The sequence below is a fragment of the Paraburkholderia graminis C4D1M genome (assembly GCF_000172415.1).
GTDB classification, from domain to species: Bacteria; Pseudomonadota; Gammaproteobacteria; order Burkholderiales; family Burkholderiaceae; genus Paraburkholderia; species Paraburkholderia graminis.
On sequence record NZ_ABLD01000026.1, the window covers coordinates 55,129 to 96,860 of the forward strand.

Sequence of the window (41,732 nt, forward strand, 5' to 3'; positions counted from 1 at the left end):
TCATGAGCGTCCTGGGAGTGCTGTTCGATTCGGGCCGGTCCACGCGGGCCGACCCTTCGCGGGTCTTCGTATCTGTGCGTGTGCATCTATGCTGGCGCGGCGGCTGACGGCCGGGCGCCGCGGCGACTGCCGATTCTGGCGCGAAGCCCTTAAGCGAAAATTAATTCGCGGCGCCGGCGCAAAGCCGGCAGTCATTGCTGCCGCCTCTGCGCGAGCACCGCCGCGACATAACCGCCAACCGTTCGCGCGATGCCGCGTTTTCCGCGTCATCTCTCGTGGCATTGTGCCAGAGCGGTGGGCCGCTCATCCGGCTAAAGCGTAAGGCGCAAAAGGTGGTGCCGGATCAAGCCGCGCGCGCCGCGATGCGCCGCTCGTTTGCGAGCGCCGCGCCTTTTATGGTCTAATGACCTTCGACGAAACAGGGGTGCTTTGCACTTGAGCGGCGTGATTCTCGCGCTGCGGCTGCGAGGCTGAGAGAGACCCTTTGCACCCGATCCGGGTAATACCGGCGCGGGAAGTTTCCGGAAGCAGCCAGTCTTCCATTCCCCGCCGGGCGGCGTACTTCATTGGAGTACGCATGTTGCCTGGCCGGCCTTGCCCGCCGGTTTCGTCCTGGGTACGCGCTTTTTGTCGGCCGTACGGAAAGGACTCGATGACCGCCTATTGTTCAGTTATGTGTTTTGCTCCTTGTCGCGCCGTTCTTGACGCGCGCTGCATTGCTTTTGTCCGTCGTATCGAAGCGGAGCGCGCACGATGAGCCGCGCCGCACAACCCGATTTCGCTGTGCTCGGCGGCGGTCTGTGCGGGCGCCTCGTCGCGTGGCGGCTCGCCGGAGAAGGACATCGCGTGGCGCTTTATGAGCGCGGCGACGCCGACGGCTCGCAGGCCGCCGCGTGGGTCGCGGCCGCCATGCTCGCGCCGCTTGCCGAAGCCGCCAGCGCCGAACTTCTGATCACGCGGCTCGGCGCGGCATCGCTCGAAACCTGGCCGCAAGTGCTGGCCGGGTTGCCCGAGCCGGTGTTTTTCCAGCGCAATGGCACGCTCGTCGTCTGGCATCACGCGGATCGGACCGAGGCGCCGCTGTTCGAAAGACGCGTGCGCTCGAACGCGCCGGCCGAACTGCTGGACGGCGGCTTCGTCACGCTCGCCGGCGCGCAACTCGGTGCGGCCGAACCCGCGCTCGCGGGGCGCTTCAATCAGGGCTGGCTGCTGCCGCGCGAAGGTCAACTGGACAACCGCCAGGTGCTGCGCGCGTTGGCCGCGGGTCTTGCGCAACGCGGTGTGGAAACGCACTGGAATACGCCCGTGCTCGATGGGGCGCTGCCGCCTGCGCGCATCACCATCGACTGCCGCGGCCTCGGCGCGAAACCCGTGCTGCCGACGCTGCGCGGCATCCGCGGCGAAGTCGCGCGCGTGCACGCGCCCGGCATTAATCTGACGCGGCCGGTGCGGCTGCTGCATCCCCGTTATCCGCTCTACATCGCGCCGAAGCAGGACGATTTGTATGTGATCGGCGCCACCGAGGTGGAAGGCGAGGACATGTCGCCCGTCAGCGTGCGATCCGCGCTGGAGCTGCTGAGCGCGGCGTTTTCCGTGCATCCGGGCTTCGGCGAGGCGCGCATTCTCGAGCTGAATTCGCAGTGCCGTCCGACCTTGCCCGATCATCGGCCGGCGCTGTTGTGGGACGGCGCGCAGACGCTGCGCGTGAACGGGCTGTACCGGCACGGCTACATGATCGTGCCCGAGGTCGCCGACGAAGCCGCGCGCTTCGCGGCGGCGCTGCTGGACGGACGCATCGGCGACGCCGACGCGTTCGCGGACTGGCGGCGCGCCGCGCGCTGGAGCGAACTGTTCCACGAGCAGCGCGCGCGGGAGCCCGCGTGAGCGCCGGCCGCCGGCGCGACGCTGCGAACGCCTGCGCAATTGCCATCGACTGAACCGTATTCGAACACCATGGACATTCATATCAATCAGAAGCCGTTGTCGTTGCCCGAGGGCGCGACTGTCGCCGATGCGCTCGCCGCGTACGGCGCGCGGCCGCCGTTCGCCGTCGCGCTGAACGGCGATTTCGTCGCGCGCACGCAGCATGCGGCGCGCGCATTGCAGCCGGGCGACAAGCTGGACGTCGTGCAGCCCGTGGCCGGCGGTTGAGCGCGTTGCCGCGCCAAGCCAAGCCAGCCGTTCACGCAATCGCAGACGAGCGAACACGACCACGCACGATCACGCACGATCACGAGCAATCGCCGCCCGCCCCGCCTTGCCGGAGACCAGATGATGCAAATGACTTCCCCCCAAACCGCCGACGCGCTCACGCTCTACGGCCAACCCTTCGCGAGCCGGGTGCTGCTTGGCACGTCGCGCTATCCGTCGCTGCAATCGCTGTCCGATTCGATCGACGCCGCGCGCCCCGGCATGGTGACCGTCGCGCTGCGCCGGCAGATGAACGAAGGCGGCGCCGAAGCCGGCTTCTTCGATCTGCTCAAGCGCCACGGCGTGCCGCTGTTGCCGAACACGGCCGGTTGCCTGACCGTCGGCGAGGCGGTGGCGACCGCGCACATGGCGCGCGAAATATTCGAAACCGAGTGGATCAAGCTCGAACTGATCGGCGACGACTACACGCTGCAGCCCGATCCGGTCGGCCTGATCGAGGCGGCGGCGAAGCTCGTCAAGGACGGCTTCAAGGTGCTGCCGTATTGCACCGAAGACCTGGTGATCGGCCGCCGTCTGCTGGACGCCGGCTGTGAGGCGCTGATGCCGTGGGGCGCGCCGATCGGCACCGGCAAGGGCGTGATCAATCCGTATGGCTTGCGAGTGTTGCGCGAGCGGCTGCCTGACGTGCCGCTGATCGTCGACGCAGGGCTCGGCGTGCCGTCGCACGCGGCCCAGGTGATGGAGTGGGGTTTCGACGGCGTGCTGCTGAACACGGCGGTGTCGCAGGCCACGCATCCCGACGCGATGGCGCGCGCGTTTGCGCTGGGCGTCGAAGCGGGCCGTCAGGCGTTTCTCGCCGGACCGATGGCCGAGCGCGAAAGTGCGCACGCGAGCACGCCGGTGGTCGGCATGCCGTTCTGGCATCAGGACGGGAGCGCCGCATGACGCAGACCCTGGCCCTGAAAGACCGCGACCTGTTCTGGCCGCCCGCCGACGAACTCACCGAAGCGACCGAACGCATCCGCGCCCGTCTCGGCGACTGGCCGCCCACGCACGCGCCGTGGCGCATCTGCCTGACCGCGCCGGATCAGCCGAATGGCGGCGATCTGATCGTGCTCGCCGATGCCGCGCGGCACGGCGAACAGATGGCGCGCTGGCTCGTGCAGGGCGCGGCAGTGGTCGAAGCCGCCGAGAACAAGGCGACGCTGCATCTCGGCGGTGAAAAGTACCGTCTGGAAGGCCATCTCGCGGAAGACTGGATTCCCGCGCTCGCCGCGTTTCTCGACTGCGGTTTCGATCCGCACGACGCGCTCGTGCTGGCGCTCGCGTGGCGCGACGGCGACGAAACGCGGACCAACGCCGCGGGCGACTCCTTCCCCTGCGATCTGGCCGTCTTTCCGCGTCTTGCCGGTTTGCCGCAAGCGCCGGCGCAGCCGTTCCCGCGCTGCCCCGAGCGGCTCGGACTTTATCCGGTGCTGCCGAGCGCCGAGTGGGTCGAACGCGTGGTCGGCTACGGCGTGAAAACGGTGCAACTGCGCCGCAAGTCCGCCCATCCCGCCGACGAGCTTCAGCGCGAGATCGCCCGCTGCGTCGCGGCGGGAAAGCGGCACGACGCGCAGGTTTTCATCAACGATCACTGGCAGGCCGCGCTCGATGCGGGCGCCTACGGCGTGCACCTCGGCCAGGAAGACGTGCACACGGCGGATCTGGCGGCGCTGGCGGCGGCCGGCATCCGGCTCGGTCTGTCGACGCACGGCTTCTACGAAATTCTGAAGGCGCTGCACTTCCGCCCGAGCTATATCGCGTTGGGAGCGGTGTTCCCGACCACGACGAAAGTGATGCCGACCGCGCCGCAGGGCGTCAAGCGCCTCGCGCGCTACGTCCGGCTGCTGGACGGCGTCGTGCCGCTGGTCGCGATCGGCGGAATCGATTTGCAGGTGCTGCCCGAGGTTCTCGCGACGGGCGTCGGTTGTGCGGCGGTGGTGCGCGCGGTCACCGAAGCGTCTGATCCGGCGGCCGCCGTTGCCGCACTGCAACAAGCTTTTACGCAATAATCGTCATGATTGGTTAAGGGACAGGGCGCCTCACGGCAACATTTGCATGATGGCCCTATAATTCGGCCTTCCGTGCAAAAGGATTGTCACTCAGTGTCTTCCCCATCCGAGACCTTACTCGAGCTGCGCGACGTCGACTTCGGTTACGGCGACCGGCTCGTCCTGTCGAACCTGAACCTGCGCTTTCCGCGCGGCCAGGTCGTCGCGGTCATGGGCGGTTCGGGTTGCGGCAAAACAACGGTGCTGCGGCTGATCGGCGGTCTGGTTCGCGCGCAGCGCGGCGAGATCCTGTTCCACGGCGAGAACGTCGGCGCGCAAACGCGCGACGGCCTGTACGCGCTGCGCCGCAAGATGGGCATGCTGTTCCAGTTCGGCGCGCTGTTCACGGACATGTCGGTGTTCGAAAACGTGGCGTTTGCGCTGCGCGAGCACACCGATCTCCCGGAGGAACTGATCCGCGACCTCGTGCTGATGAAGCTCAACGCGGTCGGCCTGCGCGGCGCGCGCGACCTGCTGCCGTCGGAGATTTCCGGCGGCATGGCGCGGCGCGTGGCGCTCGCGCGCGCCATCGCCCTCGACCCCGAACTGATGATGTACGACGAGCCGTTCGCCGGCCTCGACCCGATCTCGCTTGGCATCACCGCGAACCTGATTCGCGCGCTCAACCAGGCGCTCGGCGCGACGTCGATTCTGGTCACGCACGACGTGCCGGAGTCGTTCGCGATCGCGGACTACGTGTATTTCCTCGCCAACGGCGGCGTTCATGCCGAGGGCACGCCGGCGCAACTGCGCGCGTCGACTGATCCGACGGTGCGGCAGTTCATCGACGGCGCGCCGGACGGTCCGTTCAAATTCCACTATCCGAGCAGAACGCCGCTCGCGGCGGACTTCGGCGTCGGCGGAGGGCGGTCATGATCGGCACATTGATCTCCTCGGTCGGCCGCGTGGTGCTCGACGGGCTCGGCACGGCCGGCTACGCGACGCGTTTTTTTCTCCGGCTGCTGGTTGAATTCTTCCCGCTGCTGCGCCGTCCGCGGCTTGTCACGAAGCAGATCCACTTCGTAGGTAATTATTCGCTGGTGATCATTGCGGTGTCGGGGCTGTTCGTCGGCTTCGTGCTCGGCTTGCAGGGTTATTACACGCTCAATCGCTATGGTTCCGAGCAGGCGCTCGGGCTGCTGGTCGCGCTCTCGCTCGTGCGCGAACTCGGGCCGGTCGTCACGGCGCTGCTTTTCGCCGGCCGCGCGGGCACCTCGCTCACCGCGGAAATCGGCTTGATGAAAGCGGGCGAGCAGCTCACCGCGATGGAAATGATGGCGGTCGACCCGGTCAAGGTCGTGGTCGCGCCGCGTCTGTGGGCCGGCATTATCTCGATGCCGATTCTCGCGGCGATTTTCAGCGCGGTCGGTATCGCGGGCGGCTATGTGGTCGGCGTGCTGCTGATCGGTGTCGATGCCGGCGCGTTCTGGTCGCAGATGCAAGGCGGCGTGGACGTCTGGCGCGATGTCGGCGCGGGCGTCGTCAAAAGCGTGGTGTTCGGCCTTGCGGTGACGTTCGTGGCGCTCTTCCAGGGCTACGAAGCGCGGCCGACGCCCGAGGGCGTGTCGCGCGCCACGACGAAGACGGTCGTGTATGCGTCGCTCGCGGTGCTCGGCCTCGATTTTCTGCTGACCGCGCTGATGTTCAGTTAAGACTGCGTTGCCTGTTTTGCCGCTGCGGCGCGTCACTGAGCGCGCGCGGCAGCGCGACGGCGGCGCGGCGATTCACTTTGGGATGACGATGAAAAAGACTGCTCTCGACTTCTGGGTCGGCCTGTTCGTGGTGTTGGGTTTCGTGGCGCTGCTGTTTCTCGCGCTGAAGGCCGGCAACATGAGCTCGCTGTCGTTCCAGGCGACCTATCCGGTCAAGCTGAAGTTCGACAATATCGGCGGATTGAAGGCGCGCGCACCCGTCAAAAGCGCGGGCGTGACGGTGGGGCGCGTCGCCTCGATCGGCTTCGACAGCAACGCCTATCAGGCGCAGGTGACGATCGACATCGACAAGCAGTATCAGTTTCCGAAAGACACGTCGGCGAAGATCCTGACTTCGGGGCTGCTCGGCGAGCAATACATCGGCCTCGAACCGGGCGGCGATACCGAGATGCTCAAAGCCGGCGACACCATTTCGATGACGCAATCGGCAATCGTGCTTGAAAACCTGATCGGACAGTTCCTCTACAGCAAAGCGGCCGATTCGGGCGCATCGAAGCCGGGCGCCGCATCGGTGGCACCGGCGGCAGCACCCGCTCCGGCACCCGCGGCGGCGGTGCCCGCTTCCGGCTCGGCCGGTCAATAAGGAGAACAACAATGCAGACCTTACAGGCCGGGGGCGCGCGCGTCTTCCGGATGGGTAGACTGGCGGTTGCGGCCGCGATCCTGGCCGGTTGCACGACGGTGCAGACGCCGACCAAGGGCGATCCGCTCGAAGGCCTGAACCGCACCATCTTCACGGTCAACGACAAGCTCGACCAGTACGCGCTGAAGCCCGTCGCGAAGGGCTATGTGTTCATCACGCCGCAGCCGGTGCGCGACAGCGTGACGAACTTCTTCTCGAACATCGGCGACGTCTACATTGCGGCGAACAACCTGCTGCAACTGAAGATCACCGACGGCGTGCAGGACATCATGCGGATCGTGATCAATACGATCTTCGGTGTCGGCGGATTGTTCGACGTGGCGACGCTCGCGAAGCTGCCCAAGCACGACAACGACCTCGGCCTGACGCTCGGCCACTACGGCGTGCCTGCCGGTCCGTATCTGGTGCTGCCGCTGTTCGGGCCGAGCACCGCGCGCGACGCGGTCGGCTCGATCGGCAATTACTATATCAACCCGCTCAGCTACGTCGATCCGGCGGGCTTGAGCTGGGCGCTGTACGGTCTGAACATCGTCAATACGCGTGCGAATCTGCTGAATGCGAGCGACGTGCTGGAAGGCGCCGCGCTCGACAAGTATTCGTTCGTGCGCAACGCATATCTGCAACGCCGCGAGTATCTGCTGTCGGACGGCAAGCAGTCGCAGGCGCTGCCGAACTATGGCGATGAAGCGCCGCTGCCGAAGTACGAAGACGTCGACGGCACGCCCGCCGGCGCGCCGGCCGGTGCAGTGACCGGAACCGCGGGCGCGGCGGGAACGAGCGGTGCTGCCGCCAAGGCGTCGGCTGCATCCGGTGCATCCGGTGTGAGCGCCGTGACGCCGCCGCAAGCCGCGTCAGCCGCTGCAACGGCGAACGGCGCCTCGGCGCCCGAAGCGGCTTCGGGCGCGGAAACGCCGCCGCTCGACCTCAACGGCGGTCCGGAAACCACGCAGATTCCGGCGGGTCAACTGGTGCCGCCCACGCGCTTCAACTTACCGTCGTTCAAGTTGCGATGAGCGTGCCGGCGCGGCCGTAACAGATCGATACGACTCTCGCAGTTTGCGCATGGATTGCCGCTGAACTCGCGTGTTAATGTCGCCTCAAACGGTTGCACTATTTTTTAAGCAAGGCTCGATATGAAAAAATTCTTTCTGATTCCGTTGTTTGCTGCGTTGTTCTCTTTCGTGAGTGTTGGAGCATCGGCGCAAGCCGTCGACAGCAGCGCGCCCGACGTGCTCGTCAAGACCGTCACCCAGCAGGTGATCGACGCGGTGCGCGCCGACAAGTCGATCCAGCAGGGCGACATTTCGCACATCACGCGTCTCGTCAACGAAAAGATCCTGCCGTACACGGACTTCCGCCGCACCACGCAACTGGCGATGGGCCGCAACTGGCGCACGGCGACGCCCGAGCAGCAGAGCCAGGTCGTCGAACAGTTCAAGATGCTGCTGATCCGCACGTATTCGGGCGCGCTCGCGCAGGTGCGCGACCAGCAGATCCAGTACAAGCCGTTCCGCATGAATCCCGACGACACCGACACGGTGGTCCGTTCGGTCGTGATGAACAACGGTTCGCCGATCGAGCTCGACTACCGTCTGTACAAGACGCCGCAAGGCTGGCGCGTGTATGACATCAACGTGCTCGGCGCGTGGCTGATCCAGGCTTATCAGCAGCAGTTCAGCGAGCAGATCCAGCAGAAGGGCGTCGACGGACTGATCCAGTTCCTCACGCAGCGCAATCAGCAACTCGCCGCGGGCAAGCAGTCGTGAGCGAAGTGCTGAGCCCCGTCGCTCAACGGTTCGCGAGCGGCGCGACGCTGACCCACGCGAGCGCAAAGGCCGCGCTCGCGGCGGGTCTCGAGCGAATCGCTGCGGGCGCGGGCGGCGTCGATTGCGCGCCGCTCACGCAGTTCGATTCATCGGCGCTGGCCGTGCTTCTCGCATGGCGGCGGGCCGCTCAGGCGCGCGGCGGCGCATTCGAAGTTCTCAATCTGCCGGCCGGGCTCGCGAGTCTCGCGCAAGCCTACGGCGTCGATACGTTGATCGCCGGTTCCATCGAAGGCGCTCGCGCCGCGTGAGCGGTCCGGCGCGCTTCAGCGCCGGCTTCACGCGATTCAGCGCACGTCGTTCGCCAGCTTGCCGTCAGCGCCACACGCGCGCGCACCTGACGCGTTCATCACGCTTCCCGCCATCCCCCGGACTGAGATAGGGCCGCCAGGTTTTGCCCTATAATCAAACGTTTTTTGGGCCACGGTTAGGGCAATCCCACCGGCCCCAATTCCGTTTTTTCCAGCACTTTGCGCCCGCCCAGGGCTCCTTTAAGCGCCGCGACGCACGCGGCGCACTGTCATGTCAGCCATAGAAATTCGTAACGTCAAAAAGCGCTACAAGGACTTGCAGGCGCTCAAGGGCGTCAGCCTCACGGTGGAAGAAGGCGAGTTCTTCGGGCTGCTCGGTCCGAACGGCGCGGGCAAGACAACGCTCATCAGCATTCTCGCGGGACTCGCGCGCGCGGACGAAGGCAGCATCGCGGTGCGCGGCCACGACGTCGTGGGCGACTTCCGCGCGGCGCGCCGCGCGTTGGGCGTGGTGCCGCAGGAACTCGTGTTCGATCCGTTCTTCACGGTGCGCGAAACCTTGCGCATCCAGTCCGGCTACTACGGGCTGCGCAATAACGACGCGTGGATCGACGAAATCATGGCCAATCTCGACCTCACCGAGAAAGCCGACGCCAACATGCGCGCGCTGTCGGGCGGCATGAAGCGCCGCGTGCTGGTCGCGCAGGCATTGGTGCATCGGCCGCCGGTGATCGTGCTCGACGAGCCGACCGCGGGCGTCGACGTCGAGTTGCGCCAGACGCTGTGGAAATTCATCTCGCGCCTGAACCGCGAAGGCCACACCATCGTGCTGACCACGCACTATCTCGAGGAAGCCGAATCGCTGTGCGACCGCATCGCGATGCTGCGTCGCGGCGAAGTGGTGGCGCTGGACCGTACCAGCACGCTGCTGCAGCGCTTCGCCGGCATGCAACTGTTCGTGCGTTTCGCGCAAGGCGTGCTGCCCGCCGAACTGCGCCCGCTCGAAGCCGAGGGCGGCGCGGGCAACGGCAATGGCCGCCAGCATCTGCTGCGTCTCGCGAGTTATGACGACGTCGAGAAGATTCTCGCGCAATGCCGCGCGGCGGGCTGCACATTCGAAGAAATCGAGGTCCGTAAAGCCGACCTCGAAGATGTTTTCGTTCAGGTGATGAACGGTCCGGAAGTGATCGAGGGGCTCGCATGAGCGGCTATAGCGGTTTCGGCACGCTGTTCTATAAAGAAATCCTGCGCTTCTGGAAAGTGTCATTCCAGACCGTGCTTGCGCCCATCATCACGGCGCTGCTGTATCTGACCATTTTCGGCCACGCGCTGCGCAATCATGTGCAGGTTTATCCGGGCGTCGAATACACGAGTTTTCTGGTGCCGGGCCTCGTGATGATGAGCGTGTTGCAGAATGCGTTTGCGAACAGTTCGTCGTCGCTGATCCAGTCGAAAATCACCGGTAATCTGGTGTTCGTGCTGCTGCCGCCGCTGTCGCACTACGAGATGTTCGCCGCGTATGTTCTCGCGGCCGTCGCGCGCGGTCTCGCGGTCGGTTTCGGAGTGTTCATCGTGACGATCTGGTTTGTGCCCGTCAGCTTCACCGCGCCGCTCTACATCATTCTGTTTGCGATTTTCGGCGCCGCGATTCTCGGCACGCTCGGTTTGATCGCGGGCATCTGGGCCGAGAAGTTCGACCAGCTCGCCGCATTCCAGAATTTTCTGATCATGCCGCTCACGTTTCTCTCAGGCGTGTTCTACTCGACGCATACGCTGCCGCCGGTGTGGCGGGAAATATCGCGGCTCAATCCTTTTTTCTACATGATCGACGGCTTTCGCTATGGCTTCTTCGGGATGTCGGATATCAATCCGCTCGTGAGCCTTGCGATCGTCGCCGGTTTCTTCGTGGTGCTGGCCGTGGTGGCGATGCGCATGCTCGCGTCCGGCTACAAGCTGCGCCACTGACGAGGAGCTTCTCACATGTTGCCGACTCCCGAACAGGTCAAGCAATACATCGCCGCTGGGCTCGCTTGCCAGCATCTCGAAGTCGAAGGCGACGGTCAGCATTTCTTTGCGACCATCGTTTCTCCGAGCTTTGAGGGCAAGCGTCTGATCCAGCGTCATCAACTCGTGTATGCGGCGCTCGGCGACCGCATGCGCGAAGAAATCCACGCGCTCAGCATGAAAACGCTGACGCCCGCCGAATGGCAGAACGCGTAATCTGGAAATTTAGTGCGAATTACTCAGGAAGGACGCGACGCCGGCAGCGGCGCGTCGAACACAATCAAGGCAGTTCCGGCTGAAGTCCGGATCGATCAGGAACACACAGGCATGGACAAACTCGTCATTGAAGGTGGCTACCCGCTGTCGGGTGAGGTCGTTGTCTCGGGTGCGAAGAACGCGGCGTTGCCGATTCTGTGCGCGAGTTTGCTGAGCGCGGAGCCGGTGCAGCTCGACAACGTGCCCGATTTGCAGGACGTGCGCACCATGCTCAAGCTGCTCGGGCAAATGGGCGTGCGCATCGAAAGTGCTGAAGGGCGCGTGTCGCTCGACGCGTCGAAGGTCGACAACCTCGTCGCGCCGTACGAAATGGTCAAGACCATGCGCGCGTCGATCCTCGTGCTCGGGCCGCTCGTCGCACGCTTTGGGCACGCGCGCGTGTCGCTGCCGGGCGGTTGCGCGATCGGCGCGCGTCCGGTCGATCAGCACATCAAGGGCCTGCAGGCGATGGGCGCCGAGATCACGATCGATCACGGCTTCATCGAAGCGCGTGCGGAGCGGCTGAAGGGCGCGCGCATCATCACCGACATGATCACCGTGACCGGCACCGAGAACCTGCTGATGGCAGCCGTGCTCGCCGAAGGCGAAACCGTCATCGAGAACGCGGCGCGCGAACCGGAAGTGGGCGACCTCGCGCACCTGCTCGTGCAGATGGGCGCGAAGATCGAAGGCATCGGCACTGACCGTCTCGTGATCCAGGGCGTGGACAAGCTGCACGGCGCAAAGCACACGGTGATTCCGGACCGCATCGAAGCCGGCACGTTCCTGTGCGCGGTGGCGGCGGCCGGCGGCGACGTCACGCTGAAGAACGTGCGTCCGCAGACTCTGGACGCGGTGACCGCCAAGCTGCGCGAAGCGGGCGTGACGATCGACGAAGGCGACGACTGGATGCGCGTGCGCATGGACAAGCGTCCGAGCGCGGTGTCGTTCCGCACGTCCGAGTACCCGGCGTTCCCGACCGACATGCAGGCGCAGTTCATGGCGCTGAACACGGTGGCGGACGGCAAGGCGCAGGTCGTCGAGACGATCTTCGAGAACCGCTTCATGCACGTGCAGGAGCTGAACCGCCTCGGCGCCAACATCACGACCGACGGCAAGACCGCGCTCGTGACGGGCGTCGAAAACCTGTCGGGCGCGAAGGTCATGGCGACGGATCTGCGCGCGTCGGCGAGCCTCGTGATTGCCGCGTTGCGCGCGGAAGGCGAGACGCTGATCGACCGTATCTATCACCTGGATCGCGGCTACGACCGGATGGAAACCAAGCTCAACGCGATCGGCGCGAAGGTGCGGCGCATTGCCGGGAGCCAGGCATGAGTTCGATGCCGCAAACGTCGAGTTCGCCGGCGGTCAGCGCGCCGTTGACGCTGGCTTTGTCGAAGGGGCGTATCTTTGAAGAAACGCTGCCGCTGCTCGCCGCGGCCGGCATCGAAGTCGCCGAAGATCCGGAAAGCTCGCGCAAGCTGATCCTGCCGACCACCGACGCGAACCTGCGCGTGATCATCGTTCGCGCGACCGACGTGCCGACCTACGTCGAATACGGCGCGGCCGACTTCGGCGTCGCGGGCAAAGACGTGCTGCTCGAACACGGCGGCAGCGGGCTGTATCAGCCGGTGGACCTGGACATCGCGCGTTGCCGCATGTCGGTCGCGGTTGCCGCGGGTTTCGATTATGCGAACGCGGTGCGCCAGGGCGCGCGCTTGCGCGTCGCGACCAAGTACGTCGAGACCGCACGCGAGCATTTCGCCGCCAAGGGCGTGCACGTCGACCTGATCAAGCTGTATGGTTCGATGGAGCTCGCGCCGCTCGTCGGTCTCGCGGATGCGATCGTCGATCTGGTGAGTTCGGGCAATACGTTGCGCGCCAACCATCTGGTGGAGGTGGAGGAAATCATGCAGATTTCATCGCGCCTCGTGGTGAACCAGGCGGCGCTGAAGCTCAAGCGCGCTGCATTGCGGCCGATTCTCGACGCGTTCGAACGCGCGACCAAAGCCGGCGTTGCGGCGGCCTGACATCCGCATCGAATCAGTCTGACCTCGCTTTAAAGCGCGCCTTACCGAAACGGATACCCGTATGTCTATCAAGATTCGCAAACTCGATTCCACGGCTCGCGACTTCCAGAAGTCGCTGCACGCGGTGCTCGCGTTCGAGGCGAGCGAAGACGAAGCAATCGAGCGCTCGGTCGCGCAGATCCTGAACGACGTGAAGGCGCGCGGCGACGCGGCGGTGCTCGAGTACACGAACCGCTTCGACCGGCTCGACGCAAAGAGCGTCGCGGCGCTGGAGCTGCCTATCTCCGAGCTGGAAGCGGCGCTCGAAAGTCTCGAGCCGAAGCGCCGCGCGGCGCTCGAAGCGGCGGCGGCGCGCGTGCGCGGCTATCACGAGAAGCAGAAGATCGAGTGCGGCAGCCATAGCTGGCAGTACACCGAAGCCGACGGCACCGTGCTCGGCCAGAAGGTCACGCCGCTCGATCGCGCGGGCATCTATGTGCCGGGCGGCAAGGCGGCGTATCCGTCGTCGGTGCTGATGAATGCGATTCCGGCGCGCGTGGCCGGCGTGCGCGAGATCGTCATGGTGGTGCCCACGCCGGACGGCGTGAAGAATCCGCTCGTGCTGGCGGCGGCGTTGCTCGGCGGCGTGGATCGCGTGTTCACGATCGGCGGCGCGCAGGCTGTAGGCGCGCTCGCGTACGGCACCGAAACCGTGCCGGCCGTCGACAAGATTTGCGGCCCCGGCAACGCGTATGTCGCGTCGGCCAAGCGGCGTGTGTTTGGCACGGTCGGCATCGACATGATCGCCGGGCCGTCGGAAATTCTCGTGCTGTGCGATGGGACGACCGATCCGCGCTGGGTCGCGATGGACCTGTTCTCGCAAGCCGAGCACGACGAACTCGCGCAGTCCATTCTGCTGTGTCCGGACGACGCGTTCATTGGCCGCGTGAAGGACGCCATCGACGAACTGCTGCCCACCATGCCGCGCCGCGACGTGATTCAGGCATCGCTGGAAGGGCGCGGCGCGCTCGTCAAGGTGCGCGACATGGCCGAAGCCTGCGCGATCGCCAACGACATCGCGCCGGAACACCTTGAGATATCGGCGCTGGAGCCGCATCAATGGGGGCAACTGATCCGCCATGCGGGCGCGATCTTCCTCGGCCGCTATACGAGCGAGAGCCTCGGCGACTACTGCGCGGGACCGAACCACGTTCTGCCTACGTCGCGTACCGCACGGTTCTCGTCGCCGCTCGGCGTCTATGATTTCTTCAAGCGTTCGAGCGTGATCGAAGTGAGCGCGGAAGGCGCGCAGACGCTCGGCGAAATTGCCGCCGAACTGGCGTACGGCGAAGGCTTGCAGGCGCACGCCCGCAGCGCCGAGTACCGGATGCGGCAAGGCGGTTGAGCGGATCGGGGCTCAGTCGCTCCACCGCTGCGCGCCTTGCCCCGCATAAGCCGTTCGACGAATCGCCGCCTCATAACAAGAACGAACAACAAACGCACAACACAGACCAACCCGGCGCGGCGAGCCTGCCGCGCAACGAGGCGTGTCCGCAGCGTTCCATGCGCCTTGCATGCGACGCGCGCGGCCCGGCCCACTGACTTATGACGACACCTCAAGACATCATCCGCCACGACGTGCTCGCGATGACGAGCTATCCGGTACCCGACGCCACCGGCTACATCAAGCTCGACGCAATGGAGAACCCGTTTTCGCTGCCGCCGACGCTGGCCGCGCATCTCGGCGAGCATCTGGCGGGCGTCGCGTTGAACCGCTATCCGGCGCCGCGTCCGGAAGCGCTCATCGAGAAGATCAAACGCACGATGGGCGTGCCGGCCGGTTGCGACGTGCTGCTCGGCAACGGCTCGGACGAGATCATCAGCATGCTGTCGATTGCCTGCGCGAAGCCGGGCGCCAAGGTGCTCGCGCCTGTGCCGGGCTTCATCATGTATCAGATGTCGGCGAAGCTGGCGAACCTCGAATTCGTCGGCGTGCCGCTGAACAGCGACTTCACGCTCGACACCGAGGCGATGCTTGCAGCCATTGCCGAGCACCAGCCCGCGGTTGTGTATCTCGCGTATCCGAACAACCCGACCGGCACGCTCTTTAACGACGCCGACATGGAGCGCATTATCGCCGCGGCGACGAAGAGCCTGGTCGTAATCGACGAGGCTTATCAGCCGTTTGCGCAGCGAAGCTGGCTGCCGCGCGCCGACGCGTTCGACAACGTGGTCGTGATGCGCACGGTGTCGAAGCTGGGTCTCGCCGGCATCCGCCTCGGCTATCTGGTTGGCAAGCCCGCGTGGCTTAACGAACTCGACAAGGTGCGCCCGCCGTACAACACGAACGTGCTGACCCAGGCGGCCGCGGATTTCCTGCTCGATCACGTCGACGTGCTCGACTCGCAGGCGGCGAAATTGCGCGACGAGCGTACGAAACTCGCAGACGCCGTCGCTCAATTGCCCGGTGCCGAAGTGTTTCCGAGCGCCGGCAATTTTCTGCTGGTGCGCGTGCCCGACGCGTCGATTCTGTTCGAAACCCTGCTCACGTCGCGGGTTCTGGTCAAAAACGTGAGTAAAATGCACCCATTGCTGGCGAATTGCGTGCGTTTGACCGTTGGTTCTCCCGACGAAAACGCCCAGTTGCTTGCCGCGCTGAAGCTCGTATTGCACTGAGCGTGCGATAAGCGTGCATTAAGCGGCGGCTCGCCGCTCCCCTCCCACACTACTAGCGCTTTCTAGCCAGATTCGAGGAATTACCATGCGCCTTGCGGAAGTCGTTCGCAACACCAGCGAAACGCAGATCCGTGTCAAGATCAACCTGGACGGCACCGGTCAGCAGAAGCTGGCCACCGGCGTGCCGTTCCTGGACCACATGCTCGACCAGATCGCGCGGCATGGCCTGTTCGATCTCGACATTGAAGCGCATGGCGACCTGCATATCGACGACCATCATACGGTCGAAGACACCGGCATCACGCTCGGCCAGGCCGTCGCGAAAGCAATCGGCGACCGCAAGGGCATTCGCCGCTACGGTCATTCGTATGTGCCGCTCGACGAAGCGCTGTCGCGCGTCGTGATCGACTTTTCGGGCCGTCCGGGCCTCGAGTTTCATGTGCCGTTCACGCGTGCGCGCATCGGCACGTTCGACGTGGATCTGTCGATCGAATTCTTTCGCGGCTTCGTGAACCATGCGGGCGTGACGTTGCATATCGACAATCTGCGCGGCCTGAACGCTCACCATCAAATGGAAACGGTGTTCAAGGCGTTCGGCCGCGCGCTGCGCATGGCCGTCGAACTGGACGAGCGCGCGGCGGGGCAGATTCCGTCGACCAAAGGCAGTCTTTAAGCGACTTATTTACCGGGACCGGAACCGCGCCGTGCGCGCGCCCGGTGTTCAATGGATATTCTGAAGTCGTTTATCTCGCTGCTCGCGCTGATCAATCCGGTCGGCGCGATTCCGTTCTTCATGAGCCTGACGGCGAATCAGAGCGACGTCGAACGGCGCAGGACCATTCGGATCGCGGCTATTTCGGTGTTCTGCGTGATCGCGGTGACGACGCTGCTCGGGCAGCAGATCATCAGCTTCTTCGGCATTTCGGTCGGTTCGCTCGAAGTGGGCGGCGGCATCATCATGCTGCTGATGGCGATCAACATGCTGAACGCGCAGATCGGCAACAGTCGTTCGACGCCCGAAGAGCGCGACGAAGCCGAGCAGAAGGACAACATCGCGGTCGTGCCGCTGGCCATTCCGCTGTTGACCGGGCCCGGCGCGATCAGCACGACGATCATCTATGCGGCCAGCTCGCCGCATTGGTACGACCGCATCGGTCTGATCGCGATCGGCGCGGTGCTGGCGGCGATCTGCTTTTTTTCGCTGCGCCTCGCTGAACCGATTGCACGCTGGGTCGGTCGCACCGGTATCAACATCGGCACGCGGCTCATGGGTTTGATGTTATCGGCGCTGGCGGTGGAATTCATCGTCGATGGATTGAAGGCTTTGCTGCCTACTTTGAAATGAAAACTTCGATAGCGATTGTGGATTACGGAATGGGCAACCTGCGCTCGGTGGCGCAGGCGTTGCGCAAGGCCGCGCCGGAAGCGGACGTGGCGATCGTCGACCAGCCGGAAGCGATCCGCGCGGCCGACCGCGTCGTGCTGCCCGGCCAGGGCGCGATGCCCGATTGCATGCGCAGTCTCGCCGAGTCCGGCCTGCAGGAAGCGGTCGTGGAAGCGTCGCGCACGAAGCCGCTGATGGGCGTGTGCGTGGGCGAGCAGATGCTGTTCGACTGGAGCGCCGAGGGCGGCACGCCTGGCCTCGGGCTCCTGCCGGGCAAGGTGCTGCGCTTCGACCTGGAAGGCCAGGTGCAGGACGACGGCTCGCGCTTCAAGGTCCCGCAGATGGGCTGGAACCGCGTGCGTCAGGCGCAGCCGCATCCGCTGTGGGACGGCGTGGCCGACAATGCGTTCTTCTACTTCGTGCATAGCTATTACGTGGTGCCGGATAATGCCGCGCACACGTCAGGCGAGACCGTGTACGGCGTGCCTTTTACGTCGGCGGTCGCGCGGGACAACATCTTCGCGACCCAGTTTCACCCGGAAAAGAGCGCCGAAGCCGGGCTGCGCGTGTATCGCAACTTCGTGCACTGGAACCCGTGAGCGCCTCGCTTCCTGCTGCCGCGGTGCGCTGTTTTGCCGCGAGCGGGGCATTCGCCGCGCGCTGCGGCGGCGGCATCCTGATTTCGCTTTGCGCCGCCGGTGCGCAAGAGCGTCGAAAGAGTTGTACTAAACTAGCGAGACGGCGTTTGGGCGGGCTGGCCGACCAGCCGCCGCCGCCGACCTTCAACCCATTCCCACTCAACACCCGATTGCTATGCTGCTGATCCCCGCCATCGACCTGAAAGACGGTCAGTGTGTACGCCTCAAACAGGGCGATATGGACCAGGCGACGATATTCTCCGAGGAACCGGCGGCGATGGCCCGACATTGGGTCGAGCGCGGCGCGCGCCGTCTGCACCTCGTCGACCTGAACGGCGCGTTCGCCGGCAAGCCGAGGAACGAAGACGCGATTCGCGCGATCATCGAGGAAGTGGGCGGCGAGATTCCCGTGCAGCTCGGCGGCGGCATCCGCGACCTGAACACCATCGAGCGCTATCTCGACGACGGTCTCGAGTACGTGATCATCGGCACGGCCGCGGTGAAAAATCCGGGCTTCCTGCAGGACGCGTGCACGGCGTTCGGCGGCCATATCATCGTCGGGCTGGATGCGAAAGACGGCAAGGTCGCGACCGACGGCTGGAGCAAGCTGACGGGTCACGAAGTGGCCGATCTGGCGCGCAAGTTCGAGGACTACGGCTGCGAGTCGATCATCTACACGGACATCGGCCGCGACGGCATGCTCCAGGGCATCAACATCGAGGCGACGGTGCGCCTTGCGCGCGCCGTGAAGATTCCGGTGATCGCAAGCGGCGGGCTGTCGAATCTCGCCGACATCGAATCGCTGTGCGAAGTCGAGGGCGAAGGCATTGAAGGCGTGATCTGCGGCCGGGCGATCTACTCGGGCGATCTCGACTTCACGGCCGCGCAGACTTTGGCAGACCGGCTGCGCGAATCGGACGACGCCTGAGCGCTGCTCGGCTGCGCAGCGGGCGAGTGGGCGAGCGGTTGAACGGATGAGCGCGGCGGCGTGGTCAGCCTCGCGTCTGAGGACAACGCCCGCCGCACGCAAGCACGCGCTGCATGCCTGCTCACCTGCTCGCCTGCATGCGGCGCAATGCGAGCCGCAGTTGGCGGTGGCTTTCTGAACAAGCGCCCCAAGCGCCCCAAGCGCCACGCGCCGAACCCGCCGCGAGCAACTCGGCCCGGCACCCCGGCCCATCACCGCTCGCCTGCGGTCCAGGCGAGCGGCCCCATCAGCGGTATTGGCAGAATTGCAAGATCATGGCTCTAGCTAAACGCATCATTCCCTGTCTCGACGTCACCGCCGGCCGCGTGGTCAAGGGCGTCAACTTCGTCGAACTGCGCGACGCGGGCGATCCCGTGGAAATCGCGCGCCGTTACGACGATCAGGGCGCGGACGAACTCACTTTCCTCGACATCACCGCGACTTCCGACCAGCGCGACCTGATCCTGCCGATCATCGAAGCAGTCGCCTCGCAAGTGTTCATTCCGCTGACGGTCGGCGGCGGCGTGCGCGCCGTCGAAGACGTGCGGCGCCTGCTCAACGCGGGCGCGGACAAGATCAGCATGAACTCGTCGGCGGTGGCGAATCCGCAGCTCGTCAAGGACGCCACGGACAAATACGGCTCGCAATGCATCGTGGTCGCGATCGACGCCAAGCGCGTTTCCGCGGACGGTGAGCCGCCGCGCTGGGAAGTCTTCACGCACGGCGGACGCAAGGCGACCGGCCTCGAAGCCGTCGAATGGGCGCGCAAGATGGCCGAGCTCGGCGCGGGCGAAATCCTCTTGACCAGCATGGATCGCGACGGCACGAAAAGCGGCTTCGACCTCGCGCTCACGCGTGCGGTCTCCGACGCGGTGCCGATTCCGGTGATCGCCTCGGGCGGCGTCGGCAATCTGCAGCATCTCGCCGACGGCATCAAGAACGGCCACGCCGACGCGGTACTCGCCGCCAGCATCTTCCACTACGGCGAGCACACGGTGGGCGAGGCCAAGCGCTTCATGGCCGGGCAGGGCATTTCAGTGAGGTTGTGACGTGGTGAATCCAACGGCAGTCAATTGGCTCGACAAGGTCAAGTGGGACGCGAACGGCCTTGTGCCGGTGATCGCGCAGGAAGCGTCGACGAACGACGTGCTGATGTTCGCGTGGATGAACCGCGAGGCGTTGGCGAAAACCGTCGAACTCGGCCGCGCGGTGTACTTCTCCCGCTCGCGCCAGCGCCTGTGGTTCAAGGGCGAGGAGTCCGGCCACGTTCAGCACGTGCATGAAGTGCGGCTCGATTGCGACGAAGACGTCGTGCTGCTGAAGGTGGAGCAGGTGTCCGGCATTGCGTGCCACACCGGCCGCCACTCGTGTTTTTTCCAGAAATTCGAAGGCTCGACCGACGACGGCGACTGGATTGCCGTCGATCCCGTGCTGAAAGACCCCGAACACATCTACAAATGACGCAGACCACCCAAGCCGCATCCGCCAATCCATCCACGACCGATACGTTGATGCGCCTCGCGGCGATCATCGACAGCCGCAAGGGCGGCGACCCGGACGTGTCGTATGTGTCGCGCCTGTTCCATAAGGGCGACGACGCGGTGCTGAAGAAAATCGGCGAAGAAGCCACCGAAGTCGTGCTGGCCGCCAAGGACACGCGCCACGGCGGCGAGACGAAGGCGCTCGTCGGCGAGGTCGCGGATCTGTGGTTCCATTGCCTCGTCATGCTGTCGCACTACGATCTGAGCCCCGCGGACGTGCTCGCCGAGCTGGAGCGCCGCGAAGGCATGTCGGGCATCGAGGAAAAAGCGCTGCGCAAGAGCCGCGAGCGCGAGCAGAACGGCGACTGAGCGCGCGATTTTCCCGAGTGCGATTTCTGCTGTTTCTTCGCGCGGTTTGCCTTGAAGTGGCGAGCGCCGGCGCCCACATTGCAGTGAACGCATCGCAAACCCATCGTCCGGAGGACGCAGCATGGAACAGTCGCACCAGAGTTATCCGCCGCCGGCTTACCGCCACGCGATCGAGCCGGAGCGGGAACGCAGCCTGCGCACGCTGACGCATGTGCTGTACGCGCTGTATGCGGTTCACTGGCTGACGGGCGGCCTGACGATCCTGATCGCGATCATCATCAATTACGTGAAGCGCGGCGACGCGGCCGGCACGCCGTATGAACCGCATTTCGAGTGGCAGATCCGCACCTTCTGGATCGGCCTGCTGGGTTACGCGATAGGCGGGCTGCTGGTGTTCGTCTTCATCGGCTTTGCGGTGTTGTGGGCCGTCAGCATCTGGATGTTGTACCGTATTATCAAGGGCTGGCTGTATCTGTACGATAACAAGCCGCTTGCGAATCCGCGGGCGTGGTTCTGAATTGGTGTCACGTCGTGCGGCGTCGGCGCAAAGCCGCTCTGCCGCATCGAGCCACGCTTCGCGCTTTAGCCCTACCGCGTCAGGAATACGATGAGTCACGACCCGAATTGCCTCTTCTGCAAGATCGCCGCCGGCGAGATCCCGTCGACCAAAGTCCATGAAGACGAAGAGTTTCTTGCCTTCCGCGACATCCGTCCGGCGGCCGAAACGCATGTGCTGGTCATTCCGCGCAAGCACATCGCCACGCTTACGGACTGCACCGAAAGCGATGCGCCCATGCTTGGTAGAATGCTTGTTTTGACCGCGCGTTTGGCCGATCAGTTGGGCGTGGCGTACACCGGTGGCGAAACCGGCTTCCGCACGGTCATCAATACCGGCCCGGGCGGCGGGCAAGAGGTGTATCACCTGCACGCGCACATTCTGGCGGGGCCGCGTCCGTGGCAGCGCATGGGTTAATGGGCCTGGCGCAGCCTGGCTTGGCCGGGCCGCGCAGACGTTGCCGGGTGCATAGCATTTTTGCCTCGCTGTTTTTGCCGCGCTGTAATTTTGGCGACGCGATTCTCTGGCCACAATACGGGCGAGGTCCGGCGTGCGAGGTCCTGGCGAAACAGCGGCACGCGCGGCAACGCTGCTGTAACGTATAGATGAAGCGCAAGCGCTTCGATTCACGCCGCAAGGCAGACGAGTTTTTGCCGCATTACATGCGGCGTCGGGGTTAAGGAGAGTAGTCATGGGTTCGTTGAGTATTTGGCATTGGTTGATCGTGTTGCTGATCGTGGCGCTCGTGTTCGGCACGAAGAAGCTGCGCAACATCGGCGGCGATCTGGGTGGCGCTGTGAAGGGCTTCAAGGAAGGCATGCGCGAGAACGAAACGCCTTCGGCGGACGCGCAGCAGCAGCGCGAACTGCCGCGCAACGGCGCGGTGGATGTGGAAGCCAAGGAAAAGACCCCGCGTTCGGGCGATTACCGCTAAGCCGCGGGCCAACCGCGTTACTGACGGACATTTCCCTCCATGCTGGACCTCGGTCTAACCAAGATGGCGCTCATCGGCGTCGTCGCACTGGTCGTGCTCGGCCCTGAGCGGCTGCCGCGCGTCGCCCGCACGGCGGGCGCGCTGTTTGGCCGCGCGCAGCGCTACATCAACGACGTCAAGTCGGAAGTCACGCGGGAAATCGAACTCGACGAATTGCGTCGCATGAAAACCGAGTTCGAGACGGCGGCGAGCAACGTCGAAACGGCAGTTCAGGAAAACCTGCGCAAGCATGAGAGCGAACTGAACGACGCGTGGAACAGCGGGACGTCCGTGTCGCCGAGCATCGCCGGCGGGGCGCTCGAAGACGCCGGCAATGCCGGCAGCACTTCGTGGCAGAACAGCACGCCCGCCGCGGCGGCGAAGCGCAAGAACTGGCGCGTCAAGCAAACGGCAATGCCCACCTGGTACAAGCGCGCGACCACGCGCCGCACGCGCGTGCAGTCCGGGGCGGCACGCGTCGCGCGGCATACGCCTGCCAGCATGCGTCGTCCGACGCGGTTTTTCTGATGATCAGAACGACAATCTCTAACCGAGGGCCGGTGTGAGCGACCCCCAGAAAAGCCAGGACGAAGGCACTGAAGAGACCTTCATTTCCCACCTCGTTGAATTGCGCGACCGCATCATCCGCGCGGGCCTTGCCGTCATCGTGGTGTTTATCGGACTCGTGTATTGGGCGCCGGACATCTTCCGGCTGCTGGCGCGCCCGCTGATGCAGAACCTGCCCAAAGACGGCAAGATGATCGTGACCGACGTCACCGGCTCGTTCTTCGTGCCGATGAAAGTGACCATGCTGGTCGCCTTCGTGATCGCGCTGCCTATCGTGCTGTATCAGATCTGGGCGTTCGTCGCGCCGGGTCTTTATCAGCACGAGAAGAAGCTGGTCGGGCCGCTCGTCGGCAGCAGCTATACGCTGTTTCTCTGCGGCATGGCGTTCGCGTATTTCGTTGTGTTTCCCACCATCTTTCGCGTGATGGCGCATTACAACGCGCCGCTCGGCGCGGAGATGACGACGGACATCGACAATTATCTGAGCTTCGTGCTCACCATGTTCATTGCGTTCGGCGTGACGTTTGAAGTGCCGATCGTCGTCGTGCTGCTCGTGCGCATGAACGTCGTGACGCTGAAGAAGCTAAAGGAAATCCGGCCGTATGTGATCGTCGGCGCGTTCGTGATTTCGGCTGTCGTCACGCCGCCGGACGTCTTCTCGCAACTGATTCTGGCCATTCCGCTGATCGTTTTGTACGAGGCGGGGATCATCGCGGCGCGGTTGATTGTCGGCAAGCAGCCGGCGGTGGTCGAGGACGCGAGTCCGCCGGGCTGATGCAATGCACGCCGCGTGGCGCGGCTGCAACGCGTAAGCAAACAAAGCAAAAGGGCAGTCCGCAACGGACTGCCCTTTTTACGTTCTACGTTCTACCAGCGGATTCGGCACGGGCGCTACTACCCGCGCACCGCTTGCGCTCAACCGCCTTCGTCGTCCTGCTGCTCGCTGTCGTCGGCGGGCTGTTTCGGCGGAGGCGGGCGCTTGCCGATGACCACGTCGACATCGAGCTCGCGGTTCTTGCGCACCAGATGCACCTTGGCGGCCGTGCCCGGCTTGATCTGCGCGATCACGTTCAGCAGGCGCGTGGTGTCGGTGATTTCCTGACCGTTGACGCTCATCAGGATGTCGCCTGGCTTGATGCCCGCGCGGTCGGCGGGACCGTTCTTCAGCACGCCCGCGACGATCGCGCCCGACTTCTGGTCGAGTCCGAACGACTCGGCGATTTCCGGCGTCACGTCTTGCGGCTCGACGCCAATCCAGCCGCGCGTGACCGAACCCGTCGTGATGATGCTTTCGAGCACGCTGCGCGCAGTCGACACCGGAATCGCGAAGCCGATGCCGAGCGAGCCGCCCGAGCGCGAGTAAATAGCGGTGTTGATGCCGAGCAGATTGCCGTTGACGTCGACGAGCGCGCCGCCCGAGTTGCCGGGATTCATCGCCGCATCGCTGCGCGCGAAGTTTTCGAACACTATTGATGCCGAGGGTGATGCGGCCGAGCGCGCTGACATGCCCATGGTGACCGTCTGCCCGACGCCGAACGGATTGCCGATGGCCAGCACCACGTCGCCCACGCGCGTCTGCTCCATGCGGCCGAGCGTGATGGTGGGCAGATTGGTCATGTTGACCTTGAGCACGGCCAGATCCGTTTCCGGATCGATGCCGATGACCTTGGCGTTCGTGGTGCGTCCGTCGGCGAGCGCGATTTCAATCTGATCCGCACCGTCGACGACGTGCTGGTTCGTTAGAATGTACCCTTCCGAACTCACGATCACCCCGGAGCCCAGGTTCGCGGCCGGTTGTTCGCGCTGCCTGCGATTGTTCTTGTCGCCGAAGAAGTAGCGGAACAGCGGGTCTTTCGCGCGCGGGTCCGGCGGCAGTGAGCCATCTTTGCTGGAAAAGACGTTTACGACCGCGGGCATGGCCTTTTGCGCGGCGTCGGCATAAGACGCCGTTGCGGGCCCGCTGCCCATGCCAGGCGCGACTTCGCGCAGTGCGACGATCGGTTCGGCAAGTTGCTTGCCGAATTGCCCTTGACGCTGAAGCCACTGCGGTTTGAGGGTCGCGATGATGAACATCAGCGCCAACAGCACAGTCACCGCTTGGGCAAAGAACAGCCAGAAGCGTCTAAGCATCTGAAGACTAGAGGTTTATATGGATCGGATCGAACTTGAATTGTACTTGAACAATCTCCTTGAAACCGCGCGGTTCAAGGACTATTGCCCGAACGGTCTGCAAGTCGAGGGGCGCCGCAAGATCGGCAAACTCGCGACCGGCGTGACCGCGTCAGTTGCGTTTCTCGAAGCCGCGCTCGATTGGGGCGCGGACGCCGTGCTGGTCCATCACGGCTACTTCTGGCGCAACGAGGCGCCGCAGATCACCGGCCGCAAATACGGGCGCCTGAAGCTGCTGCTCGCCAACGACCTGAACCTGTTCGCCTATCACCTGCCGCTCGACGACCATCCCGAGTTCGGCAACAACGCGCAGATTGGTGCGAAGATGGGCTGGATCAGCGACGCGCGTTTCGGCGAGAACGACCTCGGCTGGCTCGCCACGTTTGCGATGCCGATCACGCTCGCGCACTTCACCGCCGAGATCGAGCAGACGCTCGGCCGCACGCCGCTCGTGTTCGGCGACCCGGATCGCAGTCTGCGCCGCGTCGCGTGGTGCACGGGCGCCGCGCAAGGCATGTTCGACGCGGCGATCAACGCCGGCGCCGACGTCTATCTGACGGGCGAGGTGTCGGAGTCGGTCATGCACACGTCGGCAGAAAGCGGCGTAGCGTTTCTCGCGGCCGGCCATCATGCGACCGAGCGCTTCGGCGTGCAGGCGGTGGGCAAGCATCTGTCGGAGCAGTTCGACATCGAGCATCTCTTTATCGATATTCCGAATCCCGTTTGAGTCGTTGAAATATCAAATGGGCATTAGCGAAGCAAAAGGCACGAATAACGGAGGGGACACTTAAAAGCTGCTGCAAAAAAGTTTGTGATGCGTACGGAGAAACCCTGAGTTATCAAGGGCTTCGCACGGTTTTTGGCAATCGGCCCTTGTAAATGGCGACTCCATTCGAGCAAACTAGCGGCGGTAGAAGCGACGTGAAGGAAAAATCCAACTCAGAAGTGGGGCGTGTAATGCGAGACAAGGAAGATGAACGCGTCGACGGCAGCCGCCGTACCTGGCTGATAGCGACGACCGTAGCAGGTGGCATTGGAGGCGTTGCCACTGTCGTACCCTTTGTTAGTTCGTTTGCACCATCTGAAAAGGCCAAGGCAGCAGGAGCCCCGGTCGAAGTCGACATCAGCGATCTCAAGCCCGGCGACATGAAGACCGTGGCCTGGCGCGGCAAGCCCGTGTGGATCATCAACCGCACCGAGAAGATGCTCGCCGACGTCAAGAAGGCCGATAACGAAGTCGCCGATCCCGCGAGCAAGAATCCCTTTTCGTTGCCGCTGCCGGAGTACTGCAACAACGAATTCCGTTCACGCGCCGACCACAAGAACGTTTTTGTCGCCGTCGCCGTGTGCACCCATCTGGGCTGCACGCCGACGCCGCGCTTCCAGGAGGGCGCGCAGCCCAATCTTCCGGACGACTGGCCTGGCGGCTTCCTGTGCCCGTGCCACGGCTCGACCTATGACATGGCCGGCCGCGTCTTCAAGAACAAACCTGCGCCGCAGAACCTCGACATCCCGCCTTATATGTTCACGTCGGCCAATGGGCTCGTGATCGGCAAGGACGAGAAAGGAGAAGCGTAATGGCGATCGAACACGAAGTGGAGACGACCGGGCTCGTCGGCTGGATCGACCGGCGCTTTCCGTTCACGTCCACCTGGAAAAAGCACGTCTCCGAATACTACGCACCGAAGAACTTCAACTTCTGGTACTTCTTCGGCTCGCTCGCGCTGCTCGTGCTGGTGAACCAGATCGTCACCGGCATCTTCCTCACGATGAACTACAAGCCCGACGCGACGCTCGCGTTCGGCTCGGTCGAGTACATCATGCGCGAGGTGCCGTGGGGCTGGCTGATCCGCTACATGCACTCCACGGGCGCGTCGATGTTCTTCGTCGTCGTGTATCTGCATATGTTCCGCGGGCTGATGTACGGCTCGTATCGCAAGCCGCGCGAGCTCGTGTGGATCTTCGGCTGCGCGATCTTTCTGTGCCTGATGGCCGAGGCGTTTTTCGGCTACCTGCTGCCGTGGGGCCAGATGTCGTTCTGGGGCGCGCAGGTGATCGTGAACCTGTTCTCGGCGATTCCGTTCATCGGGCCGGACCTGTCGCTGTGGATTCGCGGCGACTACGTGGTGTCCGACGTGACGCTGAACCGCTTCTTCGCGTTTCACGTGATCGCGATTCCGCTGGTGCTGCTCGGGCTGGTCGTCGCGCATCTGGTCGCGCTGCACGAAGTCGGCTCGAACAACCCGGACGGCATCGAGATCAAGGCGAAGAAGGACCCGGACGGCATTCCGCTCGACGGCATTCCGTTCCACCCGTACTACTCGGTGCACGATTTCTACGGCGTGTGCATCTTCCTGATGATCTTCGCGGCGATCATCTTCTTCGCGCCTGAAATGGGTGGCTACTTCCTCGAAGCGAACAACTTCGTGCCGGCCAACCCGCTGCAGACGCCGCCGGAAATCGCGCCGGTCTGGTACTTCACGGCCTTCTACGCGATGCTGCGCGCCACGACCGATCCGTTCAAGATCGTCCTGATGATCGTGATCGCGCTGCTCGGCCTGCTTGCGTTGGTGCGCGCGCGCGGCAAGTGGAAGCTCGGCCTGCCGGTGCTCGCCGTGCTCGTGATTCTGGCCATGGCGTTCACCGAATCGAAGTTCTGGGGCGTCGTGGTGATGGGCGGCGCGGTGGTTTCGCTGTTCTTCCTGCCTTGGCTCGACCGCTCGCCGGTGAAGTCGATCCGTTACCGGCCGTTCTTCCACAAGGTGTTCTACGGGATTTTCGTGCTCGCTTTCCTGACGTTGGCGTTCCTCGGCACCAAACCGCCGTCGCCGGTCGCTACGTTGATTGCGCAGGTGTGCGCGCTGATCTACTTCGCGTTTTTCCTCGGCATGCCGTTCTGGACGCGGCTTGGCACGTTCAGGCAGCCGCCTGAGCGCGTGCGCTACAAGCCCCACTAATCGAGAGCGAGGAGAACACGAAGATGAAAAAACTGCTTTCGACGTGCGCGCTGATCGGCGCGACACTGCTCGCGGTGCTGAGCGGCCCGGCGTATGCGGACGAGAATGTTCATCTCGACCGCGCGCCGGATAACGCAGACGATTTCGCTTCTTTGCAGCACGGCGCGCAATTGTTTGTAAACTACTGCCTGAATTGCCACAGCGCGAACCTGATGCGCTACAACCGGCTGACCGACCTCGGCATCGCGCCGAGCGAAATCCAGTCGAACCTGCTTTTCACCACCGACAAAATCGGCAACACGATGACCGTGGCCATGCGCCCGGACGACGCGAAAGCGTGGTTCGGCGCGAGTCCGCCGGATTTGTCGGTGGAAGCGCGGGCGCGCGGCAAGGACTGGCTGTACACGTATCTGCGCAGTTTTTATCGCGACAATACGCGGCCGACCGGCTGGAATAATCTGGTGTATGAAAACGTGAGCATGCCTCACGTGCTGTGGCAGCTTCAGGGGCAACGTACTGCGAAATTCGGTGACCAAGTCGACGAAAAAACGGGCGAGACGGTGCACAAATTTGTGGGCTTCCAGCAGGTCACGCCGGGGACGATGTCGCCGGTAGATTATGATTCTGCTGTGGCCGACCTTGTGTCGTATATGTCCTGGATGTCCGAGCCGACTCAGAAAACCCGCAAGCAGCTTGGCGTGTGGGTGCTGCTGTTCCTCGGTATTCTGAGCTTTTTCGCCTGGCGACTGAACGCCGCGTACTGGAAACATATCAAATAATCACGCCGCTATACGGCGTGGGGCCGGCGCCAGGAAAAACCTGCTGAACGGTTTTTCCGCGCGCTGGCCTTTCAGCTTTTTGAGGAAACGTAAATCATGATGGTTCTGTATTCCGGCACAACTTGCCCGTTCTCCCAGCGCTGCCGGCTGGTGTTGTTCGAAAAGGGCATGGACTTCGAGATCCGCGACGTCGACCTGTTTAACAAGCCGGAAGACATCGCCGTGATGAATCCGTATGGTCAAGTGCCGATTCTCGTCGAACGGGACCTGATTCTGTACGAATCGAACATCATCAACGAGTATATCGACGAGCGCTTCCCGCACCCGCAGCTCATGCCGGCCGATCCGGTCCAGCGTGCGCGCGCGCGCCTGTTCCTGCTGAACTTCGAGAAAGAGCTGTTCGTCCACGTCGGCACGCTCGAGAACGAAAAGGGCAAGGCTGCGGAGAAGAACCACGAGAAGGCGCGCCTCGCGATTCGCGACCGTCTGACGCAACTCGCGCCGATCTTCCTGAAGAACAAGTACATGCTCGGCGAAGAGTTCTCGATGCTCGACGTCGCTATTGCGCCGCTCTTGTGGCGTCTGGATCACTATGGCATCGAACTGTCGAAGAACGCGGCGCCGCTCATGAAGTACGCCGAGCGCATTTTCAGCCGTCCGGCTTATATCGAGGCGCTGACGCCGTCGGAAAAGGTGATGCGTCGTTGAGTTTGGCTTTGGGCAAGGGCGCCGCGCGGCCAGACGCGCGCGGCGACCGCGCCCGGTAAGAGGACTGCTGATGCAAGAGATTTCCACCAAGCCTTATCTGTTGCGCGCGCTGTACGAATGGTGCACGGATAACGGCTACACGCCGCACATTGCAGTGCGCGTCGACAATCAGACGCGTGTGCCGCGGCAGTTTGTGCGCGACAACGAGATCGTGTTGAACATCAGCTTCGAGGCCACGAGCCAACTGCAGATGGGCAACGAGTGGGTCGAGTTCAGCGCCCGTTTCTCCGGCAAGTCGCACAAGATCGAAGTGCCTATCGCCAATATCCTCGCCATCTACGCGCGCGAAAACGGGCAAGGCATGGCGTTCCCGGTCGAGTCGACAGGCGGCGAGGCGCAGGATTCGGGCGCCGACGCCGAAACGGTCGAGCCGTCCGCCGCGCCAAGTGCGCCGACTGCGTCGAGCGTGTCGAGCGCGCCGCGTGCGGTCGAAAAGGCGCCAGCAGCCGAGGATGCCGCCGCCAAAGCCGAGCGCGCGCCGCAGGGCGATCAGCCCGACGACGACGGCTCGAAAGGTGGCGGGAGGGCTCGCCTCAAGATCGTAAAATGAAGTAGAATCACGGCCTCATGCCGGCTTAGCTCATCAGGTAGAGCGCTTGACTTGTAATCATGAGGTGGCGGGTTCGAGTCCTGCAGCCGGCACCAGTTGTGCGAAACGGGGTTTCTGTTCAGTCAGGAACCCCGTTTTTTATTGGCCAATCGGCGCTTTGTCACCGGCTTTGAAACCGGTCGAGGTGAGCGCGGGTGAGGGCTAAAATCGCCATATCTCTTTCACCTTGTCGATAGTGGACAAAACTGTCTACATTCGATGAGGTCTCGCCACCCGCCGCGCGCCGCGACGCGCCTTTCGCAAAACGACCCACTTCATCATGAACAGCCCTGCAAGCATCACCTGGCCGGAAGCCGACGGCCCCCGCACCGCACGTTGGCGCTCCGAAGCGGCGGTGCCGCCGCCGAAACGCGTGATCGTCGCCGACGACCGGACCACCGCGGACTCGGCCTACCGGCTCGCCTGTGAAGGCACCGCGCTGTTGTGGAACGGCGACTTTCAGAACGCGCGCCAATTGCTGCAGGCGGTCACGCGGCGGCTCGAGCGCAAACCGCGCAAGCAGGGTGAGACGCCGCTCGACGCGTTTAATCTGCATCGGCAGACGCAGTCGCAGCGCGCGCGCACGCTCGGCATGATCCTGATTCCGCTCAACGCCGAGTACGCGATTCCGCTGCGCCGCGCGCCCGACGTGCGGCAGGCGTGCATCGAAACGTACGGCCCGCCGACCGATGAGGCGTCGGTCGTGTCGCTGCGCGAGCTGCTCGGCATGATCGGCGCGCACGAGTGGCGCAAGAAGGGCGTGGAGATTCCCGCGCTCGGTGACCGGATTCATCCGCATTACGGCGTGTTTTCGCCGGTGCGCGGTGAATATGTGGATCTCGTCGCGCGCACGCCGTTGCCTTCGCTGAACAAGGCGTTCGACGTTGGCACGGGAACGGGCGTGCTGGCGGCGCTGCTCGCGAAACGCGGCGTGAAGAAGATCGTCGCGACCGACCAGGACCCGCGAGCGCTTGCATGCGCGCGCGAGAATCTGGCGCGGCTCGGATACGAGCAGCAAGTCGATGTGGTGCAAGCCGATCTGTTTCCGGAAGGGCGCGCGCCACTCGTCGTGTGCAATCCGCCGTGGGTGCCGGCGCGGCCCGCTTCGCCGATCGAATACGCGGTCTACGATCCGGACAGCCGCATGCTGCTCGGTTTCCTCAAGGGCTTGTCGGAACATCTGTCACCGGGCGGGGAGGGCTGGCTGATTCTGTCGGATTTTGCCGAGCATCTCGGGTTGCGCACGCGCGACTGGTTGCTTGCCGCGATCGCGGATGCGGGGCTGACGGTGGTGGCGCGCGAGGATATTCGTCCGCGGCATCCCAAGTCGACCGACGAGAGTGACCCGCTGCACAAGGCGCGGGCGGCGGAGATGACGTCGCTTTGGCGACTCAAGGCGCGGGGTTGACGATTGCTTGAGGGCGCGGGCTTAGAGGCGCAGTTTGGGGCGGTGGCGGCCGTTTGGCCTATCAGTCGCCTCAATGTCCGACGCCCGACGCCCGACGCCCGACGCCCAACGCCCGACGCCCAACGCCCAACGCCCAACGCCCAACGCCCAACGCCCAACGCCCAACGCGCAACGCCCGACGCCCGTTCGGCTCTACTCCGCGGAGCGCCCGCCATTCGGCCGGGCTTCCGCACCCTTCGCCACCGCGGCACTCAGCCGTGCCACACACCTCACGACAACCTGTCCCGCGCTCCAACAAACGCCGCTGCCCCACGCCCCGCCACCAACCCGCTCGCGAAACACGCCGTTAGCAGATAACCGCCCGTCGGCGCTTCCCAATCCAGCATTTCCCCGGCGCAGAAAACGCCCGGCAAACTTTCGATCATCAGATGCCGATCCAGCGCCTCGAACGGAATGCCGCCGGCGCTGCTGATCGCTTCCGCAATTGGCCGTGCGCGCAACAGCCGCACCGGCAGCGCCTTGATTGCGTGCGCGAGACGCGTCGAATCGGCGAAAACGTCCTTCGGCAGAATTTCGTGCAGCAGGGCCAGTTTTACACCGCTAATGCCGACTCTTCCCTGCAGATGGCTCGACATCGAACGTGAGCCGCGCGGCCTCGTCACTTCCGCGATCACCCGCTCGAGAGCCAAGCCCGGCGCCAGGTCCAGCGAGATCGTGAGTTCGCCGTCAGCGAGAATCCGCTCACGAATAGGCGCCGAAAGCGCATAGATCAGACTGCCTTCGAGGCCCGTTTCGGTCAGAAGTATTTCACCTTGTCGATTGTGGACTTTTCCGTCTACATCGGTCAGTGAAATGGCCACGGACTTCACCGGCTGACCGGCGAAACGCTCGCGCAGATAAGGGCTCCAGTCGGCGTCGAAGCCGCAGTTCGCGGGTTGCAGAGGGCGCACATCGACGCCTTGCGAGGTGATGAACGGCACCCACGCCGCGTCGGAGCCGAGCCGCGGCCAGCTTGCACCGCCCAGTGCCAGCACGACGGCGTCGCTGTCGACGAGCCGTTCGCCGTCAGGCGTCTCGAACCGCAAGCGGGCCGCCGCGTGCGCGGACGCGCCGGCTACACCGCCCGTTTGCGAGCCGTTCCAGCCGCTCCACTTGTGCCGCATGTGAAAGCGCACACCGCTTTCCTTCAACCGATGCAGCCACGCACGCAGCATCGGCGCGGCTTTCATGTCGGTTGGAAAAACGCGTCCCGAACTGCCGACGAACGTCTCGACGCCAAGATCATGCAGCCAGGCGCGCAACGCGTCGGGACCGAACGCCTCGAAGAGCGGCGCGATCCACGGGCGGCGCGCGCCATAGCGATCGAGAAACGGCTCGAGCGGCTCCGAATGCGTGATGTTCATGCCGCCTTTGCCCGCCATCAGGAATTTGCGGCCGACGGAGGGCATCGCGTCGTAGACGTCGACCTGCACGCCTTGCAGGCAAAGCGCCTCGGCGGCCATCAAGCCGGCGGGTCCGCCGCCGATCACGGCGACCCGGGCGGAATCGAATGAAGATGACATGCGGGCCTGTGGATAAGGGAAAAGGCGGCGCGCCGCCGCTGTAACTCACGGCTGAAGCCGAATGACGGCACAAGCGCTGACCAGGAAATCAAGCTGCCCTGTCGGCGCTGCGAAGGGCGCTATTTTCACATTGCAGGCGGGCCGGAGCAAACGCGTGCACCGCCGCCACGGACGCCAGAACGCTACATTTCGGCGCGTCGATACCGCAGCGCATGCCGGCGCGCCGCTTTGTTATTCAGCATCGCGAACTATAATTTTTGGACACCTTCCATCGGGCGCAATTCGCGTCGTTCCCGCGTCGATTCCACTGATCTTCGTTGCCGCACCGCATGCCGTGGCGTGACGGGTGAGCTGCGGGTTCGCGCCTTACGGCCCGCGTGGAGGTTCACATATGTCGATCAAGGAGACTGCCATGACCCGCCATTACATCGACTGCCGCGAGTTCCCGAGCGAAATGAACTGCACGGTCGCGCTATCGGCCGATAACGAGGACGAACTGCTCGACGCGGCCGTGCAGCACGCCGTCAGTGTGCACAAACATGCTGATTCGCCGGAATTGCGCTCGCAATTGAGGACGCTCTTTCACGAAGGCACGCCGCCGGTAGAGGCGCCGCGCATGTGAATCGCGGATTCGAGCGGCGGATCTGAAGTCAGGCACGAGAGAACGAAGCGCCGACTCGCGGCAGAGGCGAGCGGCGCTTTGGCCGCTCGCGCGAGTCGCGGCGTGGAACGCGCGTCGTCTGCACACGCGCTGCACGCGCGATTCACGAGCTTTCAGCTCGGATAAGCCTCGTCGACCTTGAGCCCGGCCAGCTTGAAGATCACGCGCAGCGTTTGCGGTTTGATGTCGCGCCGCGAAGCGAGCGTCGTCATCACGAAGTCCAGCACTTTCGCGTACTTGAGAAGCGTCAGGCATGTTTCCATGTCGACGCTGCCGTCGCGCATGACTTCGGCGAGGCGAAGCATTTCCGTCGAGATGTCGCGCGCCATCTCCAGTTCGAGCTGCTGTTTCTCCGTCCAGGCGGGCATGGCGGTGAGCTTCGCCATCATTTCCTGGAACTTCTGTTCGACGTTTCCGTTGGGTACCGTATCCATTGCTGCCTCTTCTATTGTCCGGGCGCGCGTCCAGTTGAGCTCGCGGCGCGCCGTCGGTTACGTAACGTTCGGCCCGTGTTACCGGACCGTCCTCCCCACATGCATTTGGGCCATGCGTTCGTGACGACGGCCGACAGCTTGTTGTTATAGGCACCCCGGCTTATGCCTTTGGGACCACGGCGGCGCTGAACGGTTCTGCGAGAATCCGCGTCAGGCGCCAAACGACCCAGGTCGCGCCGGAAAGAGCAGGAAGCGTTCCAGGAACGCAGCGTTTCCTGCAACTTTTGCACGCTCGCCGGTGAAAGGGCCGCCGTTTGGGTAAACTGGCAGCAACTTATGCTCTTTTCCGTCACCTGACGCACGTTCACGCTGCATTTGCCGACGGTCCCCCACGATGTCCAGCAAAACCCACGAAATCCGCCCCAACCAGTCCATCGAGCTGCTCAAGGAACTGCATATCCTGACGCGCGACGGCAAGATGAACCAGGACAGCCGCCGCAAGCTGAAGCAGGTCTACCATCTGTTCCAGTTCATCGAGCCTCTGCTCAAGGACGTGAAGGACCAGAAGGGCGCGGTCACGCTCGTCGACCACGGCGCCGGCAAGTCATATCTAGGTTTTATCCTGTATGACCTGTTCTTCAAGGAGTTTCAGGATGCCGCGGGTGGGGCGTCGCACATTTACGGCATCGAAACGCGCGAAGAACTCGTGACCCGCTCGGAGGAACTGGCGGCGCGGCTCGGCTTCAAGGGCATGTCGTTTCTGAATCTGTCGGTGGCGGAATCCATTACGTCCGACAAACTGCCGGCGCAAATCGACATCGTCACGGCGCTTCACGCGTGCAATACCGCAACCGACGACGCCATTCGCTTCGCCCTCGAAAAGAAAGCTAAATACATTGTTGTGGTGCCGTGTTGCCAGGCTGAAGTCGCGGGCGTTTTACGTCAAAACAAAAGTAAATCGCTGGGTCACGCGTTAACGGAAATCTGGCGGCATCCGTTGCATACGCGCGAATTCGGCAGCCAGATTACCAACGTGCTGCGCTGCCTGCAATTGGAGGCGCACGGTTATCAGGTCAGCGTAACGGAACTGGTGGGCTGGGAGCATTCGATGAAAAACGAACTGATCATCGCCCAGTTCAAGGACTTGCCGCGCCGGCGCCCGGCCGAGCGGCTCAGCGAAGTGATGCAGACACTGGGTATCGAGGAACTGAAAGAGCGGTTTTTCGTTTCCGCCTGAATCAGATTTTCATCAATTTATTCCAGCCGGCCAATCCGATTCGCCGCAGTGTTTCCTGATTCCGCTCGTAGATTTGTTCGGCATCGGGAAACGCCTGACCCGCGCGCTCAATACTGTCTTCTCTGAGTAAATGCAGAATCGGATACGGCGCGCGATTCGTGTAATTCTCGATGTCGTCGGGATCGGCGCCTTCGAACTGATACAACGGGTGAAAACTCGCAATCTGGATAATGCCTTCGAGCCGAAGCTGCTTCAGCATTCTTTCGGCGAAGAATAGCGCGTCGTTGTAATCGAGAAAATCGCCTAGCGCTTGAGGCAGGATTAACAGCGTCGTGTCCACGGCCGCCGGGTCCGCGCCGACTAGCGTGTTCAGTTCGTTTTCCAGATCGGCCAGCACGCCTTCCAGGTTTATCGCATCGCTCACGGCGTAGCGGATTTGCCCTTTCACATGCACGGCCTTGGCGAACGGGCACAAGTTGAGCCCGATGACGGCCTCAGTCAGCCAGTGACGGGTGGCGGCAACGACAGCATCGTGCGATTCGGCGGGCAACGGCATGGCAGGCGGCAAGCGGCGGGAGAGGCAAAGCGCCATTTTAACGGGCGCGCGTGTGTCTGCGTTGCGCCACTGCCGCAAGAAATTGGACCAGCAAACAAAGCCTAAGACGCTGGCTTCGCACCGCAAGCCGCCGCGATCAATAATGCCGCCGCTTTCGGCGCGGCGAGCACCGGCCCCGATCCCGCGCGATACGTCTGGCTCGCCGCGTACACACCCTCGATCAGCAAAGCGAGCGCGTTCGCCAGCATCTCCGGATCGTCGGCGCCGGCGGCTGTCGCCAGTTCCGTCAGGCGCGCGAGCAGGCGCTCCTTGTTGCGAAACACGAACTGGCGGGCCGCGTGTTCGGTATCGGAAAACTCGACGGCGACGTTCACGAACGGACAGCCGCGATAGTCTTCAAGCGACGCCCGCGCCGCGAGGTCGTCGAAATATTGCTGCAACTGCTTCGCCGGCTCGCCGGGATGTTTCGCGAAGCTCTTCTCCACGTAACCGAAGAATTGCGCGTCCTTGCGCTCGAGATAGGCCATCACGAGTTCGTCTTTCGACGAAAATTGGCGGTACAAACTCATCTTGTTCACGCCGGCCCGCTCGACAACCGCATCGACGCCGACCGCCCGCACGCCGTCGCGATAGAACAGTTCGTCCGCGGCGCGCAGCAAATGCTGCTGCGCTTCGGGGCCGGTCGTCTGCGTTGCGCGCACGCGCCGTGAGGCGGGCGCAGTCGCAGACGCAGCGCGCGAACCGGCTCGTTTGGAAGTATGGCTTTCAGACATGGACGGCCCCTTGATTCAATCGACGCCTTGACATGTTACCGACCGGTAACTAAGATCGCAACACTGATTGTGACTGATCTGTCACAAGTCCCTTACGGAAACCGTAATAGTACGAACACGACCCGTGCGGGCAACTCGAATCCGCGCGACAGGAGAGCCGATGAACTGGGCAGCAAGACTGATAGGCAGGCGTTTTCACTACGGCTGGTTGACGGTCGCGGTGGTGTTTCTGGTGTTGCTCGCGGCCGCCGGCACGCGCGCCACGCCGAGCGTGATGATGGTGCCGCTCGAGCATCAGTTCGGCTGGAGCCGCGCGACGATTTCGCTCGCGATCTCGGTCAACATCGCGCTTTACGGGTTGATGGGGCCGTTCGCGGCGGCGGCCATGCAGCGCTTCGGCGTGCGTCCCACGCTGCTGATCGCGCTCGGCACGATGGCGACGGGCGTCGCGCTGTCCTCGCTGATGACCCAGCCGTGGCAGATGATCCTCGTCTGGGGCGTGATGGTCGGCGGCTCGACGGGTGTGGCGGCGCTGTCGTTGTCGGCGACTGTGGTGACGCGCTGGTTCACCACGCACCGCGGGCTCGTGATGGGTATTCTCACGGCGAGTTCGGCGACCGGCCAACTCGTGTTCCTGCCGATGCTCGCGGCCATCGCCGAGCATTACGGCTGGCGCCAGGTCGTGTGGGTCGTCGCGGCGGCTGCGGCGATCGTGCTGCCGCTCGTCGCCTTTTTGCTGCCTGAGCGTCCGTCGGATGTCGCGCTGCGTCCCTACGGCGAGCCGCATGACGCACCCGCGGCCGCTACGGCCACGAAGCAGAATCCGCTCGCGATCGCGTTCGGCACGCTTGCCATGGCGAGCAAGACGCGCGATTTCTGGCTGCTGTTCTTCAGCTTCTTCATTTGCGGCGCGAGCACGAACGGTTACGTCGGCACTCACCTGATCGCGATGTGCGGCGATTACGGGATGACCGAAGTGCAGGGCGCGTCGCTGCTGGCCGCGATGGGCATCTTCGATCTGTTCGGCACGACGCTCTCCGGCTGGCTGTCCGACCGCTTCAATAGCCGTGTGCTGCTGTTCTGGTATTACGGGCTGCGCGGCTTGTCGCTGATGTATCTGCCGCACGCCTTTGGCATCGACTTTTTCGGTTTGCCGCTTTTCGCCGTGTTCTACGGCCTCGACTGGATCGCGACCGTGCCGCCGACCGTGCGTCTCGCCACGGACGTCTACGGCAAGGAGGCGGCGCCCGTGGTGTTCGGCTGGGTCGTGGCCGGGCATCAGCTCGGCGCGGCGTTCGCGGCGCTCGGCGCGGGCATGCTGCGCGCGAGCCTCGGCACGTACACAGTGGCGTCGATGATTTCGGGCGGTTTGTGTCTCGTGGCCGCGGTCATCGTGTTGCGGATCAACCGGCCCGCCAAGGCGCCGGAGCCGCAGCCGATCTGACGCCACACATGGAGTAACGCGGGCGGCGCTGCGGCGCACCCGCGTCTTGCCATCTGAGCAAAAAGAACCGTACGCATCGGGCAGCGCGCGCGTCGAACCTTGGGTATGCTATGTGGCCTCGGGCAGCCGCCCGCGATCATGAATTTCTATTGAGAGAAGCGCATGACCCACAAACCCGCCCCTACCGAAGTTGCCATTCACGAGTTGATTGCCGGTCGCTGGAGCCCGCGCGCGTATTCGAGCGAACCGGTGAGCCGCGACAATCTGCGCGCAGTGCTCGAAGCGGCTCGCTGGGCGCCTTCGTCGTATAACGCGCAGCCCTGGCGTTTTCTGGTGTTCGACCGCAGCGCCGACGAAGTGGCGTTCAAGCAGGCGTTCGCCACGCTCGTACCGTTCAACCAGGGCTGGAACGCGCCCGCGCCCGTGCTGATCGCCGTGACCGCGCAAACGCGCACCGCCAAGGGCGAAGTGAATCGCTGCGCGCAATATGACGCCGGCGCAGCCGCGATGGCGCTCGTGCTGCAGGCGCATGCGCTCGGCCTCGCCGCGCATCAGATGAGCGGCTTCGACCAGAACGCGTTCCGCACCGCTTTCGATCTGCCGAATGATGTCGAACCGATCGCGATGATTTCGCTTGGTCATTACGGCGAGGTCGACAAGCTCGACCCGGTTCTGCGCGAACGCGAGAAGTCGGTGCGCCAGCGTTTGCCGCTTGCGGAAATCGCCTACAGCGGCGGCTGGAAGAAGCCGTTCTGAGCTAGCTTACGTTGCTGGATACGTCGGGAAGAAACGCGCGGCGCCGACCGCGCGTTTTTTTATCGGCTGCGTAAAAGCGACTTCGTTAAGCCGCCTCGTCATCGCTCACGCTCGAAAGCGGCGTGGCCACATGCTCGAGAGACTTGCGCTCCGCATCCACGCCCCAGATCGCCGCGATCACGGCGGCCGCGAGCATCAGCGCGGAACCGACCAGGTAACCCGAGAACACCTCGCTGCGCTGATGCGTGTCGATCAGCCGTCCGAAGAAAGCCGGGCCGGCGATCCCGCCGAGCGCCGTGCCGAACGCGTAAAACACGGCGATGGCGAGCGCGCGGATCTCCAGCGGAAACGATTCGCTCACGGTGAGATAAGCCGAACTCGCCGCAGCCGACGCGAAGAAGAAAATCACCATCCACGAGGCGGTCTGCGTGACGACCGTCAGCACATGCTGCTGGAACAGGTAGCCGCTTACCGTCAGCAAAATCGCCGAAATGCCGTAGGTCGACGCAATCATCTTGCGCCGCCCGATCACGTCGAACAGCCGGCCGAGCATCAGCGGCCCGAGAAAATTGCCGAGCGCGAAGGGCAGCAGATACCAGCCGATATGGTCGCCCGGCACGCCGTAGAAGTCCGTCAGCACCAGCGCGTAGGTGAAAAAAATGGCGTTGTAGAAGAACGCCTGCGCGGTCATCAGCGAAAGGCCGACCAGCGCGCGCCGTCGGTGCAGATTGAAAAGCGTGTGGAACACCTCGCGCAGCGGCGTGTGGCCGCGCGCACGCAGACGCAGGCGCGTGAGGCCGTCGGCGGCCAGCGCGTGACCTTCGCTGCGAAAACGCGTTTCGATTCCTTCGACGATCGCGCGCGCATCGCGCTCGTGCCCGTGCGTGAGCAGCCAGCGCGGGCTTTCGGGCACCCAGATGCGCATGGGCAAGATGGTTAATGCAAGCACGGCGCCGATCAGAAAGCACGCGCGCCAGCCCCAGTCGCCCGGCAGCAGATTCGGATCGAGCAGGATCAGCGAACCGGCGGCGCCGAGACCCGCGCCGACCCAGAACGTGCCGTTGATGGCGAGATCGATCCAGCCGCGCACGCGAGGCGGCGTGAACTCCTGAATCGTCGAATTGATCGCGGTGTATTCGCCGCCGATGCCCGCGCCCGTCAGAAAGCGGAACAGCAGGAAACTGGCGAGATTCCACGACACGGCGGTCGCCGCAGTCGCCGTCAGATAGACCGCGAGCGTGATGAAGAAGAGCTTGCGCCGGCCCAGCCGGTCCGTGAGCCAGCCGAAGCCGAGTGCGCCGAGCACCGCGCCGGCAATGTAGGCGCTGCCGGCAAGCCCCACGTCCGCGTTGGTGAAATGCAGCGACGGGCTCGACTTCAGCGCGCTCGCGACCGCTCCGGCGAGCGTCACTTCGAGTCCGTCGAGAAGCCACGTCACGCCCAGCGCGACGACGATCAACGTGTGAAAGCGCCCCCACGGCAGGCGGTCGAGCCGGGACGGCAAATCCGTTTCGATGATCCCGGCGGTTTTTCGCTGGACGTCGGCGGCAGGCGGCGCGCTCATTGCTAGTGGTCTCCTGAATCGTTGAAATGCGGCGGCTCGAACTGGCCTATGCAGCAACTTCTATTCCGCGGCTTCGGCGCCCTGTTGCGCGCCTTCGCGCTTTTGGCAAGTTGATGCTGATCCGGCTTTCGTGATACAAAGCCGCTCCTACCTGTGCGCGCCAGCCGTGAGCGGCCATTCCTGCCATGAACTATTGCGCGATTGACTTCGGTACTTCCAACTCCGCCGTAGCCGTTCCTGACGGCGCGGCGCTCAGGCTCGCAGCCGTCGAAGGCGCCTATACGACGCTGCCTACGTCGGTGTTCTTCAATACCGACGAAGACACCCGCGAGTTCGGACGCGCGGCGCTCGCGGCGTACATCGACGGTTTCGACGGCCGGCTGATGCGCTCGATGAAAAGCATCCTCGGCTCGCCGCTTGCCGACCATTCAACCGATCTCGGCGACGGCACGGCAATCAAGTACACCGATATCATCGCGATCTTCCTCGACCATCTGAAGCGCTCGGCGGAGAAAGCCACGGGCGCGCCGATCGAGCGCGCGGTGCTGGGCCGCCCGGTATTCTTCGTCGACGACGATCCGCGCGCCGATCAGATGGCGCAAAAGCAGCTCGAAGCGGCGGCACGCGCGGTGGGCCTGCGGGACATTCACTTCCAGTATGAGCCGATCGCGGCCGCATTCGACTACGAATCGCGCCTCACGCAGGAAGGGCTCGTGCTGGTGGCCGACATCGGCGGCGGTACGTCGGACTTTTCACTGGTGCGCGTCGGACCCGAGCGGATGAACCGCGTCGAGCGCAAGGACGACGTGCTGGCCCATCACGGCGTGCACGTCGCGGGCACGGACTTTGACCGCCGCGTCGAACTGGCGACGATTCTTCGCGAGCTCGGCTATCAGTCGCTCGATCCCGAAGGCCGCGAACTTCCGAACCGCGTCTATTTCGATCTGGCGACGTGGCACCTGATCAATACCGTTTATGCACCGAAGCGCGTCAGCGAACTGGCGCTCATGCGGCACCTGTTCACGGAAGTTAAACACCATGATCGGCTGATGCGCGTGGTCGAGCGGCGCCTTGGTCACGCGCTGGCCGCGCATGCGGAAGAGGCGAAAATCGGCGTCGCCGCGGGCGGCGAGACGGTGATCGACCTCGACGAAGTCGAAGACGATCTGCGCCTTGCATTCGACGAGGCGCAACTCATCGAAGCGGGAGAGGACGAAACGCGCCGCATCGTGGCGGCGGCGCGCGACACCGTGCAGACCGCCGGCGTGTCAATTCGCGACGTGAGCGCGATTTACTTCACGGGCGGCTCGACCGGCCTCGCGTTTCTATCCGGCGCGTTGGCGGCGGCATTCCCCGATGCGGAAGCGGTATTCGGCGACCGTCTCGCGAGTGTCGCAACGGGACTCGGCATTCACGCGCGGCGCGTGTTCGCGTAACTGCGAACCGCCGCTTTTATATTGCGAAGATAATCGCCGCGCGCGAACTCGGCGAATTGCCGGGCGCAATAAAAAACCCCGCCGAGG

Annotated in this window: 48 protein-coding genes, 1 tRNA gene and 1 riboswitch (1 of these 50 running past the window's edge); of the genes, 42 read left to right on the top strand and 7 right to left on the bottom strand. The window is 63.9% G+C overall.

Translation table 11 applies throughout. From position 1 onward, the window contains the following. Window positions 1-4, bottom strand: the start of a protein-coding gene (locus tag BGRAMDRAFT_RS28020) for an ABC transporter ATP-binding protein/permease (protein WP_006052267.1). 1,748 nt of this gene lie to the left of the window's left edge; only the first 4 of its 1,752 coding nucleotides appear in the window; it begins with the start codon at window positions 2-4; its stop codon lies off the left edge, out of view. A 406-nt stretch (window positions 5-410) separates the two neighbouring features. Next, a riboswitch (TPP riboswitch) is annotated at window positions 411-534 on the top strand. 219 nt (window positions 535-753) lie between these two features. Between BGRAMDRAFT_RS28020 and BGRAMDRAFT_RS28030 the strand changes: the two genes are divergently transcribed. The 29 genes from BGRAMDRAFT_RS28030 (at window position 754) to tatC (ending at window position 23,327) form a co-directional block, all read left to right on the top strand. Next, on the top strand, window positions 754-1,884 hold the full coding sequence (locus BGRAMDRAFT_RS28030; RefSeq protein ID WP_006052268.1) for an FAD-dependent oxidoreductase: 1,131 nt from the start codon (window positions 754-756) through the stop codon (window positions 1,882-1,884). Window positions 1,885-1,953: 69 nt separating this feature from the next. Continuing rightward, window positions 1,954-2,151 carry a sulfur carrier protein ThiS gene (gene thiS, locus BGRAMDRAFT_RS28035; RefSeq protein ID WP_006052269.1) on the top strand — a complete coding sequence of 66 codons (198 nt, stop codon included), beginning with the start codon at window positions 1,954-1,956 and terminating at the stop codon, window positions 2,149-2,151. 129 nt (window positions 2,152-2,280) lie between these two features. Then, window positions 2,281-3,096, top strand: a complete 816-nt coding sequence (locus BGRAMDRAFT_RS28040; RefSeq protein WP_029971276.1) for a thiazole synthase — start codon at window positions 2,281-2,283, stop codon at window positions 3,094-3,096. After that, window positions 3,093-4,205, top strand: coding sequence for a thiamine phosphate synthase (gene thiE / locus BGRAMDRAFT_RS34080; protein WP_006052271.1), 1,113 nt, complete (start codon window positions 3,093-3,095; stop codon window positions 4,203-4,205). Before BGRAMDRAFT_RS28040 ends, thiE begins: the two co-directional genes overlap by 4 nt. Before the next feature lie 93 nt (window positions 4,206-4,298). After that, complete coding sequence (locus BGRAMDRAFT_RS28050; RefSeq protein ID WP_006052272.1) at window positions 4,299-5,120, top strand: ABC transporter ATP-binding protein; 822 nt, start codon at window positions 4,299-4,301, stop codon at window positions 5,118-5,120. A gap of 8 nt (window positions 5,121-5,128) precedes the next feature. Further along, a complete protein-coding gene (gene mlaE / locus BGRAMDRAFT_RS28055; protein ID WP_044021931.1) occupies window positions 5,129-5,896 on the top strand; it encodes a lipid asymmetry maintenance ABC transporter permease subunit MlaE in 768 nt (255 codons plus the stop codon). 88 nt (window positions 5,897-5,984) lie between these two features. After that, window positions 5,985-6,539: an outer membrane lipid asymmetry maintenance protein MlaD gene (gene mlaD, locus BGRAMDRAFT_RS28060; protein ID WP_006052274.1), complete on the top strand. Its 555-nt coding sequence runs from the start codon at window positions 5,985-5,987 to the stop codon at window positions 6,537-6,539. 11 nt (window positions 6,540-6,550) lie between these two features. Then, on the top strand, window positions 6,551-7,612 hold the full coding sequence (locus tag BGRAMDRAFT_RS28065; RefSeq protein ID WP_006052275.1) for an MlaA family lipoprotein: 1,062 nt from the start codon (window positions 6,551-6,553) through the stop codon (window positions 7,610-7,612). Window positions 7,613-7,732: 120 nt separating this feature from the next. Beyond that, window positions 7,733-8,365 (top strand): MlaC/ttg2D family ABC transporter substrate-binding protein, encoded by a 633-nt coding sequence (locus BGRAMDRAFT_RS28070; protein ID WP_006052276.1) that lies wholly within the window; start codon window positions 7,733-7,735, stop codon window positions 8,363-8,365. Next, window positions 8,362-8,673: an STAS domain-containing protein gene (locus tag BGRAMDRAFT_RS28075; RefSeq protein ID WP_006052277.1), complete on the top strand. Its 312-nt coding sequence runs from the start codon at window positions 8,362-8,364 to the stop codon at window positions 8,671-8,673. The genes BGRAMDRAFT_RS28070 and BGRAMDRAFT_RS28075 overlap by 4 nt, the downstream gene beginning before the upstream one ends. 271 nt (window positions 8,674-8,944) lie before the next feature. Next, window positions 8,945-9,877, top strand: a complete 933-nt coding sequence (locus tag BGRAMDRAFT_RS28080; RefSeq protein WP_006052278.1) for an ABC transporter ATP-binding protein — start codon at window positions 8,945-8,947, stop codon at window positions 9,875-9,877. Continuing rightward, complete coding sequence (locus BGRAMDRAFT_RS28085; RefSeq protein WP_006052279.1) at window positions 9,874-10,638, top strand: ABC transporter permease; 765 nt, start codon at window positions 9,874-9,876, stop codon at window positions 10,636-10,638. Before BGRAMDRAFT_RS28080 ends, BGRAMDRAFT_RS28085 begins: the two co-directional genes overlap by 4 nt. Before the next feature lie 15 nt (window positions 10,639-10,653). Next, a complete protein-coding gene (locus BGRAMDRAFT_RS28090) occupies window positions 10,654-10,893 on the top strand; it encodes a BolA family protein (RefSeq protein ID WP_006052280.1) in 240 nt (79 codons plus the stop codon). Between the two features lie 111 nt (window positions 10,894-11,004). Further along, window positions 11,005-12,267: a UDP-N-acetylglucosamine 1-carboxyvinyltransferase gene (murA, locus tag BGRAMDRAFT_RS28095; RefSeq protein ID WP_006052281.1), complete on the top strand. Its 1,263-nt coding sequence runs from the start codon at window positions 11,005-11,007 to the stop codon at window positions 12,265-12,267. Beyond that, entirely contained in the window at window positions 12,264-12,962 is a 699-nt protein-coding gene (hisG, locus tag BGRAMDRAFT_RS28100) for an ATP phosphoribosyltransferase (protein WP_006052282.1), read from the top strand. Before murA ends, hisG begins: the two co-directional genes overlap by 4 nt. 61 nt (window positions 12,963-13,023) lie before the next feature. Beyond that, window positions 13,024-14,346 (top strand): histidinol dehydrogenase, encoded by a 1,323-nt coding sequence (gene hisD / locus BGRAMDRAFT_RS28105; RefSeq protein ID WP_006052283.1) that lies wholly within the window; start codon window positions 13,024-13,026, stop codon window positions 14,344-14,346. A gap of 200 nt (window positions 14,347-14,546) precedes the next feature. After that, window positions 14,547-15,617 (top strand): histidinol-phosphate transaminase, encoded by a 1,071-nt coding sequence (hisC, locus tag BGRAMDRAFT_RS28115; RefSeq protein ID WP_006052284.1) that lies wholly within the window; start codon window positions 14,547-14,549, stop codon window positions 15,615-15,617. Window positions 15,618-15,702: 85 nt separating this feature from the next. Then, window positions 15,703-16,290 (top strand): imidazoleglycerol-phosphate dehydratase HisB, encoded by a 588-nt coding sequence (gene hisB, locus BGRAMDRAFT_RS28120; RefSeq protein ID WP_006052285.1) that lies wholly within the window; start codon window positions 15,703-15,705, stop codon window positions 16,288-16,290. A gap of 51 nt (window positions 16,291-16,341) precedes the next feature. Further along, window positions 16,342-16,962 carry a YchE family NAAT transporter gene (locus BGRAMDRAFT_RS28125; RefSeq protein WP_006052286.1) on the top strand — a complete coding sequence of 207 codons (621 nt, stop codon included), beginning with the start codon at window positions 16,342-16,344 and terminating at the stop codon, window positions 16,960-16,962. Beyond that, window positions 16,959-17,600 (top strand): imidazole glycerol phosphate synthase subunit HisH, encoded by a 642-nt coding sequence (hisH, locus tag BGRAMDRAFT_RS28130; protein ID WP_006052287.1) that lies wholly within the window; start codon window positions 16,959-16,961, stop codon window positions 17,598-17,600. Before BGRAMDRAFT_RS28125 ends, hisH begins: the two co-directional genes overlap by 4 nt. A 214-nt stretch (window positions 17,601-17,814) precedes the next feature. Further along, window positions 17,815-18,567 (top strand): 1-(5-phosphoribosyl)-5-[(5-phosphoribosylamino)methylideneamino]imidazole-4-carboxamide isomerase, encoded by a 753-nt coding sequence (gene hisA, locus BGRAMDRAFT_RS28135; protein ID WP_006052288.1) that lies wholly within the window; start codon window positions 17,815-17,817, stop codon window positions 18,565-18,567. Window positions 18,568-18,881: 314 nt separating this feature from the next. After that, window positions 18,882-19,655 (top strand): imidazole glycerol phosphate synthase subunit HisF, encoded by a 774-nt coding sequence (gene hisF, locus BGRAMDRAFT_RS28140; protein WP_006052289.1) that lies wholly within the window; start codon window positions 18,882-18,884, stop codon window positions 19,653-19,655. A 1-nt stretch (window position 19,656) separates the two neighbouring features. After that, window positions 19,657-20,067 (top strand): phosphoribosyl-AMP cyclohydrolase, encoded by a 411-nt coding sequence (hisI, locus tag BGRAMDRAFT_RS28145; protein WP_006052290.1) that lies wholly within the window; start codon window positions 19,657-19,659, stop codon window positions 20,065-20,067. After that, on the top strand, window positions 20,064-20,456 hold the full coding sequence (locus BGRAMDRAFT_RS28150; protein WP_006052291.1) for a phosphoribosyl-ATP diphosphatase: 393 nt from the start codon (window positions 20,064-20,066) through the stop codon (window positions 20,454-20,456). Before hisI ends, BGRAMDRAFT_RS28150 begins: the two co-directional genes overlap by 4 nt. A gap of 121 nt (window positions 20,457-20,577) precedes the next feature. After that, on the top strand, window positions 20,578-20,973 hold the full coding sequence (locus BGRAMDRAFT_RS28155) for a DUF4870 family protein (protein WP_006052292.1): 396 nt from the start codon (window positions 20,578-20,580) through the stop codon (window positions 20,971-20,973). A gap of 90 nt (window positions 20,974-21,063) precedes the next feature. Beyond that, window positions 21,064-21,429 carry a histidine triad nucleotide-binding protein gene (locus BGRAMDRAFT_RS28160; protein ID WP_006052293.1) on the top strand — a complete coding sequence of 122 codons (366 nt, stop codon included), beginning with the start codon at window positions 21,064-21,066 and terminating at the stop codon, window positions 21,427-21,429. Between the two features lie 274 nt (window positions 21,430-21,703). Then, window positions 21,704-21,946, top strand: a complete 243-nt coding sequence (gene tatA / locus BGRAMDRAFT_RS28165; RefSeq protein ID WP_006052294.1) for a Sec-independent protein translocase subunit TatA — start codon at window positions 21,704-21,706, stop codon at window positions 21,944-21,946. A 39-nt stretch (window positions 21,947-21,985) separates the two neighbouring features. Further along, window positions 21,986-22,513: a Sec-independent protein translocase protein TatB gene (gene tatB, locus BGRAMDRAFT_RS28170; protein ID WP_006052295.1), complete on the top strand. Its 528-nt coding sequence runs from the start codon at window positions 21,986-21,988 to the stop codon at window positions 22,511-22,513. 34 nt (window positions 22,514-22,547) lie between these two features. Beyond that, window positions 22,548-23,327 (top strand): twin-arginine translocase subunit TatC, encoded by a 780-nt coding sequence (gene tatC, locus BGRAMDRAFT_RS28175; RefSeq protein WP_006052296.1) that lies wholly within the window; start codon window positions 22,548-22,550, stop codon window positions 23,325-23,327. Between the two features lie 140 nt (window positions 23,328-23,467). Here the strand turns inward: tatC and BGRAMDRAFT_RS28180 are convergent, their stop codons facing one another. After that, a complete protein-coding gene (locus BGRAMDRAFT_RS28180; RefSeq protein WP_006052297.1) occupies window positions 23,468-24,682 on the bottom strand; it encodes a trypsin-like peptidase domain-containing protein in 1,215 nt (404 codons plus the stop codon). Between the two features lie 19 nt (window positions 24,683-24,701). Here BGRAMDRAFT_RS28180 and BGRAMDRAFT_RS28185 point away from each other — a divergent pair, with 19 nt between their 5' ends. The 8 genes from BGRAMDRAFT_RS28185 to BGRAMDRAFT_RS28220 all read left to right on the top strand — a co-directional run bounded on the left by BGRAMDRAFT_RS28185 (window position 24,702) and on the right by BGRAMDRAFT_RS28220 (window position 31,222). After that, on the top strand, window positions 24,702-25,448 hold the full coding sequence (locus BGRAMDRAFT_RS28185) for a Nif3-like dinuclear metal center hexameric protein (protein ID WP_006052298.1): 747 nt from the start codon (window positions 24,702-24,704) through the stop codon (window positions 25,446-25,448). A gap of 230 nt (window positions 25,449-25,678) precedes the next feature. Continuing rightward, window positions 25,679-26,299: a ubiquinol-cytochrome c reductase iron-sulfur subunit gene (gene petA, locus BGRAMDRAFT_RS28190; RefSeq protein WP_029971285.1), complete on the top strand. Its 621-nt coding sequence runs from the start codon at window positions 25,679-25,681 to the stop codon at window positions 26,297-26,299. Continuing rightward, on the top strand, window positions 26,299-27,678 hold the full coding sequence (locus BGRAMDRAFT_RS28195) for a cytochrome b (RefSeq protein WP_006052300.1): 1,380 nt from the start codon (window positions 26,299-26,301) through the stop codon (window positions 27,676-27,678). Before petA ends, BGRAMDRAFT_RS28195 begins: the two co-directional genes overlap by 1 nt. Window positions 27,679-27,701: 23 nt before the next feature. Then, the gene (locus BGRAMDRAFT_RS28200; protein ID WP_006052301.1) at window positions 27,702-28,457 is read left to right on the top strand and encodes a cytochrome c1; all 756 of its coding nucleotides are present in this window, start codon (window positions 27,702-27,704) and stop codon (window positions 28,455-28,457) included. A gap of 96 nt (window positions 28,458-28,553) precedes the next feature. After that, the gene (locus BGRAMDRAFT_RS28205; protein ID WP_006052302.1) at window positions 28,554-29,165 is read left to right on the top strand and encodes a glutathione S-transferase N-terminal domain-containing protein; all 612 of its coding nucleotides are present in this window, start codon (window positions 28,554-28,556) and stop codon (window positions 29,163-29,165) included. 70 nt (window positions 29,166-29,235) lie between these two features. After that, window positions 29,236-29,775 (top strand): ClpXP protease specificity-enhancing factor, encoded by a 540-nt coding sequence (locus BGRAMDRAFT_RS28210; protein ID WP_006052303.1) that lies wholly within the window; start codon window positions 29,236-29,238, stop codon window positions 29,773-29,775. Window positions 29,776-29,794: 19 nt separating this feature from the next. Next, window positions 29,795-29,870, top strand: a tRNA-Thr gene (locus tag BGRAMDRAFT_RS28215). A gap of 224 nt (window positions 29,871-30,094) precedes the next feature. Continuing rightward, complete coding sequence (locus tag BGRAMDRAFT_RS28220) at window positions 30,095-31,222, top strand: methyltransferase (protein WP_006052304.1); 1,128 nt, start codon at window positions 30,095-30,097, stop codon at window positions 31,220-31,222. Between the two features lie 269 nt (window positions 31,223-31,491). On the opposite strand, the gene BGRAMDRAFT_RS28225 is transcribed toward BGRAMDRAFT_RS28220, so the two are convergent. Continuing rightward, on the bottom strand, window positions 31,492-32,784 hold the full coding sequence (locus tag BGRAMDRAFT_RS28225) for a TIGR03862 family flavoprotein (RefSeq protein ID WP_006052305.1): 1,293 nt from the start codon (window positions 32,782-32,784) through the stop codon (window positions 31,492-31,494). Window positions 32,785-33,196: 412 nt separating this feature from the next. On the opposite strand from BGRAMDRAFT_RS28225, the gene BGRAMDRAFT_RS28230 reads away from it, so the two are divergent. Further along, on the top strand, window positions 33,197-33,406 hold the full coding sequence (locus BGRAMDRAFT_RS28230; RefSeq protein WP_029971289.1) for a DUF1059 domain-containing protein: 210 nt from the start codon (window positions 33,197-33,199) through the stop codon (window positions 33,404-33,406). Between the two features lie 152 nt (window positions 33,407-33,558). On the opposite strand, the gene BGRAMDRAFT_RS28235 is transcribed toward BGRAMDRAFT_RS28230, so the two are convergent. Beyond that, window positions 33,559-33,879 carry a type II toxin-antitoxin system HicA family toxin gene (locus BGRAMDRAFT_RS28235; protein WP_006052307.1) on the bottom strand — a complete coding sequence of 107 codons (321 nt, stop codon included), beginning with the start codon at window positions 33,877-33,879 and terminating at the stop codon, window positions 33,559-33,561. A gap of 394 nt (window positions 33,880-34,273) precedes the next feature. Between BGRAMDRAFT_RS28235 and BGRAMDRAFT_RS28240 the strand changes: the two genes are divergently transcribed. Further along, window positions 34,274-35,116 (top strand): class I SAM-dependent methyltransferase, encoded by an 843-nt coding sequence (locus BGRAMDRAFT_RS28240; protein WP_006052308.1) that lies wholly within the window; start codon window positions 34,274-34,276, stop codon window positions 35,114-35,116. A gap of 1 nt (window position 35,117) precedes the next feature. On the opposite strand, the gene BGRAMDRAFT_RS28245 is transcribed toward BGRAMDRAFT_RS28240, so the two are convergent. Together BGRAMDRAFT_RS28245 and BGRAMDRAFT_RS28250 are read right to left on the bottom strand one after the other, a co-directional pair. Beyond that, entirely contained in the window at window positions 35,118-35,672 is a 555-nt protein-coding gene (locus BGRAMDRAFT_RS28245; RefSeq protein ID WP_006052309.1) for a DUF1415 domain-containing protein, read from the bottom strand. A 101-nt stretch (window positions 35,673-35,773) separates the two neighbouring features. After that, complete coding sequence (locus tag BGRAMDRAFT_RS28250; RefSeq protein WP_006052310.1) at window positions 35,774-36,445, bottom strand: TetR/AcrR family transcriptional regulator; 672 nt, start codon at window positions 36,443-36,445, stop codon at window positions 35,774-35,776. Between the two features lie 160 nt (window positions 36,446-36,605). Here BGRAMDRAFT_RS28250 and BGRAMDRAFT_RS28255 point away from each other — a divergent pair, with 160 nt between their 5' ends. Then, window positions 36,606-37,889: an MFS transporter gene (locus tag BGRAMDRAFT_RS28255; RefSeq protein WP_006052311.1), complete on the top strand. Its 1,284-nt coding sequence runs from the start codon at window positions 36,606-36,608 to the stop codon at window positions 37,887-37,889. A gap of 162 nt (window positions 37,890-38,051) precedes the next feature. After that, window positions 38,052-38,645 (top strand): nitroreductase family protein, encoded by a 594-nt coding sequence (locus tag BGRAMDRAFT_RS28260; protein ID WP_006052312.1) that lies wholly within the window; start codon window positions 38,052-38,054, stop codon window positions 38,643-38,645. A gap of 85 nt (window positions 38,646-38,730) precedes the next feature. On the opposite strand, the gene BGRAMDRAFT_RS28265 is transcribed toward BGRAMDRAFT_RS28260, so the two are convergent. After that, complete coding sequence (locus BGRAMDRAFT_RS28265) at window positions 38,731-40,209, bottom strand: MFS transporter (RefSeq protein WP_006052313.1); 1,479 nt, start codon at window positions 40,207-40,209, stop codon at window positions 38,731-38,733. Window positions 40,210-40,394: 185 nt separating this feature from the next. On the opposite strand from BGRAMDRAFT_RS28265, the gene BGRAMDRAFT_RS28270 reads away from it, so the two are divergent. Then, window positions 40,395-41,645: an Hsp70 family protein gene (locus BGRAMDRAFT_RS28270; protein WP_006052314.1), complete on the top strand. Its 1,251-nt coding sequence runs from the start codon at window positions 40,395-40,397 to the stop codon at window positions 41,643-41,645. The last annotated feature ends 87 nt before the right edge of the window (window positions 41,646-41,732 follow it).

Coding starts and splice junctions, on each gene's coding strand:
- BGRAMDRAFT_RS28225 (WP_006052305.1), bottom strand. CDS start 32,784: ATGTCATCTTCATTCGATTCCGCCCGGGTCGCCGTGATCGGCGGCGGA.
- BGRAMDRAFT_RS28260 (WP_006052312.1), top strand. CDS start 38,052: ATGACCCACAAACCCGCCCCTACCGAAGTTGCCATTCACGAGTTGATT.
- BGRAMDRAFT_RS28150 (WP_006052291.1), top strand. CDS start 20,064: ATGACGCAGACCACCCAAGCCGCATCCGCCAATCCATCCACGACCGAT.
- tatB (WP_006052295.1), top strand. CDS start 21,986: ATGCTGGACCTCGGTCTAACCAAGATGGCGCTCATCGGCGTCGTCGCA.
- BGRAMDRAFT_RS28030 (WP_006052268.1), top strand. CDS start 754: ATGAGCCGCGCCGCACAACCCGATTTCGCTGTGCTCGGCGGCGGTCTG.
- BGRAMDRAFT_RS28200 (WP_006052301.1), top strand. CDS start 27,702: ATGAAAAAACTGCTTTCGACGTGCGCGCTGATCGGCGCGACACTGCTC.
- BGRAMDRAFT_RS28245 (WP_006052309.1), bottom strand. CDS start 35,672: ATGCCGTTGCCCGCCGAATCGCACGATGCTGTCGTTGCCGCCACCCGT.
- BGRAMDRAFT_RS28230 (WP_029971289.1), top strand. CDS start 33,197: ATGACCCGCCATTACATCGACTGCCGCGAGTTCCCGAGCGAAATGAAC.
- BGRAMDRAFT_RS28250 (WP_006052310.1), bottom strand. CDS start 36,445: ATGTCTGAAAGCCATACTTCCAAACGAGCCGGTTCGCGCGCTGCGTCT.
- BGRAMDRAFT_RS28085 (WP_006052279.1), top strand. CDS start 9,874: ATGAGCGGCTATAGCGGTTTCGGCACGCTGTTCTATAAAGAAATCCTG.
- hisF (WP_006052289.1), top strand. CDS start 18,882: ATGGCTCTAGCTAAACGCATCATTCCCTGTCTCGACGTCACCGCCGGC.
- hisB (WP_006052285.1), top strand. CDS start 15,703: ATGCGCCTTGCGGAAGTCGTTCGCAACACCAGCGAAACGCAGATCCGT.
- hisC (WP_006052284.1), top strand. CDS start 14,547: ATGACGACACCTCAAGACATCATCCGCCACGACGTGCTCGCGATGACG.
- BGRAMDRAFT_RS28205 (WP_006052302.1), top strand. CDS start 28,554: ATGATGGTTCTGTATTCCGGCACAACTTGCCCGTTCTCCCAGCGCTGC.
- hisG (WP_006052282.1), top strand. CDS start 12,264: ATGAGTTCGATGCCGCAAACGTCGAGTTCGCCGGCGGTCAGCGCGCCG.
- mlaD (WP_006052274.1), top strand. CDS start 5,985: ATGAAAAAGACTGCTCTCGACTTCTGGGTCGGCCTGTTCGTGGTGTTG.
- BGRAMDRAFT_RS28240 (WP_006052308.1), top strand. CDS start 34,274: ATGTCCAGCAAAACCCACGAAATCCGCCCCAACCAGTCCATCGAGCTG.
- BGRAMDRAFT_RS28180 (WP_006052297.1), bottom strand. CDS start 24,682: ATGCTTAGACGCTTCTGGCTGTTCTTTGCCCAAGCGGTGACTGTGCTG.
- BGRAMDRAFT_RS28160 (WP_006052293.1), top strand. CDS start 21,064: ATGAGTCACGACCCGAATTGCCTCTTCTGCAAGATCGCCGCCGGCGAG.
- tatA (WP_006052294.1), top strand. CDS start 21,704: ATGGGTTCGTTGAGTATTTGGCATTGGTTGATCGTGTTGCTGATCGTG.
- BGRAMDRAFT_RS28080 (WP_006052278.1), top strand. CDS start 8,945: ATGTCAGCCATAGAAATTCGTAACGTCAAAAAGCGCTACAAGGACTTG.
- BGRAMDRAFT_RS28255 (WP_006052311.1), top strand. CDS start 36,606: ATGAACTGGGCAGCAAGACTGATAGGCAGGCGTTTTCACTACGGCTGG.
- thiE (WP_006052271.1), top strand. CDS start 3,093: ATGACGCAGACCCTGGCCCTGAAAGACCGCGACCTGTTCTGGCCGCCC.
- BGRAMDRAFT_RS28185 (WP_006052298.1), top strand. CDS start 24,702: ATGGATCGGATCGAACTTGAATTGTACTTGAACAATCTCCTTGAAACC.
- BGRAMDRAFT_RS28090 (WP_006052280.1), top strand. CDS start 10,654: ATGTTGCCGACTCCCGAACAGGTCAAGCAATACATCGCCGCTGGGCTC.
- BGRAMDRAFT_RS28070 (WP_006052276.1), top strand. CDS start 7,733: ATGAAAAAATTCTTTCTGATTCCGTTGTTTGCTGCGTTGTTCTCTTTC.
- BGRAMDRAFT_RS28155 (WP_006052292.1), top strand. CDS start 20,578: ATGGAACAGTCGCACCAGAGTTATCCGCCGCCGGCTTACCGCCACGCG.
- BGRAMDRAFT_RS28125 (WP_006052286.1), top strand. CDS start 16,342: ATGGATATTCTGAAGTCGTTTATCTCGCTGCTCGCGCTGATCAATCCG.
- hisD (WP_006052283.1), top strand. CDS start 13,024: ATGTCTATCAAGATTCGCAAACTCGATTCCACGGCTCGCGACTTCCAG.
- BGRAMDRAFT_RS28040 (WP_029971276.1), top strand. CDS start 2,281: ATGACTTCCCCCCAAACCGCCGACGCGCTCACGCTCTACGGCCAACCC.
- petA (WP_029971285.1), top strand. CDS start 25,679: ATGCGAGACAAGGAAGATGAACGCGTCGACGGCAGCCGCCGTACCTGG.
- thiS (WP_006052269.1), top strand. CDS start 1,954: ATGGACATTCATATCAATCAGAAGCCGTTGTCGTTGCCCGAGGGCGCG.
- BGRAMDRAFT_RS28235 (WP_006052307.1), bottom strand. CDS start 33,879: ATGGATACGGTACCCAACGGAAACGTCGAACAGAAGTTCCAGGAAATG.
- BGRAMDRAFT_RS28265 (WP_006052313.1), bottom strand. CDS start 40,209: ATGAGCGCGCCGCCTGCCGCCGACGTCCAGCGAAAAACCGCCGGGATC.
- BGRAMDRAFT_RS28210 (WP_006052303.1), top strand. CDS start 29,236: ATGCAAGAGATTTCCACCAAGCCTTATCTGTTGCGCGCGCTGTACGAA.
- hisH (WP_006052287.1), top strand. CDS start 16,959: ATGAAAACTTCGATAGCGATTGTGGATTACGGAATGGGCAACCTGCGC.
- BGRAMDRAFT_RS28270 (WP_006052314.1), top strand. CDS start 40,395: ATGAACTATTGCGCGATTGACTTCGGTACTTCCAACTCCGCCGTAGCC.
- BGRAMDRAFT_RS28195 (WP_006052300.1), top strand. CDS start 26,299: ATGGCGATCGAACACGAAGTGGAGACGACCGGGCTCGTCGGCTGGATC.
- BGRAMDRAFT_RS28065 (WP_006052275.1), top strand. CDS start 6,551: ATGCAGACCTTACAGGCCGGGGGCGCGCGCGTCTTCCGGATGGGTAGA.
- murA (WP_006052281.1), top strand. CDS start 11,005: ATGGACAAACTCGTCATTGAAGGTGGCTACCCGCTGTCGGGTGAGGTC.
- BGRAMDRAFT_RS28220 (WP_006052304.1), top strand. CDS start 30,095: ATGAACAGCCCTGCAAGCATCACCTGGCCGGAAGCCGACGGCCCCCGC.
- hisA (WP_006052288.1), top strand. CDS start 17,815: ATGCTGCTGATCCCCGCCATCGACCTGAAAGACGGTCAGTGTGTACGC.